Raw genomic sequence first — 55,448 nt, 5'->3', positions numbered from 1 at the left:
AGCAGCAGGCCCAATGCCTGCGGCATCAGCACCAGTTTCACCGACAGGTGCGCGCCAGTGGCAATCGGGGTCGGGTGCTGAAAGTCGATCCCGCCTTCGGAGATGATCACCGGTTGTGGCTCGCCGATATGGCCGAGCACGGTCAGGGCGACCACCTGGCTGAGCAGGTCGATGCGTTTGTTCTGGGATTTGAGGAACGCGGCGATAGCCCGGTCGCGTTCGCTGATCTGGCGCAACAGGTGCTGCGATTCGAATTCGCTCAGGTGCAGTTCGCTGAGCAGGTTGAACAGCGGGGAAGCATCCTGCAACACTTCCTGGCCTGCGGCTTCGGGAGCGGACAGGGGCCGAATTTCCAGTGCGATCATGTCCTCGATACGGTAGTATTCGCGGCGATCTTCTTCATCTAATGTCGACATGGCGAACCCATGGTAGCGGCGGTGGTCTGAGTGTAAAGCTGGTTATCGACCCCCGCCACAAGGACGTTCCTTTTCCCTCCGAACAAGCCCCGACATGTTCAGACCTCTCTTCGTATTTATCGGCACGCGTTATACCCGTGCAAAGCGTCGCAATCATTTTGTGTCATTCATTTCCCTGACTTCGATGATCGGGCTCGCCCTCGGCGTGATCGTGATGATCGTCGTGCTTTCGGTGATGAACGGTTTCGATCATGAAATGCGCACCCGCGTGCTGGGCATGGTGCCCCACGCGACTCTTGAAACCGGCGAACCGATCAACGATTGGCAAAGCCTGGCCGCCAAGGTCAAGCGCAACCCTGAGGTGACGGCGGTTGCGCCGTTTACTCAGATGCAGGGTTTGCTGACCAATAACGGTCAGGTGTCCAAGGTGTTGCTCAACGCCATCGACCCCGCGCTCGAGCGCAATGTGTCGATCATCGACAACTTCATGAAGCAGGGCAAACTCGACGATTTGACGCCGGGCAGCTTCGGCATCGTCATCGGCGACAAGGCCGCGACCAAGCTCGGCGTGGGCCTCGGTGACAAAGTCACCTTCGTCGCGCCGGAGGTCAGCGTGACCCCGGCCGGGATGTTCCCGCGCATGAAGCGCTTTACCGTGGTCGGCATTTTCCATGTCGGCGCCGGTGAGCTGGACGGCTATCTGGGCGTCACCAACCTGCAGGATCTGGCGAAGATGCACCGCTGGAAGCCTGATCAGGTGCAGGGCATTCGGTTGAAGTTCGATGATCTGTTCCAGGCGCCGCGCGTGGCCTGGACCATCGCCCAGCAGTTGGGCGAAGACCATTACTACGCCCGCGACTGGACCCGTACCCACGGCAACCTGTATCAGGCGATCCGCATGGAAAAAGCCATGATCGGTTTGCTGTTGCTGCTGATCGTCGCGGTGGCTGCGTTCAACATCATTTCCACGCTGGTGATGGTGGTGAACGACAAGAAGAGCGACATCGCGATTCTGCGTACCCTCGGCGCCACGCCGGGGACGATCATGCGCACGTTCATGGTGCAGGGTACTGTGATCGGCGTGGTCGGTACGGCGATTGGTGCGGTGCTCGGTATTCTCGCTGCGCTCAACGTCAGTGCGGCGATTTCCGCCCTGGAAGGGCTGATCGGCCACAAGTTCCTCAACGCCGACGTGTATTTCATCGATTACCTGCCGTCGCAGGTGCAGAGCCAGGACGTGGTCATGGTCTGCGCCGCTGCGTTGGTCCTGAGTTTCCTCGCCACCCTGTATCCCGCCTGGCGTGCCGCGCGCACCCAGCCGGCGGAGGCGCTACGTTATGAGTGAGTCGGGCATGAGTGATAAAGCAATTTTGAGCTGCCGCAACCTGGGCAAATCCTACGAGGAAGGCCCGGAGTCGGTGCAAGTGTTGGCCGGTCTGCAACTGGAGTTGCACCCGGGCGAGCGTGTGGCGATCGTCGGCAAGTCCGGTTCCGGCAAAAGTACCTTGCTCAACCTGCTGGGCGGTCTCGACACGCCGACTGAAGGCAGCGTCTGGCTCGACGGCGAAGAACTGTCGGCGCTGAGCGAGAAGAAGCGTGGCCTGCTGCGTAACCGTGCCTTGGGGTTCGTGTACCAGTTCCACCACTTGCTGCCGGAATTCACCGCGCTGGAAAACGTCTGCATGCCGCTGCTGATCGGCAAGACCGCGATCCCGCAAGCACGTCAGCGCGCTACCGCGTTGCTGGAGCGGGTGGGGCTGGGTCATCGTCTGGAGCACAAACCGGCCGAGCTGTCCGGTGGCGAGCGCCAGCGTGTGGCTATCGCCCGGGCGCTGGTGAACAATCCAGGCCTGGTGATGCTCGACGAGCCAACCGGTAACCTTGATTCGCACACCGCCGAGGGCATCCAGGACTTGATGCTGGAACTCAGCACTTCAATGCGCACCGCGTTCCTGGTGGTGACTCACGACATGAACTTGGCCCGCCAGATGGACCGCGTCCTGCAATTGCAGGAAGGCTGCTTGACCACCATCTGACCGACCGAAACCCGTTGCCTGTGTAAGGCATCGGGTCTTTTATTTTTATACGGTGCCCCAGCGAATGTTCAGACCGTTATCGATCTTTATCGGCACGCGCTATACCCGCGCCAAGCGCCGCAATCGCTTTGTTTCGTTCATCTCGATGACTTCGATGATCGGGCTCGCCCTTGGCGTGCTGGCGATGATCGTGGTGCTGTCGGTGATGAACGGCTTCCAGCGCGAAATGAGCTCGCGCATCCTTGGCATGGTGCCGCACGCGACCCTCGTTGGCGTCAAGCCGATCGACGACTGGCAGCCGGTCGCCGCCGCCGCGCTGAAAAATCCGGAAGTGACCGCCGCCGTGCCGTTCACCGAGATGGAAGGCATGCTGTCCTACAAGGGTTTGATGCAGCCGATTCAGATCAGCGGCGTCGATCCGGCCCAGGAAGGCAAGGTGTCGATCGTCGCCCAGCACATTGTGCAGGGGCGTCTGGATGACCTGAAGCCGGGCGAGTTCGGCGTGGTGATCGGTGAAATCACCGCGCGCCGCTTCCGCCTCAATGTCGGCGACAAGATCACCTTGATCGTCCCGGAGGTCAGCACCGCACCGGGGGGCATTACCCCGCGCATGCAGCGCCTGAACGTGGTCGGTGTGTTCAAGGTCGGCGCCGAACTGGACGGTTCGATGGGCCTGATCCACGTGGCCGATGCCGCGACCATGCAGCACTGGCAGCCGAATCAGGTGCAGAGTGTGCGCCTGGCGGTGAAGGATCTGTATGCCGCGCCGAAAGTCTCCTCGGACATCGCTGCAGGCCTCGGTGCCGAGTTCAAGGCTGACGACTGGACTCACACCCAGGGCAGTCTGTTCAGCGCGATGAAAATGGAAAAAACCATGATCGGCCTGCTGTTGCTGATGATCGTTGCGGTGGCGGCGTTCAACATCATCGCCACGTTGATCATGGTGGTGAACGACAAGGGCGCGGACATCGCGATCCTGCGCACCATCGGCGCCACGCCACGGCAGATCATGGCGATCTTCATGGTGCAGGGCACGGTGATCGGCATTGTCGGCACATTGATTGGTGGCGTGCTCGGCGTGATCGCGGCGCTGAACGTCAGCGAAATGGTTGGCTGGGTCGAGCGCGTTACCGGGCAGCACATCTTCAGTTCCGACGTGTACTTCGTCAGCAACCTGCCTTCGGAATTGCAGGGCGGGGATGTGCTGTTGATCTGCTCGGCGGGATTTGTTCTGAGCTTCCTGGCGACGGTGTACCCGGCGTTGCGGGCGGCGAAGATTGAGCCGGCTCACGCGTTGAGATATTCGTAAGCTCTGAAATCGCCATCGCGGGCAAGCCCGCTCCCACAGGTACTGAGTTGAGTCACCATTATGTGAACGACGCAAAACACTGTGGGAGCGGGCTTGCCCGCGATGGGGCCGGACCTGCTGGCCTCAAACTCCCTTGGGCAACTCGATCACAAACCGCGTCCACCCCGCAGCCGATTCGCAATGAATCTGCCCACCATGGGCGCGGACGATCGATTGGGTAATCGCCAGCCCCAGCCCCGCATGTTCACTGCTGCCTTCCTGCCGCGCCGGATCTGCTCGATAAAACCGGTCAAACAGCCGTGGCAACAACTCTGCCGAAATGCCTTCGCCACTGTTCTCCACCGACACCTGCGCTATGTGCGGTTGATCGACGATGGACAGGCGCACGCTGCCCGCCGCCGGAGTAAAACGCAGCGCGTTATCCAGCAGATTCGACAAGGCCCGGCGCAGCATGCTGCGATCGCCTTCTATACGCGCATGACCTTCGCGGCTCAGCGTCACTCCGGCGTCCTCGGCCAATGGCGCGAAAAACTCCAGCAACACATCGCTCTCATCCGCCAGTTCCAGTGCCTCACGCTTGGGCATCAGCAAACCGTGGTCAGCCTTGGCCAGATAAAGCATGTCGTTGACCAGTTGCGCCATCCATTGCAGTTCTTCGAGGTTGCTGTGCAGGGCTTCGCGGTAATCCTCGATCGGGCGTGGGCGGGTGAGGGTGACTTGGGTGTGGGTCAGCAGGTTCGACAGCGGTGTGCGCAGTTCATGGGCGATGTCGGCAGAGAACGCCGACAGCCGTTGAAACGAGTCATCGAGGCGTCCGAGCATGGCGTTGAAGCTGTGGGCCATTTCCGCAAGCTCCGGCGGCATTTGCGCTTCCGGCAGTCGGGCGTTGAGCGAATGTGCAGAAATCCCGCGGGCGACTGCGCTCATACGGCGCAACGGACGCAAACCGCTGCGCGCGGCCCACGCGCCGAGCAGCGCGGTGGCCAGGGCCGACAAGCCGACGGTCAGCCAGATCAGATGCTGCATGCGTTGCAGGAAGTGCTGGTGATGGGTGATGTCCAGCAGCAGAGTGAGCTGTGGCGAGTCGGTTTTGTCAGGGTAGAGCGGGGCGTTGAGCACGCGGTAGTCGGCGCCGTCATGGCTGATGGTCGACAGGCCCGGCTGTTGCGGCAAGTTCTGCGGCAAATTGATCGAACTGTCGTACCAGCGCTGGCCGTCACTCCCGGTAATACGCAGCGCCAGATCGGCCTGACGGCTCAACTCATCCGCCAGCCGCGCCTCACGCTGAGCGGGTTGCACATCCTGCAAGGCCCGGCGCAGGCCGATCAGTTTGCCATCCAGCAATTGCTGATCGAGCTCAATGAAGTGCGCCTCGCTGGCGCGGCTGAACAGCACCCCGGCGAACAGCGAGACTACGGCGGTGCACGCGGCAAACAGCAGAGCCAGACGAGAACTCAGCGACAGGCGACGCATCAGGCTGCACGCTCTTCAAGCACGTAACCCATGCCGCGCACGGTGTGGATCAGTTTGTTGGGGAAGTCATCGTCGATCTTCAGGCGCAGGCGACGGATCGCCACTTCGATCACGTTGGTGTCGCTGTCGAAGTTCATGTCCCAGACCTGCGAGGCAATCAGCGATTTGGGCAACACTTCACCCTGACGGCGCAGGAGCATTTCCAGCAGGGCGAATTCCTTGGCGGTGAGGTCGATGCGCTGACCGCTGCGTTCGACCCGACGGCGAATCAGGTCCAGACGCAGGTCGGCCAGTTGCAGGCTGGTTTCCTGGGGTGTCGCACTGCCCCGGCGTAAAAGGCTGCGCACCCGCGCCAGCAACTCGGAGAAAGCGAAAGGTTTGACCAGATAGTCGTCGGCGCCGAGTTCGAGACCGTGCACCCGGTCTTCCACGGCATCCTTGGCGGTGAGAAACAGTACCGGCGTGTCGAGTCCTGCACTGCGTACTGCTTGCAGAATCTGCCAGCCACTGCGCCCGGGCAGCATCACGTCGAGGATCAGCAGCGCATAATCACCGCTCAAAGCCAGTTGCTGGCCGCTGTTGCCGTCGGCCACCAGTTCCGTGTTGAAGCCGGCCTCGGTCAGGCCCTGACGCAGGTAGTGGCCGGTTTTCGGTTGGTCTTCGACGATCAGCAGTTTCATGGGGCGACTCGGATATATAGAAACGAAAGCGTTATACCGTGGGAACAGACGGCGCGCGCCAACCTGACAAAGTTGTAATCTGCCTGTCAGGTAGCTGCCAGCGCAGGCGGACTAGAGTTTCCCACAGGCTGAACCTTATCTTGTTGGAGTATGACTATGTTTTTGCGCAATCCTCTGGCCGTCGCCGCCTGCTTGCTGGCGCTGAGTTCACCTGTCTGGGCCGCTCCCGCGCACACTTATGATTTCGGCCAACCGGCACCAGCAGCCAAGGCTACTCGCAGCATTGAAATTGTACTGAACGACATGTCGTTCGATCCCAAGGCGATTCAGGTCAAGGCCGGTGAGACGATTCGCTTTGTGCTGGTGAATAAAGGTCAGTTGCTGCACGAATTCAATCTCGGTGACGCCGCGATGCATGCCCAACACCAGCAGGAAATGATGCAGATGCAGCAAAGCGGCATGCTCACGCCTACCGGTATGAAAGAAATGTCCCACGACATGGCGGGCATGGATCACGGCAGCATGGACCACGGCATGAAGCACGATGATCCGAACAGCGTGCTGGTCGAACCCGGCAGGACCGCCGAGCTGACCTGGACCTTCAGCAAGGCCACCAGCCTGGAATTTGCCTGCAATATTCCCGGTCACTACCAGGCGGGCATGGTCGGCAAACTGACTGTCAGTCAGTAAGCACTCAAAGGCGGGCGCAAAGGCTGATAGAATCCGCTGATTCTTCAGTCAGGTTTCCGCCATGCATCCCGCAGCCGAACATTCGCCGCTGGGCAAATCCAGCGAATACATCGCCACGTACACGCCGTCCCTGCTGTTCCCTATTCCGCGCACCGCGAAATGGGCCGAGCTGGGCCTGACCGCCGAAACCCTGCCGTATAAAGGCGTGGATTTCTGGAATTGCTTCGAACTGTCGTGGCTGTTGCCGTCGGGCAAGCCGGTGGTGGCAATCGGTGAATTCAGCATTCCGGCGGATTCGCCGAACATCATCGAATCGAAGTCGTTCAAGCTGTACCTGAACTCGCTGAATCAGACGCCGTTTACCGACATCGCCAGCCTCGAAGCGACGCTGGTCAAGGACCTGTCGGCCGCTGCCGGCAAACCGGTCGGCGTACGGGTACGCAGCCTTAAGGACGTCGAAGCCGAAGGCGTCGTGGCGTTGCCCGGCGTGTGCATCGACGATCTGGACATCAGCGTCAGCAACTATGAGCATCCGCGTCCGGAACTGCTGCGTTGCGATGATTCGAAGATTGTCGAAGAGAGCGTGCATAGCCATCTGCTCAAATCGAACTGCCCGGTGACCAGTCAGCCGGACTGGGGCAGCGTGGTGGTGGAATATCGTGGCGCGGCGCTGGATCACGCGAGCCTGCTGGAATACATCGTCAGCTTCCGCCAGCACTCGGACTTCCACGAGCAGTGCGTGGAGCGGATCTTCCTCGACCTGCAGCGTTTGCTGAAGCCGGAGAAGCTCACGGTGTTTGCACGGTATGTGCGCCGGGGCGGGCTGGATATCAATCCGTATCGCAGCACTGAGAATGTGCAACTGCCGAACCACCGCCTTGTGCGCCAATAAATAACCCCTGTAGGAGTGAGCCTGCTCGCGATAGCGGACTGACATTCAACATTGATGTCGACTGATACACCGTTATCGCGAGCAGGCTCACTCCTACAAGGGATCGGGTTTCAAATTGTGGAAATGAAAAAGCCCTGCCAGCGCTGGCAGGGCTTTTTGCATTTCAGGGGAGGGAAATCAGATCCCCATGCTACCCAACGCATTGACGATATTGCGCAGGGTGCCAGCAATGGCCGGGTGTTCGAGTTCAAAGCGGTCCACCGCCAGGTTCACGCCATCGGCGATGCTGGCATCCTGAGTGGCGTTCTCCAGTTTGATTTCCGATTCGATCTGCGCCATCAGCGCATGCAGATCTTCACGTTCGGCTTCGGACAGCGGAGGATTCTGCTCCAGTTGCTCGCGCAGGGTGTCGAGTTGTTTTTGCAGTTCTTGGGCGGGCATGGTGGGGTTCCTTTTATCAAGAGGCACTGGCATTGACCGCAGCCGCGCGCCAAAGGTCTATGGCTGACCTTTAGATTAATCCACTCTGCGGCAACCTGCATGATCCCGGTCAGGGCTTTTCGCCCTTGAGGCGGCGCAGGTTGATGTCGGCCAGGCAGGTGTCGAGCTCGCCCAGATGATCGATCACCGAATGCACGCCCAGCCCGAACAACTGCAGGGTTGCCTTACCGCGTCGTTGGTCGCGTTCGTTCTGGCTCAGCGCTTGCCACTCGCTCGGCGACAGGCCGCACAGTGAGCCGCAGGACGCCAGGCCGATGGTCCACAGCCCGGCGTTGAGGCCCGCTTGCAGCAACCGGGGCTCGCCGCTCACCAGCACGCAGCCATCCAGGCAGCTGACGTTCAAACCCATCAGCGCCTGCCAGCAGGCGTTCGGTGCGGGCCATGGATTGATTGTTGCTGAATATTGCGTCGGTTTGATCCACGCCGGCAGAGAGGCCGCCAAGGGTTGCGCGAGGGCAGGGGGCAGCTCGTCGATCCACGCACAGGGAATCTGCTGGCGCTGCAGGCTGAGCAGGCTGTCGAGAGCGCCGGGTGTGGCGTCGGCGTGCTCGGGCAGTACGCTGGCGTGTTGATGGGCACGGGCGCCGAAATCCACCAGACAGCCACTGAGTCCGAACAGCACGGCGGTCAGGCCGGGCGCGGCGACAGGCAAGACTTCAGCGTGGGTCATGGCAACGTCCCTGAAATAGGCATGAGGCTAGGCGACGCCGGTGACAGTTGGATGACAGGTGTGTGAAGGCGCTCCCTGGAAACGTCCTGCATTACTCTTCACGGGTGGACTGCCCAAAACGGCTTTTGCGCTTATACTAGCGCTCTTAACGCCTGGGCCCGGGTGCCCGCGCCAGTAAAAATCCAAGGAGTTTTTCTATGCGCTGGAGCAATCCTCTCGCTCAGCTATGTGTATGTGCCAGCGTCCTGCTGGTTCCGTTCGCCGCCAACGCTGCAACGGAAGAAGACCCTTGGGAAAGCGTCAACCGCCCGATCTTCCAGTTCAACGACTTCGTTGACACCTACGCGCTCAAGCCGCTGGCGCAGGGTTATGAGTTCGTGACGCCGCAGTTCCTCGAAGACGGCATCCACAACATGTTCCGCAACGTCGGTGACGTCACCAACCTGGCGAACAACATTCTGCAGGCCAAGCCGGCAGCAGCCGGTGTCGATACCGCGCGTATCATCTTCAACACCACCTTCGGCCTGCTGGGCTTCTTCGATGTCGGCACCAAAATGGGCCTGAATCGCAGTGATGAAGACTTCGGTCAGACCCTCGGTTACTGGGGCGTCAGCAGCGGCCCTTACGTGATGCTGCCGTTGCTCGGCCCGAGCACCCTGCGTGATGCACCGTCCAAGTACGTCGACAGCTACACCGGTCCGTATCGCTACATCAACGACGTGCCTGTCCGTAACTCGGTGTTCGGCCTGAACATCGTCGACACCCGCGCCAGCCTGCTGTCGAGCGAGAAGCTGATCAGCGGCGACAAATACACCTTCATCCGCAACGCCTACCTGCAGAACCGCGAGTTCAAGGTCAAGGATGGTCACGTCGAAGACGATTTTTAATCTCGACCGATGACAGGAAGGCGGCCCGCGAGGCCGCCTTTTTTGTGTGCGCTTATTTCATCTTCAAAATGCTCAGGCCGAGCTTCTGGCCATCGCCGTCCTGAGCCTTGACCCAGACCACTTCGGTCTCCGCTTCCAGCCCGCTCAGCGCCGCATGCTCGGAATCGATGCGCACGCTCAAACGGTCACCAACCGCGAACTGGCGCGGCGCTTCGACCTGCATGCCACTGCTCGAGAGGTCGATGCACACGCCGGCGATCTGACCGCCTTCATGGATCAACACCACATCGGCGTCGACCCGCATGCGGATGAAATCGCGCTTTTCGCTGTAGTCCCGACCGGTTTGACTCATGGCTTCGACCTTCCATTGGGTTACGGTTTGAGCTGTTTTTATAACTCTCGGTGATTTGACAAGTAAAGTCGTCAAGCGACCATCGGCGCATGCTTGAAACGCCCCGCGGATGGGAGTACCGTCTGCGCCTTAGAAGGGCACCTCTGGTGCAATCGCGTTCCGGCTCAGTGCTCGAAAGCGGTGCAGCAGAGAGGCTAGAAAGCGAATCCAGTAGTCTGAGCCGGGCCGATGCCCCGCCTGCTACGCCAACCTAATTCTGGCGCCGTTTGCCCACATGCCAAAAACCAGTGCCACGCTGCTGATAATCGATGATGACGAAGTAGTGCGCGCGAGCCTCGCGGCCTATTTGGAAGACAGTGGTTTCAGCGTCCTGCAGGCCAGCAACGGCCAACAGGGTCTTCAGGTATTCGAGCAAGACAAGCCCGACTTGGTCATCTGCGATCTGCGCATGCCGCAGATGGGCGGTCTCGAACTTATCCGCCAGGTCACCGAGCGCTCACCGCAAACGCCGATGATCGTCGTTTCGGGTGCCGGCGTGATGAACGACGCGGTCGAGGCGCTGCGCCTGGGTGCGGCGGACTACCTGATCAAGCCTCTCGAAGACCTGGCCGTGCTCGAGCATTCGGTGCGTCGCGCGCTGGATCGTGCGCGCCTGCTGCTGGAGAACCAGCGCTACCGCGAGAAGCTGGAGAAGGCCAACCGCGAGCTCGAAGCCAGCCTGAACCTGCTCCAGGAAGACCAGAACGCCGGTCGTCAGGTGCAGATGAACATGCTGCCGGAAAGCCCGTGGCGCATCGACGAGTTCCAGTTTGCCCACCAGATCATCCCGTCGCTGTACCTGTCGGGTGATTTTGTCGACTACTTCCGTGTCGACGAGCGTCGGGTGGCGTTCTACCTGGCCGACGTATCGGGCCATGGCGCCTCGTCAGCGTTCGTCACGGTGCTGCTGAAGTTCATGACCACGCGCCTGCTGTTCGAGTCCAAGCGCAACGGCACGTTGCCGGAATTCAAGCCTTCGGAAGTCCTGGGTCATATCAACCGGGGACTGATCAGTTGTAAGCTGGGCAAACACGTCACAATGGTCGGTGGAGTCATCGACGAGGAGACCGGTTTGTTGACCTATAGCATCGGCGGCCATCTGCCGTTGCCTGTGTTGTACACGCCTGACAGTGTTCGTTATCTCGAAGGCCGCGGTTTGCCGGTGGGCCTGTTCAATGAGGCCACCTACGAAGATCACGTGCTTGAGCTGCCTCCGACCTTCAGCCTGACGCTGATGTCCGACGGCATTCTGGATCTGTTGCCAGAACCGACGCTCAAGGAAAAAGAAGCTGCCTTGCCTCAACGGGTGAAGGCGGCGGGCGGCAGCCTGGATGGTCTGCGGCAAGTGTTTGAATTGGCCACGCTAGGGGAGATGCCGGATGATATCGCCCTGTTGGTGTTGAGCAGGAACCTTCAATGAGTACCGGTAGAATCCAGTTCGCCGAACAGGACGGCACCTTCGTCCTGAAGTTCGTCGGTGAAGTTCGCCTGACCCTGTGTTCGGCGTTGGATGCGACTATTGAGAAAATCTTCACCGCGTTGAATTTCAACGCGATCGTGATCGATTTGACCGAAACCCGCAGCATCGACAGCACCACCCTCGGCCTGCTGGCCAAACTGTCGATCCTGTCGCGGCAAAAGGTCGGCTTGCTGCCGACCGTCGTCACCACCCACGAAGACATCACCCGTCTGCTGCAATCGATGGGCTTTGAGCAGGTGTTCAACATCGTCAACCACCCGGTGCCGTGCCCCGAGTGCCTGGACGACCTGCCGGATCAGGACCAGTCCGAAGAAGTGGTGCGGATCAAGGTGCTCGAAGCGCACAAGATCCTCATGGGCCTGAACGACTCCAATCGTGAAGCCTTCCATGATCTGGTGAATGCCCTCGAAAGACACTGATTCTTTGGGGTTGAGGTTGTCTGTTCCGGCCTCTTCGCGGGCAAGCCCGCTCCCACAGTGATTGAGTGAACCCGAGATCTTCATTCCACACCTGACCCTGTGGGAGCGGGCTTGCTCGCGAAGGCGCCAGTCCAGACGATGCATCTTTCAGCACCGCATAAAAAAAAGGGCGAATCCGTTTGGGTTCGCCCTTTTTGCGTTTCAGCGACTCAGATCACAGCTTGGCCTGCAGCAGCGCCTCGAGCTTCTCCTGGTCACGGGCGAATTGACGGATGCCCTCAGCCAGTTTCTCGGTGGCCATCGCGTCTTCGTTGGACAGCCAGCGGAATTGCGCTTCGTTGAGGCTCAGGCGCGCTTCGCCGGCGTGGCCCGGGGCGAGTTTGCGCTCCAGTTTGCCAGTGTCTGCCGCGAGCTTGTCGATCAGGTCCGGGCTGATGGTCAGACGATCGCAGCCGGCCAGTTGCTCGATCTGGCTCAGGTTGCGGAAGCTGGCGCCCATGACCACAGTCTTGTAGTCATTGGCCTTGTAGTAGTTGTAGATGCGGGTCACCGACTGCACGCCCGGATCATCGGCACCGGTGTAGTCGTTGCCGTTGGCCTTTTTGTACCAGTCGTAGATGCGGCCCACGAACGGCGAGATCAGGAACACCCCGGCGTCAGCGCAAGCGGCAGCCTGAGCGAAGGAGAACAGCAGGGTCAGGTTGGTCTGGATGCCTTCCTTCTCGAGGATCTCCGCAGCGCGAATGCCTTCCCAGGTCGAAGCGATCTTGATCAGCACGCGGTCACGGCCGATGCCGGCCTTGTCGTACAGCTCGATCAGGCGATGCGCACGCTTGAGCACGGCGTCCTGGTCGAACGACAGGCGCGCATCCACTTCGGTAGAAATGCGGCCCGGAATCACTTTGAGGATTTCCTGGCCCACGGCGACGCCGAAGCGGTCGCTGGCCAGGCCCACGTCGCCCTTGCAGTCGCTGACGCAGGCGTTCAGCAGCTCGGCGTAGGCGGGGATGGCGGCTGCCTTGAGCAGCAGGGAAGGGTTGGTGGTGGCGTCGACCGGCTTGACCCGGGCGATCGCTTCGAAGTCGCCGGTGTCGGCAACTACGGTGGTCATCTGTTTGAGTTGTTCCAGCTTGGAAGTCATGGGTGTGCTCTGTCCTGTGGGTTTGACGACATTACCCGAGCGTTGACAGCCACTCAAGGGCATCAAGGCGCAACGGGTTCCCCGGGGGCAACAACCTGAGAACGGCTGTTTGAACGGTGGGGCGCGGTATCGATGAATACGATGCCAAAATCGGCCGCAGGTTCAAAGCAACTGACGGCCAGCGCCCCTTGAGCACATTGATGGAGGTTATTGCTGGCTCAGCTGGGTTTTGACCGCAGTTTCTGCCGGTTTCGGCTGGCCATCGGACGTCAACAGACCGAAATTCTTCTCGCGGTCATTGCTGCCGGTGTCGCTGTTTTTCCACTCGTAGATCGAGGTCAGGGCAATGTTGCGGGTTTTGATATCGGCGACGAATGCGCTGATTTTGCTGGCCTGACCCTCAATCCCGCCGTTGGAGGCGAGCGCCGAGATGCCCCATTCGCTGATCACCCCCGGCAGATGGAAGTTCTGCTGGATAAACGCCTGGGCGTTGCTGATCTGCGTGCCGCTCATGCCGTAGGGATGGTAGGAAACCGCGTTGAGGCATTTGGGGTATTCACTGACGATTCGGTTGAGTGCCACGGTGGACGCCGAGCCGGCGGTCGGTGGCCGGGCAAAACCAAAACCGATCACCGGGACAGTCTGGGGTTTGTCTTGCAGGGTCTTGCACGCTGCGCTCATGAACGGCACGAACGTCGTGTCGAAATTGCCGGTCGGCCAGTAGGTGCCGAGGTCCGGCTCATTCCACAGCTCGATGGCGACCAGTTGCGAGCCATAGGTCGCTGCCAGGCTGTTCAGCGCATTGGCATACGCGCCCCCCGCGTTCGCCAGATCATTGGCCGGTAACGGCTTGGTCGCGCGCAGGGTCATCAGCACCGGCAGACCGGCTGCGCGGGCCACGGCAAAGGCTTCGCTGATCTGCTTCTGGTAGGCCGCGCTGGGCAGGCTGTCAGTCCATACGCCAAAACGCACGAAACTGAAGCCGGTGGCTTTGACGCGCTCGGCGTCGGCAGCGGAGAAGGTCTGGACTTTGACCTGAACCCCGATGGTTTTATTGGCGGGCAATGCCGGGAACAGTTCATTGGCCTGGCTCTGGCCGGTTGCCGCCAGCAGTAACAGGGTCAGGGCGCTCAGGGGTTTGAGATGGGCTGATTTCATGTCGGTTCTCCGGGTGAGAAGTGACAACGGCGAAAAGGTATCTCGAGATAACTGTTTCGAAACTGACAATGGCACTAAGTGCACCAATGTTATTTTTTGTCAGGAAAACCAGACCTGAAAATCACAGTTATTTTTAGTCCGTTAATTGTGTTTTGGCGGCTTTTGACCCTGTGGTACTTAATACGCTGGTACTAACAGGGCGAATCTATTTCTGAGTGCAGAATGATCTAGTGGGTTCATTAAGATCCGCTCTAGATGTTGGCAGAATGATATTACACAGGAATGTAAACCTTGTTCAAAAAGATCCTCGTCGTGTGCGTTGGCAATATTTGCCGAAGTCCGACAGCAGAACTTCTGCTGCGTAACGCGCTGACCCCCTCAACCATTTCGGTGACTTCCGCAGGTCTCTCTGCGCGGGTCGGCGAAGGCATGGAAACCTCGGCGCGCCAGGTGCTGGAAGACCATGGGCACAGCGCCGAGGGTTTCCGGGCCCGGCAATTGACCGCCGATATCGTCAATGAATCAGACCTGATTCTGGTGATGGAAAAACAACATGTGAATCAGGTGCTGAAGATTGCCTCGCACGCCCGAGGCAAAGTATTTCTTCTCGGCAAGTGGCAGAGCGAACGAGAAATACAGGATCCGTATCGTCAAGGTAAGGCCGCTTTTATTCATGCCCATGCATTGATTGAAGATGCTGTTAGCTCGTGGGCGCAGCGCCTCGGACATTGATGAATATTCTTCAGATCAGTGAATGGTAAGAAAGACTTATGCAGTTACCGTCAGTAATCGCCAACCGTGATAACGATCAAGACAGTATTGATCTTCTCGGCATATTCGGCAGTTTGATCGATCAGAAATGGTTGATCGGTGCATTCACCGGTGCATTCATGGCCGCCGGCGTTGCCTATGCGGTATTGGCGACGCCGGTGTACCTGGCGAACGCGCTGGTGCAGGTCGAACCGAAAAAGAACGACATGCTCGGTTTTTCCGACCTCAGCAGCATGCTCGGCGGGCAATCGCCGTCGGTGACCGAAATCGGCATCATCAAGTCCCGCGCGGTGATCGGCAAAACCGTCGACGACCTGCGCCTGGACATCGACGTCACGCCCAACACCTTCCCGGTGGTCGGCGGTTTTCTCGCCCGGCGTTATCGCGGCGAAACCGAGTTCAGCGTGGCGCCGCCGCGTTTTGGCTTCAACAGCTACGCCTGGGGTGGCGAGCGTCTGGAATTTACCCGGCTCAATCTGCCCAAAGAGTTGTTGGGCAAGAAGCTCACCCTGGTGGCTGGTGAACAACAGCGCTTTCAGTTGCTCGATGACAACGACAACCTGCTGGTCGAGGGCGTCGCCGGCGAAGCCTTCGCCCAGGACGGCGTCGAAGGTTTGATCGAGCGCCTGCAAGCCAACCCGGGCACGCGCTTTGAAGTGGTGCGCAATCCACGGATCGTGACCATTCAGGGTTACCAGGATGCGCTGGATATCTCCGAGCAAGGCAAGGAGTCGGGGATTATTCGCCTGGCATTGGCGAGTGCCGATGCCGCCGAGGCGGTGAAGATCCTCAACAAGATCGCCGCGCTCTACGTGGATCAGAACGTGCGCCGCACCTCGGCGGAAGCGGCGCAGAGCCTGGCGTTCCTGCAAAGTCAGTTGCCGCAGGTCAAGCGTGATCTGGCCAAGGCCAGCGATGCGCTCAACGCGTATCAGACCCACGGCAAGACCGTGAATATTTCCCTGGAAACGCAATCGGTGCTTGGTCAGTCCGTGGCGCTGGAAACGCGGATTTCCGAGCTGAAAATGCAGCAGGCGGAAATGGATCGCAAGTTCACCAAACAGCATCCGGCGTATCGCGCGCTGATGTCGCAGATCGGTGAGTTGACTCAGCAGCAGAAGTCGCTGGAAGGCAAGGTCGGTGATCTGCCGGCCACGCAGCAGGAATTGCTCAACCTGACCCGCGATGTGGAAGTGGCTTCGCAGATCTACACGCAGTTGCTGAACAAATCCCAGGAGCTGGACATCGTTCGCGCCGGTGCGGTGGGCAACGTACGATTGATCGACCCGGCAGATGTTGACCTGAGCAGCCCGGTCAAACCGAAAAAAGCCCTGATCGTGCTGATCGCAACGTTCCTCGGCGCCTTTCTCGGCGTGGCCCTGGTGCTGTTGCGCAAATCGTTGAGCAAAGGTCTGGAAGGGCCGGAAGCCATCGAACAGCTCGGGCTGCCGGTGTACGCGTCGATTCCCTACAGCGCCTTGCAGCGTGACGAGGACACGAAAAAAGGCCGAGCCAAAATCACCGCCGAGACGCCGGCCTATCTGCTGGCGCTGCGCAACCCGACCGACTTGTCCATCGAGTCGATCCGCAGCCTGCGTACTTGCCTGCATTTCGCCGCGCTGGATTCGACCAACAACCGCATCATGATCTCCGGCCCCAGCCCGCAGGTCGGCAAGACCTTCGTCTCGTCCAACCTCGCGGCGGTCATGGCGCAAAGCGGTCAGCGCGTGCTGTTGATCGACGCCGACATGCGCAAGGGCCACCTGCACAAGACGCTGAATGTGCCGATCGCCAATGGCCTCTCGGATCTGCTGGTCAAGCGCTGCAGCATCGAGCAGGCGATCAACACGGTGGAAATCGACAACCTGCACTTCATCAGCCGTGGTCAGGTTCCGCCGAATCCCTCCGAGCTGCTGATGCATGCCAACTTCCGCGATCTGCTCGCCGAACTGAGTCAGCGCTACGACGTGGTGATCATCGATACGCCGCCACTGCTCGCAGTGACGGACGCGGCGATTGTCGGGCGTGAAGCCGGGATCAGCCTGATCGTCACGCGGTTTGCGGTAAACCCGGCCAAGGAAATTGAAGCGACCATTCGCCGCTTCGCGCAGAACGGCATCGAGCTCAAGGGCGCGGTGTTCAACGGCGTCGAGAAGCGCGCTGCCAGCTACTACGGCAATGGCAGCTATGGCTATTACAACTACGAATACGCGTCGGACAAATCCTGAAATCAGGGACGTTCCAACTGGCATGAAAGTGGGTGGGTTGTGAAGAAAATACTGCACGTGGCTGAAACGATAAAAGGTGGGGTCGCCACCGTTATCCGCACCATCTCGGCGTCGCCCGAAGGCCAGGATTCGAATTACGAGCTGGTCTATCTGGTGCCGCTCGACCAGAAACAAGAGCTGCACGGCATCGATGCACAGCAGATTCGCACGTTCGAGCGCAGCGGGCGTGATGTGCGTTCGCTGCTGCGATTTGCCTGGCAACTGACCCGCGTGATGCTCAAGGAAAAACCCGATGTGGTGCATTTGCACAGCACCTTTTCCGGGGTAATCGGCCGCGTGGTCTGTGTGCTTCTGCGACCGTGGCGCAAGCCGAAAATCGTCTACTGCCCGCACGCCTTTTCGTTCCTGATGGAAAGCTCGCCGACCAAGCAGAAGATCTACGCATGGATCGAGCGGGTCCTGCAGAGAGTCACCGACGTGATTATCTGCGTTAGCCGCTACGAGATGGACAAGGCCGCGCGGTTCGGCATTCAGCGCTCGCGCATGAAGCTGATCTACAACGGCATCCACCAACGTGACGAAGCACCGAAGGCCGAGAGCCCCGCGCCGATTCATCTGCTGTTCGTCGGTCGTCTCGACTACCAGAAAGGTTTCGACGTGTTGCTCAAGGCCTTCGCCAAGGTGCAGCGCAGCGATCTGAAACTCACAGTGGTCGGCAGTGCGGTCAACGAGGACACGGTCGAGTGCCCCGAGATGGACGCGGTCGAGTACCTGCCGTGGGTCACGCCGGCTGAAGTGCAGGCGCTGTATCAACAGGCCGACGCGCTGATCGTTCCGAGCCGCTGGGAGGGCTTCGCCATGGTGCCGCTGGAAGGCATGGCCATGGGTTTGCCGGTGATCGCCAGTAACTGCACGTCGCTGCCCGAACTGGTCACCCATGAAGTGTCCGGCTACATCTTCCCCACCGGTGATCATCAGGCGCTGGCCGACGTGCTGGCGCGAATCCAGAAGCCGCGGTTGCTCGACCTCGGCAGCGAAGGCCGGAACATCGTGCGTGAACGCTTCAGCGCCGCGCTGATGATCCGCCAGACCTACGACGTGTATTGCGCTCCCACTTATTAAGTAGAACTCAAGCTTATGAACGTAACGATTTTGCATGGCTACAGTGCCTCCAACTCCGGTGACGGCCTGCTCGTCGATCTGGCAATCGCGTTGGTGCAGCGCAACTTTGGCGAAGACACCGCGATCAATGTCGTGGCGTCCGATCCGCAGTCTTTCGCCTACCTGCCGCACCCGCGTTTCGAAGCGCCGGTGATGGCGGCCAAGGGTCTTGGGCGGGTCAAGCAGGCGGTGTTTCTCAATCAGTCGTATGCCGGGCTGGCGGATCTGTTGCGCAAGACCGATCTGATCGTCGGCGTCGGTGGCGGCTACATGCGCTCGAAAAGCGCCTTCGAGCACATCAAGCTGAAACTCGGCCACGCCAAGCAACTGGAAACGGCGATCCTCAGCAAGGTGCCGTCGGTGTACCTGCCGCAAAGCATCGGCCCGTTCCATGGCGAGAGCCGCAAGATCGTCGATCACTACGCCAGCGCTGACGCGGTGTTCGTGCGCGATAACCGCTCCTCGGCAATGTTCGATGCCTGCGAAAACGTCTATCGTGCGCCGGATCTGGCAGTGCAGTCACTGGCCAGCAAGATCCTTCAGCAACCGAAGTTCACCCGCTGTGCCGCGTCGCCGGCCACCGTGTGCGTGGTGCTGCGCAAGCCGCCGGAGTGGAGCAAGGAAAAGAAGATTGCCTACGTCGCCAACCTGAAGTTGCTGCTGCAGCGCCTGAAGAACAAAAGCAAAGTGGTCTGCGCCGTGCAGAGCGCCGTTCGCGGCAACGATGACGGTGCGTTCTATCGCGAACTGGGCATCACCGAGGACCTGCTGTCGTTGAAGGCGACGATTGCCAAATATCAGCCGGACCTGGTGATCTCGGTGCGCCTGCACGGCGCCATCGAATCGCTGTTGTCCGGCGTCCCGGCGTACCACATCAGCTACGAGCGCAAAGGCTTTGGCGCCTATCAGGACATGGGCGTGGAAGATTGGGTGATCAATGGCGGCGACATCAATGTCGACCAGATCATCGACACCGTTTATGCGCCGAACGCGCTGTCGAACTTCGGCAAGCGCCTGACCGACACTTGCCGTGAAATCGAAGCCAAGACGGTGATGATGGACGAGATCATCAAAGGCGTCGTTCGATGATATTTCGCTTGCTGCTGCGCGGCGGAGCCTTGGGCGCGAAGTTTCTGCTGGTGTTGGCCATCACCCATTACCTGGGCTACGAAGCGCTGGGGTTTTATGGCGTGGTGGTCGCCGCGTCGCTGATCGCTTCGAAGTTCTACAGCGTTGGTTTCAGTTCCGAGATCAATCGGTTGATCAGCGTTGGCGGCAGCTCGCGGCGGGTGGTCGACAAAGTCCTGCTGCTGTATCTGGCAGTGGGGCTGCTGCTGTCGCTGCTGACGGTGGGGATTTACTCGCTGTTCCAGCAGGTCGAGGCGAGCACCGCGTTGATTCTTTGCGTGACGCTGGTGCTGCTCACCGAACACCTGTCGTTCGAGATCAACTCGTTCGTGTTTTCTGCGCAGAAGGCCACGGCAGGCGCGCTGCTGTTCTTCATCAAGACCGGTCTCTGGGCGCTGCTGGCGGTGGGCGGGATGATGCTCGACTGGGTCTCCGGCATCGCCAGTGTGCTGTGGTTGTGGGTGGCCGCCAACGTGCTGGTGATCGTCGCCGGTTACCTGATCGTGGTGAACGTGCACAAGGGCCGGGTCAGCGAAGCACTGACAACCGCGACCGTATGGAAGGCCGGGTTGCCGTTTTATTTCGGCACGGGGTTGATCGCCTTGAGTCAGTCCGTCGAGCGCTTTCTGATTGCCGATCTCGAGCCCTACGCCAGCTTGGGTAAATATGTGTACGCGTGGTCTGCGGCGAACACTTTGCAGGCGCTGTCCTACGCGGTGGTGGCGGTTGTGGGGATTCCGGTTCTGGCCAAGCGGTTTCAGGCGGATCAGCAGGCGTTCACGGTCAGGCATTTGTTCGTCAACAAGTGGGTGATGCGCTCGCTGCTGGTGTCGGCGGCGGTGGCGGTGCTGATCTATCTGTTCTTCAACGTGGTGCTCGACTACGTCGCCACCAGTGTGCCGCGTCCGGACAACGCGATCCTCGGCGTGCTGATCTTTTCCTTTGCCTTGCGGGCCATCGGCGACATCGTCTGGGGCGGTCTGATCGCTTCGAAAAACAGTCGAGTGTCATTCGCCAGCGCGGCGATCTGCCTGCTGGTGTCGGTGCCGGTCAGTTACCTGCTGATCAAGCACTATTCGATTTATGGCGCGGCGTGGGGCAATGTCTTCGCGATCATCGTGCAGCTCGGGGTGATTGCCGTGTTGACTCGGGCGACCCGTGCCAAAGGGGCACTGGCATGGGGTTGAAGTTGCCGTGCATCGAGTTTCGCGGCCGCAAACTCGATTCTTCGCTGTCGTTCCTGATTCTGTTCACCGGGCTGTTTCTGTCGGTGGCGATGCCGCTGCTGATCCCGCGCGATCCGGGGCCGGATGCGATGACGTTGTGGTCGTCCTACGCCCGCGCCGACAACTGCAATTTCTGGAACCCGTTCTCGCCAGATCGCTCCTCCTACGAATGTTCGGCGTTCCTGCTGCGGCCCACCGGGATCAATCTCACCAACGCCTGGGCCTACGGGATGTTCTGCAATTTCTTCCTCACGGCGATTCCGGTAGTGGTGTTCCGGCGCATGCCGCTGGCGATCTTCGGCACCCTGTGCCTGTGGGGAATTGTGCGTTCGTTCTTTCTGGAAAACCTGACCAAGGAAATCATCGTTTCGGTGGCGGTGCTGAGCATCTTGTTCAGCTCGCTGACGCGCAAATACCGCGGCGGATTTTTTCTGTCGGCGGTGATCTACGGCGTGCTGATCCGGCCTTACTGGATTCTGTTTTCGTTGTCGTGGGTCGGCGTCTGCGTGATGAAAAAGTACGTGTCGCGCTTCACCTTTTTCCTGATGCTGTTCCTGTTTTATCTGGCGGTGGCCATGGCGATTCAGCTGGCGTTGGGGTTTCCGGTGTCGTCGATTCGCGCCAGCAACAACGAGTTGCGCACGGCCGGGGAGGAGGGTTCGAAATCGTTGATCGTCTCGTGGCTCAGCGGCAGTGACTTCGTCTCGCAGGCGCTGGACTCGATGATCATCTTCTTCCGGCTGTCGTTCCCGGTAGAGCTGATTCTGTTGTCCGGGCCGGGCCAGGTGATCTTTGTGGCGCTGATGATCATGACCGCGCTGCTGCTGTTCAAAGTCATCACCTCCACCGATTACAAAGGCGCGCCGATCGAGACCAAACCCAAGGAGCTGATCGCGATTCCGCTGGCGTTCCTGCTGGTGCAAGGCTTGTTCGAGCCGGATTTCGGTTCCTTCGCCCGGCACTTTTCCATGGTGGTGCCGGTGTTGTTTGTCGGCTTGGGTCTGATGTTGCGCGCCAACAAACCGGTGCGGGTTGAATCACGAGTTCTGAATTGAGGCAGGTGCTGTATGTCGAGCAAGAAAAAATCGCTGGAGATCGAAACACTGCGTGGTCTGGCGTGCCTGCTGCTGGTGCTCTATCACGTCATTGGCCCGTTGGGCGGAGGCCTGAAGATCGATCTCGGCTCGCCGTTTCGGGTGATCGCCGACTCGATGGTGTACGTGCGCATGCCGCTGTTCACCTTCATTTCCGGCTACATCTATTCGATCTACAAAATTCGCGGCAATGACTTTTCCGCGTTCTTCAGCGGCAAGGTACGACGGCTGATCGTGCCGCTGTTTTGCGTCGGTGTGCCGTTCTCGGTGTTGCAGGCGGTGGGGCCGGGGGTGAACAAGGATGTCGGCGTGATCGATGCCTTGTTGTCGTTCTGGGTACCGGTCAATCACTTCTGGTTCCTGCAGGCGGTGTTCATCATTTTCATGTTCGTCGGGCTGCTGGAATGGCGCGGGATGCTGCGCTCGATGACGCGCTCGTATCTGCTGTTCGCCTTCGCTGCGGCGGTGTTTCTGTTGCCGCCGTTCAAGCTCGATGCGTTCGGCATCAATGGCGCGATTTACCTGCTGCCGTTCTTTGTGGCGGGGATGATCGGCCAGGAAAATGTCGAGGCGTTGAAGCAGCGGTTCAAGGTGGTCGGGCCGCTGGTGTTTGTGTTGATTTCGTTGACGCTGCTGTACGTGGCGGCGATTGATCGTGAGTTGATTGTCGACCGCCGCAGCCTGATCGGTCTGACCGTGGGGTGTGTGTCCTGCATTGCTTTGCTGTCGAGTGACATGCGCTCGAAGTGGCTGACCTGGCTGGGCGGCTACTCTTACGCGATCTTCCTGTTTCATGTGCTGTTCGCGGCGACTTCGCGGTTTGTCATGGGACGGCTGGGGGTGAAAGACGAAAGCATTCTGGTGCTCAGTGGACTGCTGTTCGGTCTGTTAGGGCCGGTGGTGCTGTCGATGATTTTCAGCCGCTTCAATGTCACTTCGATGCTGTTTCTCGGGGAGCGTGCGGCGAAGAAAAAACCGGTGGCGAGCGTTACTCCGGTGGTGCAGACCCAACGGATTTAACGTCGTGCACCATTCCCTGTAGGAGCTGCGGCACGCTGCGATCTTTTGAGGTTGAAGATCAAAAGATCGCAGCCTCGTTGCACTCGACAGCTCCTACAAGGGGGCGCTGTATGGCATCGATCTCCCTGTAGGAGCTGCGGCACGCTGCGATCTTTTGATGTTGAAGATCAAAAGATCGCAGCCTCGTTGCACTCGACAGCTCCTACATTGGATCGCTGTACGGCATCGATCTCCCTGTAGGAGCTGCGGCACGCTGCGATCTTTTGAGGTTGAAGATCAAAAGATCGCAGCCTCGTTGCACTCGACAGCTCCTACAAGGGGGCACTGTATGGCATCGATCTCCCTGTAGGAGCTGCGGCACGCTGCGATCTTTTGAGGTTGAAGATCAAAAGATCGCAGCCTCGTTGCACTCGACAGCTCCTACAAGGGGGCGCTGTATGGCATCGATCTCCCTGTAGGAGCTGCGGCACGCTGCGATCTTTTGAGGTTGAAGATCAAAAGATCGCAGCCTCGTTGCACTCGACAGCTCCTACATTGGATCGCTGTACGGCATCGATCCAATGTGGGAGCGAGCCTGCTCGCGAAGGGGCCATTCCAGACTGAAGGAAATAATGCATGTTGGCAGTAAATGACGCTCAGCCCGTCGCAGCGTCGATGGTTGAGGTAGGCGATGCCCGCGAGCGTTTTGCCCAGTGGCGCGAAGGCAAGGCCGGGAAGGTCTTGTCGGTCTCGGTGATCGGCGACAGCTACAGCGCCGGGCAAGATTTCTACCTGAACAAACTGGTGCAGCGCGTGGCCGACGAAGTCGGTTTTGCCGGCCCCGGTTACGTCGGTTTCAACCACGGCGCCGCGCTGGGCGGCACGCATTTCAAATACACCCGCAGCAGCGAAAAGTACTTCGGCGGTGGCTGGCAAGTGTCTGGCCTCGGTCAGGCCAGCCCCGACAGCCGCACGGTCACGGGCAAGCCCGGCGCCTGGCTGCAAATCGATGCCAGCCCGACACCCGCCATCGACACCCAAGTCACCCAGGCGAAATTGCTCTATCTGGGCAACGGCGAAGCCAGTGAGCTGCGCTACCGCTGGACACCCTCGGAAGACTGGCAGCCATTGACGCTCAAGGGTTCGGGCGTTCAGGAAGTACCGCTTGCAGGTCTTTCGGCAGCCGCAGACTGGTCATTCAAACTGGAAGTGGTGAAGGGCGCACCGACCTTGTTTGGCTTGTGGATGAGCAACGAACAGAACGGCGTGCGGGTGTCGAAACTGGCGGCCTCGGGCGCGGCATCGGCGGATTTCTATCACCAGGACTCGCAATGGCAGGTGCAGTGGAAAGCCGCCGTGTCGAAGATCCCCGCCGACGTTTACCTGATCATGCTCGGCGGCAACGATCAGGGCTTCGGGGTCAAACCCGAACAGTACCTGCACAACGTTCAGGGCCTGGTGGCGATGATCCGCGAGATCCAACCGGCGGCGAGCATCAACCTGATCATGCGTCAGGACACCACGCGCTCAAGTGCCTATCCGATGTCGGCGTATGCACAGGTCTTGCAGCCGTGGGCGCATGAGCAGCAGTTGGGTTTTGCCAATCTGCAATGCGCGTTCGGCCCGGACGTCAAACGCTATGCGGCGGCGATGATCGGCCCGGACAAGATTCATCCGCAGCCGGCCACGGGCGGAAAGGTGATTGCCGATTACTTCTATCGCTGGATTGTCAGTGGCATCAATGCGGACAGTTGCGACACCACCAAACCCCTGTAGGAGCTGCCGAAGGCTGCGATCTTTTGATCTTGTTTTTCTAGATCAGGATCAAAAGATCGCAGCGTGCCGCAGCTCCTACAGGGGGAGTGTTTTTATTTGAAGTTATCTATCTGGCTCAGGAGCTCAGCCGTTTTCTGCGGCATCAGTTGCGTGGCACACCGCGTCTCGACATTGATGATGATCGCCGGCTCGTTGCAGCACAGGCGTACGCGGAAGCGCCAGTCGCTGAAGATCACCTTCAGGCCATCACGATCGTCCATTTCCAGCGCCTGCTCGGCATACCGTTGTTTCAGATGGGCGAGCAGGGGATAGGGATCCGCCAGCGTGCGGCGAATGTCGCCGGACGAGGGAAACATGCCGATGCGTTCCACCAGCAGAATACTGCCCAGCCACGACTCGTTGGCGCTGGGCAACGGCTGATGGTGTGACAGCCAGCTCACCGTGCCGAGGTTGCCCACCTCCCGTTCAATCTCTGCTGCATGCTGTGCCATGTTCATGGGTTGCCTCCTGAAAAGAGAAGTGGGCGGGAACCGTCTCAGCGGCCCTTGAGGTAGACGTTGTCGTAGCAGAAGTTGGTCGCCTGCAAATAACCCTCGGCGTCGCCGCAGTCGAAGCGCAGACCCTTGAACTTGTAGGCCAGCACGCAACCGTTCTGCGCCTGTTTCATCAGCGCGTCGGTGATCTGGATCTCGCCGCCCTTGCCCGGTTGGGTGTCGGCGATCAGGTCGAAAATATCCGGGGTGAGGATGTAGCGGCCGATGATCGCCAGGTTCGACGGCGCGTCCTGCGGTGCCGGTTTTTCCACCATGTTATTGACCCGGTAGATGCCGTCGGACATCAGCTCGCCGGCGATCACCCCGTATTTGTGGGTCTGGTCGGCCGGGACTTCCTGGATGGCGACGATCGAGCAGCGGAATTTCTTGTACAGCTGGATCATCTGCGACAGCACGCCGTCACCTTCCAGGTTCAGGCACAGGTCATCGGCCAGCACCACGGCGAAAGGTTCATCGCCGATCAACGGGCGGCCGCTGAGAATCGCGTGACCGAGGCCCTTCATTTCCACCTGACGGGTGTAGGAGAAGGTGCAGGTGTCGATCAGCTCGCGGGTGCCAGCGAGGAATTTCTCTTTCTCGGTGCCGCGGATCTGGTGTTCGAGTTCGTAGCTGATATCGAAGTGGTCTTCCAGCGCACGCTTGCCCCGACCGGTGACAATGGCCATGTGTTGCAGGCCGGCGTCCCGTGCTTCTTCAACGGCGTATTCGATCAACGGCTTGTTGACGATCGGCAGCATCTCTTTCGGCATGGCTTTGGTCGCCGGCAAGAAACGCGTGCCGTAACCGGCAGCGGGGAACAAACATTTACGAATCATAAAAATATCCTGGACAGTCATGGAACACAGGCAACGGATGCGCGCACTTATCAAAGCACACAAGTTTCAATGATTATTGAACGAGTACTTTAATACCTGAGTCAGGTTGTTAATGGCAATTAGCGCAGGGGGTAAAACATGACAATGTTATGAGATGTCGGTTAAGGCGTTATTAGTTATTTTTAGTCGGTATCTGTTGATAGTGATGAGTGTACTTGGGGTGCTAATAAGTACCGGGCAATACAGTTTGACCTGCAAAAATATTTATTGCCAGTGGTTGAACTAATTTTGTTTAAGGCTGTTGTCGTCCTTATTTGTGTGGTGCGCCACAGATTCAATGAAAGGGACTTGACAGGCTACTTGTCACTTATCCAATGACGGACCGCGCTATGAAGATTCTGGTAACGGGTGGCGCCGGCTATATCGGCTCGCACACCACACTTGCGCTGCTTGAAGCAGGTTATGAAGTTGTTGTACTGGATAATCTTTGCAACAGCAGCGATGCGGCATTGCACGCGATAGAAGGTATCTGCGGCAAAAGCGCGTTGATGATTCGCGGCGATGTCTGCGACCGGGCGTTGCTCGACCGGATTTTCCGCGAGCATGCGATCGACGCGGTGCTGCATTTTGCCGGGCTCAAAGCCGTCGGCGAGAGCGTGCGCAAGCCGCTGGATTATTACGAGAACAACGTCGGCGGCAGTATCACGCTGTGTCAAGCGATGGCCGCAGCCGGGGTGTTCCGATTGGTGTTCAGCTCGTCGGCCACGGTGTACGGCGAACCTGAGCAGATGCCGATCCGCGAGGATTTCCCCACCGGCATTCCGACCAATCCTTATGGTCAATCCAAGCTGATCGTCGAGAACGTGCTGCGCGACCTGAGTCAGGCCGAGCCGCGCTGGAGCATCGCCTTGCTGCGTTACTTCAACCCGATCGGCGCGCATCACAGCGGGCATATGGGCGAAGACCCCAGCGGCATTCCGAATAACCTGCTGCCATACATCAGCCAGGTCGCGGTCGGCAGCCTGCAGGAACTGTCGATTTTCGGCGACGATTACCCGACGATCGATGGCACCGGGGTTCGCGATTACATCCACGTCGTCGACCTCGCCGATGGCCATCTCAAAGCCTTGCAATCGATTGCCGACCGTCCGGGCATTCATACCTGGAACCTTGGCACCGGCGACGGCTACAGCGTGATGCAAGTGCTGCATGCCTTCGAACAAGCCAGTGGACGTCCGGTGCCGTACCGGGTGATGCCACGGCGCAGCGGGGACATTGCCGAGAGCTGGGCCGACGCCTCGAAAGCGCAAAAAGAACTCGGCTGGAAAGCCACGCGCAGTCTGCAGGACATGGTCACCGACACTTGGCGCTGGCAATCGAATCATCCGCGCGGTTATCTCGAATGATGTCGTTCTAATACTGAATGTTAGTTTCGGTCAGCTGTTAGATATCGTCGGGAAAATACGCTGGAAATGCCTTTTGCAAGTCCGTAGATATAAACCTGCCGTTCGACTTTTATCAGTTGGGTAAGACTGTGAAAGAACGACGGATCTTGTTCGCGCTTTTCGCGGACTTGAACGCTACCACCGCTAACAAAGACCGGTTTTTAACAGGTCGAATGTTAGAAAGGAGTTGATATGAAAAAAGTGATGGCGATTGCCCTGTTGACGATGTTGAGCAACTGGGCGTCCGCTGCTGAAGCGCCGCTAACTGCGGTGACCAATGTATCTGGCAGTGTTGCGGCTTCTACAGCGCCTGCTGCCAGTACTGCAATGGTTGCCAGTGCATTCGCGGCGTCCAACAGCGGCGGAAGTGCCAACGGCGGTACCACTGGCACCACCGGTACTACCGGCACCACTGGCACGCACAACTAACAGGAACATTTGTTAGTGCAGTACAGGGTCGCCCGACGCAAGTCGGGTGACTTTATTTTTAGATTCGCCCTTGAATAGCGTAGTGCCATTATGACTCGTAGTTTTTCTCTTTTGCTGTTGGCAAGTATCGCTTTGCAAGGTTGCATGTTTTCCCCCGGCCAGTACCTGAGCACCGGCGACATCACGCGCCAGGGCGCCAGCGAAAGCAGTCGGGTCGAGTTGATCCCGATCACGCCCAAGTTGATCTCGATGACCCGTGCCACGCAGAAGCGTGAGACGGTACCGTCGGAACTGTTGGCAACGCCTGCGGAATACCGCATCGGCAGCAACGATGTGCTGTACATCACGGTCTGGGATCATCCGGAGCTGACCGCGCCATCGGGGGCACAACAGCAGATCGACGCCAACGGTCGACTGGTGCGCTCCGATGGCACGCTGTACTACCCGTTCATCAAGGAAGTGCAGGCGGCCGGCAAGACTATTCAACAACTGCGCTCGGACATCGAAACCCGCCTGTCGGCGTTCATCGCCGAGCCGCAGGTGGATGTCGCGGTGCTGCGTTTCGCCAGTCAGAAAGTGGTGGTTTCCGGCGCCGTGGCCAAGGCCGGCCCGCAGCCGATTTCCACCAACCCGTTGAGCGTGGTCGAGGCCCTCGGCACTGCCGGCATCGACACCAATAACGCCGATCTGTCGGGCCTGCTGCTGACCCGCAATGGCCGGGTGTATCCGCTCAATCTCGACTCGCTCAACCAGCAGGACTCCGAGTTGCAGCACGTCTTCCTCAAGGGCGGCGATCAGCTGTATCTGCCGTACAACGACAACAAGCGCATCTACGTCATGGGCGAAGTCAATCAGCCCCGTGCGCTGAGCTTCAAGACCGCGACGATGAACCTCTCCGACGTGCTCGGTTCGGTCGGCGGCTTGAGCCAGACCACCTCCAACGGCAACGCGGTGTACGTGATTCGCGGGGTGGAAAACCTCGATGTCGAGCCGGCGAAGATCTATCAACTGGAAGCCCAGTCGCCGACCGCCATGGCACTCGCTTCGCACTTTGAAGTGCGCCCCCAGGATGTGGTTTACGTCGGCCCGGCCAACGTCACGCGCTGGAACCGCTTCATCAGCCAACTGGTGCCGTCGGCATCGATTGTCGGGACCGGGGCTTCCGCTGCGAAGAACTGGAGCGAATTCAGTAACAACAGCAAATAAGGCCGACCGTGAAAACCTTGAAAGTTGGCGTCTGCCTGATGGCGGCCTTGATGTTGTGTGGCTGTAACCCGCTGATGACCGCCTCGGTGCGCAACCTCAAGTCGGCGGTGATCGGCCCGGACGAGTTGGACGTGAGTGCGGCCCAGGTCGCCGAGGTCAAGTATCCGCAAGTCAAACTGACCACGCCGTCCGGCTCCGGGGTGCTGGCGCTGGTGCGCGAGCGTGAAGACCTGCAGTTCTGGGTCGCCTCCGGTAAACAGGTGTTGCTGCTGCGTGATGGCCTCGCCGTGCGCACCATCGGCCTCGGCGTCGAGGGCGACCTGGACGGCACGCGGCTGGCCGACAACGCACCGTTCAAACGCGGCCTGCATCAAGTCGTCGATGGTTTTACCAGTCAGCGCTGGATCGACCTGTACAAGGGCCAGGAAGTCGGCTTGATCGTCAACAGCCGGTTCTCCCGTCGATCCACACAAACCCTGCAAATTCTCGACAAGGAATACACCGTGCTGCGTGTCGACGAACGTATCGACGTCCCGGCCATCGGCCTGCGCGCGACCAACCATTACTGGGTCGATCCGCTGGACGGATTCATCCTGCAGAGCGAGCAGCAACTGACCGCGCAAATGCGCGTGCGCATCGTGCAACTGACCCCTGATCGCAGGCATCTGCCGTGAAGCGCCTACGGATGTTATCGGCAGGTTTGCTGTTGCTCAGTGGCGTCGGTCAGGCAGCGGTCACCGTCAGCGGCGATGTCGCCAACCCAGGGCCGGTGGAATTGCCACCGGGCGGGCGCTTGCTCGACGTGATCAGCGTGGCGGTGCCGAATGCCGAAGGTTACTGGCTGGCCGGCGTGTTGCTGCGCCAGTCGTTGCTGGAACAGCAGGCGCGGCTCAAGGCCGGGGTGTTGTTTGATCTCGATGTGTTGCAGCGCATGGCCTCGTTGTTTGACCGACCCAGTCGCGCGGCGCTGGCGCTGCGCCTGGCCGAGCAGGTGCGGCAAATGCCGGTCACCGGGCGTCAGGTGGCGGACCTCGATCCGGTCGCGGTGGAGGTCGGTTTCGCGCGCAACATTCGTCTCGACGATGGCGATCAGCTGATCTACCCGAAACGGGTCGACGAGGTGCAAGTGCTGGGCGCGGTTGCCGAGAACTGCCACCTGCCTTATCAGCCCTTGCTGGAGGCGCGTGAGTACCTGGAAAGCTGCACGCCGCTGGACGATGCCGAGGCCGATTACCTGTGGCTGATCCAGCCCAATGGTGCGGTGCGGCGCGTGGGTATCGCGCACTGGAATCGCGAGAGCGGGCAGTTCCCCGTGGCCGGCAGCCAGATTCTGGTGCCGGTGAAGAATGATGATCTGGATCCGCCTGTTCCTGAACTGAATCAGCAGTTGGCCGAATTGATTGCCACGCAGCTGGCTGAGGTGGTTCGTTGAAGTTACGTTTTGCAGCTGTGTTGTTATTGCCGTGCGGTCTGGTGCATGCCGAGCCGCGTATTACCCAAAATGATTTCGGCGGCACCGGTCTGTTGCAGACCCCGACCGCGCGCATGGCCCCGGCCGGCGAACTGAGCGTCAACGCCAACCGCACCGAGCCTTACAGCCGCTACAGCGTGTCGCTGCAGCCGCTGGACTGGCTCGAAGGCTCGTTCCGCTACACCGCCATCACCAACCGCCCGTACGGGCCGGAGTCGATGAGCGGCAGCCAGAGCTATAAGGACAAGGCGGTCGATGCCAAAGTCCGGCTGTGGCAGGAAACCCACTGGGCCCCCGATGTCGCTTTGGGCTTCCGAGACATTGGCGGTACCGGCTTGTTCGCCAGCGAATATTTCGTCGCCAACAAGCGCTTTGATAATTTCGATTTCAGCGCCGGCATTGCCTGGGGTTATCTCGGTAATCGCGGCGACCTCGACAACCCGCTGGGCTATCTCGATGATCGCTTCAAGACCCGTCCGGCCCTGGAAGGCACCGGCGACGTCAACGCCGGTTCGTACTTCCGTGGCAAGCCTTCGTTCTTCGGTGGTGTGAGCTATCAGACGCCGTGGGATCGACTCAGCCTGAAACTCGAATACGAAGGCAACGATTACAAGCACGAGCCGAAGGACAACGTGATCAAGCAAGACTCGCCGATCAACTTCGGCGCGGTGTTCAAGGTGGCCGATTCGGTGGACGTCAGCGCGGCGTGGGAGCGGGGCAACACGGCGATGTTCGGCATCACGTTCCATACCAATTTTGTCAGCCGCAAGGCGCCGGCCAAGACCTACGACCCGACGCCGGAACCGCTGCCGGCGAAGATGCCGACCACGCCGATGGAACAGGTCAACTGGGCCGACGTGTCGCAACGCCTGCAGCAGAATGCCGGGTACAAGGTCGAGCGCATCAGTCAGCGTGATTCCGAGTTGATCGTCTACGGCGAGCAGCAGCGCTACTTCCATTCGTCGAAGGCTGTTGGTCGCGCGAGCCGGATTCTCGATAACAGTGTGAACGACGACATCAACTGGTTCACCGTGGTCAACAAGCGTTACGACCTGCCGCTGGAAGAGACCAGCGTGCCGCGCCAGACCTTCCGAGAAGTGATCAACAACGAGGAGCCGCTGGAGTCGTTGCACCGCACCACCGAGATCAACCCGGCGATGCCGCACAACGAGAAAACCCTCTACAGCGAAGCACCGCAGCACTTCAATTATGGCGTCGGCCTGGGCTTCAAGCAGAACGTCGGTGGCCCGGATGGTTTGCTCTATCAATTCAGCGCCGATGCGGACGCCGAGTACCGCTTCAACCGCAACACCTGGTGGAACGGCCTGCTCAGTGCCAACCTGGTGAACAACTTCGGCAAGTTCACCTACGATGCACCGAGCGGCCTGCCACGGGTGCGTACCGACTTGCGTCAGTACCTGACCACCTCGGAAGTGACCATGCCATTGTTCCAGGTCAGCCATGCCGAGCAGTTGGACAAAGACCTGTATGGCATGATCTACGGCGGCTATCTGGAGTCGATGTTTGCCGGCGTCGGCGGTGAGGTGCTGTTCCGGCCGACCGGTGAGCGCTGGTCGGTGGGGGCGGATCTGAACTATGTGCGTCAGCGCGAGTTCGACCAGGGTTTCGGCCTGCGCGACTACTCGGTCTGGACGGGGCACATCACCGGTTACACCGACTTGCCGTACGACACGCTGGCAGCAGTCAGCGTCGGTCGTTATCTGGCCGGCGACTGGGGCGGTACGCTGGACATCTCCCGCGAGTTTTTCAACGGTGTGCGCTTCGGCGCCTGGGCCACGATCACCACGGCTGGCAGCGCCGAGTACGGGGAGGGTAGTTTCGACAAGGGCATCTACCTGTCGATCCCGTTCGACGAAATGATGAGCATGTCGACCATGCGCCGCGCCAACCTGGTCTGGGCCCCCCTGACCCGTGACGGCGGCGCCAGGCTTAATCGCAGCTTCCAGCTGCACTCGATGACCGATAGCCGCGAGGGTGACATGTTCTACCGCAACTTCTCGAAGATTACCGAGTAAACCCCGAGCCACCCCACATCCCTCTCCCTGTAGGAGTGAGCCTGCAGTGAGGCCACACATCCCGACCCAAGCCCCATCCCGGTTGGAGCGGGCTTGCTCGCGAAGGCATCGGCACATTCAACATCTGTGCTGCCTGACCCACCGCTTTCGCGGGCAAGCCACGCTCCCACAGTGGTTCGAGGGTGAAGCAAATATCTTGATCCACACCCCAATCCCTGTGGGAGCGAGCCTGCTCGCGAAGGCGCCAGTCCATTCAAAATCCATGTTGCCTGACCCACCGCTATCGCTTGCAGGCAAGCTCCCACAATGATTTTTTGGTGTGCCCGATTTGAGTGAACACCGCCGGACCCTGTGGGAGCGGGCTTGCCCGCGAAGACGTCGGCACTGCCACTATTGCAACCGCCTGACCCACCATCAAATCCCGCCCACAAAAAAGGGGACTTTCGTCCCCTTGCGGTATCGCCTGGCTTGTCACCAGTCCATCAATAAATATCTTTCGACAACAACGTAAACGGCGTCTTCACCAGGATCTTCAGATCCAGCCACAACGACCAGTTGTTGATGTAATGCAGGTCCATCTCCACCCGCCGCTGCATCTTGTCGATGGTGTCGGTCTCGCCACGGCAGCCGCTGATTTGCGCCAGCCCGGTGATGCCAGGTTTGATTCGATGACGGGCCATGTACGCGAGGATTTTCCCCGAGTAGTAGTGGTTGTGCGCCACCGCGTGCGGACGTGGGCCGACCAAAGCCATCTGCCCCTGCAGCACGTTGAACAATTGCGGCAGCTCATCCAGCGAGGTGCGGCGTATGAAGCGCCCGACCGCAGTAATACGCGAGTCATTACGGCTGGCCTGAACCACTTCACGATCATCGTGCACGCGCATCGAGCGGAATTTCCACACCTGAATCACCTTGCCGTTCCAGCCGTGGCGATCCTGTTTGAAGAACACCGGCCCCGGCGAGTTGATCTTCACTGCCAGCGCGATGAACAGCAGCACCGGACTCAACAGGATGATCGCCAGCAGCGCCACGCCTTTTTCCACCAGACTCTTGCTCAGCGCAGCGGTAGGGCGGCTGGTCAGCGGACTTTCGTTGAGGCAGATCGCCGGCAGACCATCCACGACCTTCACCGAGTGGTTGAGCAGGGTCAGACTGTTCAAGTCCGGCACCCAGACCACATCGACGTTGGCGCCGAGCAAATCGACGTACATCGCTTCGATTTTCGCGGCCTCGGCCAGCGGCAAGGTGATGTACAAACGGCGGATGTCATGATCCTTGATCAGCTCGAGCAAATCTTCCTGATCACCGACCACACGCGGTGCATCCGAATCCAGATTCGGTGTCGCGCCATTGCTGACCAAACCTACCAGCGGCAGGTTTTCCACCTGACTGATCTTCTTCGCCAGACCCAGGGCCAGCTCGCCAGTGCCGACGATCAGGGTCTTCTGCGCGCTGGTGCGGGAACGCTGGTAGTACTTGGAAAAGGCATGCAGTGGCGCGTACATCAGCGCCTGACCGAGGAAGCCGTAGACCGCCCAGCTCAGCGTCACCTCGCGGGAGAACACTTCGTCGGCTTTGCACACGAACGCGATGCCGGCCAGCGCCACCATGGTCATCGACCAGCCCATGAACAAGCGTCCAAGCCCGGTCAGGTAGTTGTCCTGCTTGCGGTACACGCCGCTAAACGTATACGCCGGTACCGAGGCCAATACCGCCAGTGTCGCGCACATGCGGTAATAGAACTCGACGGTGCCTGTGTGCCGTTCAGCCAGTATGAATAACAACGCAACAATGAAAGCCTGCGCCAGTGCCCATTGGCCCCAGAAGGTAAGTCCCTTGAGGCCGTTATTTCGATTGATCCGTAGAGAAAGTTCCATGAGATATCCCCAGAAATACGTCCATTCAGGTTTCGACAGTTGAAGTCCGAGTTGCTAGATAGGCTTGTTGTTGTTATTGGACGAGTGTCCTGAGGTAACAACGTCGATAGGCCGAACTGTCGTCAATCAATAGACTAAGTTATTGCCGGAGAGGGTGTCTGACGAGTTCTAACAAGATGGCACAGTGCCAACTTTTTAATAATCAAATACAACGGTGTTAGAAAAGGTCGCAGAGCGGGGGGTGAATAAATTATGTTGTGTTTGTTACTGTAGGTGGGGTGGAGGCAGGGAACTATTATTACCAGGGGAGGTGAAGCCAAACAGAGTGCTCTTGTTGTTTTTGTAATCGCACTGTTTTCTGTTTGTTTTGTTCGCGGATATCGGCGGTACTTACGCAACGATTTCCTGAATGAGGCAATAACCGCGGTTTCTTACGGCACGGAACAATCGCTCACCATTACTCGCGTTTTTGAACTTGTCCTGCAGGCGACTCAGGCACATCTCCAGGCCGCGATATTGCTCCGGCTCGCGGCCGATGCTGAGGATCAGGTCATCTCGACTGACTACACGTTCTTCGTGATGGAGCATTTTGCGCACCAGCGCGGTTTCCAGTCCGGTAAGGCTGATCTCGACGCCTTCCTTGACCAGGGCGCCTTGATCGTTGTCCAGATGCCAGGTTTCGTTACAGGTGGCGGCGTCTTCGATGGCGGCAGTGCGGTTGTCGCTCTCTGCACTTTGAAACGGCTTCGCCGATTGTGCGGACAGCCATTCCGATTCGAGGGTGGCCAATATGCGCTGGGTGTCGTGTTCAATCGTGCGGGCAACGTTTTTCCGGGTGCCCCTTGGGTAAGTGAACTCCATCAGCATGGGAGCGGAAGAGGGCGAAGTAGCACCTTCAATAAACATTTGTGCCTGAGACGTGCCAAACGAATTGAAGCGCTCGCTGGACAGAATGCTCTCAAGTTCACGCTGCGACGTTGTACTGTTGGTCACGACGACAAAATATTTTCTTGGGAGGGTTGTACTAGTTTCCATGTCTCTCTCCTAAAATGTGCACCAAAATGGGCGAAAAGGTAAATCGGCAGGCGAGCAATAACTTCCTTGGAAGTAACCGACAGGCAGGGTCTGGGCCCAAAATGGCCTCGATAAATTCCACTCGTTCTGCTGCTATGTTGTTAAGTTTATTGTTATGGTTCGGTGTAGCCGTGCTCATTCAATGGCTTGATTATTAGTAGATTTGAAGTACAACTTGAGCTGTATGGTTGCATATGACGATCCTTCGTGATTATGCAAAGAGAATGGCTGCCCGAGAGTCAGGCAGTCGATATCAGGCCCCGCATCAGGCGATAGCCGTAGCCGCGGATGCTCTGAATCGCGTTGGTACCATACATGTCCTTGATTTTTCCACGCAAGCGGCTGATGGATTTTTCCAGCGCTCTCGGGTCGTAGAAATTGGTATTGAGCCCCATGATGCTGGCGATTTCATCATGGCTGAGAATGTGATTGCTGGTCTGCGCAAAGGCTTCCAGGATCTTCATCTCGGCAAACGAGATGTCGAGTTTCTGGCTGGCGCCGCCGAGCAGGCAGATGCGCGTCGGGTCGAGCGTCAGATTGATATCACGCTGCCATTCTTCACTGTTGAAGAATTCACCGAGCAACTCGTCGCCCTCGTCGGAAAGGGTATTGAGTTTGATACAGAAGTCGGCACCGGCCAGGAAGTACTTGATCTTGTTGAAAGCGCCGCGACCGGTTATGACCGCGCAAATGATCGGTTTCAAGTTGTCGGAACGCAGGTTCTCGATCAACGCAAGATTGTCTTCCAGCGCTTGTGGAGTGTCGATAACGATGAAGATGGCGCGATACGAACCAGAAAGTTCATTGTTATAGGAACTAGTGTACGAACCGGCCTCAAGTGCCATATCAGTGCGTACGTGCTTTGCGATCAGCGCCCTGAAATGTTCGGCCACGCCACGGGTACGACCCAGAGTAAGAACACCGGGTGCGTCGTTTGTCGGGCGCGGACTTCTAGTCGCCAAGTTCCCTGAGAGCATCATGCTTTGACTCGAATTAGGTGCTGACATCGGGATGTTAAAGCACCGGTTCTCATCTGTGACTGACAATTGGTAACATTCACGCGATTTTTAGACGTGGCTCCCGAGTTTTCTAACAATAATTAAGCATTTCAAGCTTTTAGTTGATTTTCTCGGGGTTGTGAACTAGTCGTTACATGATGGCAATGTGGAATTGTGCCACTATTTTGAATCTATGGCGATGGCTTTATTCATGTCCAATTGCCACTGTCGACGATCCTGAGACAATGTGAGCTGGGTCACACTTTATTGGCCAATCGAACTTTTTTCTACTATAGCCCTAAATATTTTTTGAGTAGTTCGTAGGCGGACGTTTATTAACATGGCTTGAGTGTGTCTTTTGATAAGACATATTCTCCGTCGCCTGATCAGGCAATGGGTGTCGCGTTATACCGATTGTTTAACTTCAGATACTCAATTCCTGAATGCAGTTGACCGGTCGCTCATCAAGAGCGCTCTGACGGAGGATTAATGGATTTCTGGACCTTTATCCAGGTGTTGATATTGGGCGCGGTAGAAGGCCTGACCGAGTTCTTGCCGATCTCCAGTACCGGCCACCAGATCATCGTCGCCGACCTGCTGGACTTCGGCGGTGAACGCGCGATGGCGTTTAACATCATTATTCAGCTGGGCGCGATCCTGGCCGTGGTCTGGGAGTTTCGCCCGAAGATCTTCGACATCGTCAAAGGCCTGCCGACCCAACGCAATGCGCAACGTTTCACCCTCAACCTGCTGATAGCTTTCCTGCCGGCGGTGGTCCTCGGCGTACTGTTCGCTGACAAAATCCATCAATACCTGTTTAACCCGATCACCGTAGCCATGGCCTTGGTGGTGGGCGGCATCGTCATGTTGTGGGCCGAACAGCGCAACCATGTGGTGAGCGTCGATCATGTCGACGACATGCGCTGGTCAGACGCGTTGAAAATCGGTTTCGTGCAATGCCTGGCGATGATTCCCGGCACGTCGCGCTCGGGCTCGACCATCATCGGCGGTTTATTGTTCGGCTTGTCCCGGAAAGCCGCCACAGAGTTCTCGTTTTTCCTCGCCATGCCGACCATGGTCGGCGCCGCGGTGTATTCCGGCTACAAATACCGTGACCTGTTCCAGGCCAGCGACCTGCCAGTGTTCGCCCTCGGTTTTGTCATCGCGTTCATCTTCGCCATGATCGCCGTGCGCGGCCTGCTCAAATTCATCGCCAACCACAGCTACGCCGCGTTCGCCTGGTATCGGATCGCGTTTGGCTTGTTGATTCTGGCGACGTGGGTGTTTGGCTGGGTGAACTGGACGGAAGCGGCGGCGTGATCACTGACTGCTGATCAATGTCGCATCCGCGAGGTCGTTCAACTCCGAGTTGGGCGACTCTTGGCGGTAGTGCTGCAAGGCTGATGTGAAATACGCGGCTTGCAGCATGCCGTCGCTGGCGAGGTAATAGCGCGCCGCTTCGATTTCCTCTGGCGAGTAAACACGTTTATTGAGACCGGAAACTTTGGAGGTTGCGTAGAACGGCGACAACACCGTCGTCGCCACCATCAAACCGGTGAACTGCGTGATCTGCAAAGGGCTTTCCTCACCCGCGCCACAAATGAAATCGCAGTGGGCGTGAGTACTGGCAGAGGCGGTGGCGAGTAGAGCGAGGGGGATAAAGCGCTTGAACGAAACACAGCGAAACGCGGGCATAAACAAAAGACATCCTGTCAGCACATCAAAACTCCGGGCAACGCTCATTCGTTGCCCGCACATTCAAACCATCTATCAACGCCCTTGCAGCAACTCGCCAGCCTGATCCAGCAGCGCCAGCGGATCCTTGGCCTTATGAATATCCACCGACAACAACTGGCGGAACTTGCGCGCCCCCGGGAACCCGGTGCCCAGCCCCAGCACGTGCCGGGTGATGTGGTGCATCGCACCGCCCGCCTGCAAATGCTCGGCAATATATGGCCGCAACTGCGCCAGCGCCTCGGCACGGCTGATCACCGGCGCGCTGCTGCCGAACAACTGCTGATCGACCTCCGCCAGCAAATACGGATTGTGATAAGCCTCACGCCCGAGCATCACACCGTCAAAGGTCTGCAAATGCTCATGGCAGGCCTCCATCGTCTTGATCCCGCCGTTCAGCACAATCTCCAGCTCCGGAAAATCCGCCTTCAACTGCGCCGCCACGTCATACCGCAACGGCGGAATGTCACGATTCTCCTTCGGCGACAAGCCCTCCAGAATCGCAATCCGCGCATGCACGGTAAAACTGGTACACCCGGCGTCCCGCACCTTACCGACGAAATCACACAACTCGGCGTAACTGTCCCGCCCATTGATCCCGATTCGATGCTTCACCGTCACCGGAATCGACACCGCATCGCGCATCGCCTTCACACAATCCGCCACCAACTGCGGATGCCCCATCAGGCACGCACCGATCATATTGTTCTGCACCCGATCACTCGGGCAGCCAACATTCAGATTCACCTCGTCGTAACCATGCTCCTGCGCCATGCGGGCGCAAGCGGCCAGATCCAGCGGAATACTGCCGCCGAGTTGCAGCGCCAGTGGGTGCTCGGCTTCGTTGTGACGGAGGAAACGTTCGTTATCGCCGTTGAGGAGAGCACCGGTGGTGACCATTTCGGTGTAGAGCAGGGCGTTCTTCGACAGGAGGCGTAGGAAGTACCTGCAATGCCTATCCGTCCAATCCATCATCGGGGCGACGGAGAAGCGGCGGGAGAGTGGGGCGGGTGTGGCGGAGATAGGGGACATTGGCGGTTCTGGATTGGGTGGGGCTGGGAGGTGGTGGAGTTTATCAGGAATGGGGGAGCACGGGTTTGGGAGCTGGTGGAGGTCTATGCTCAAAAAGTAGCCAAGCATTGTGGGAATGCTTGGCAGTAATAAATCTACCCCCTTTTAATTGAAGAACTGATCGAAAACGATCACAAAAGGACGCTCATGAACGGTAAATTTCGGATCAGCGTTGGTATCATCATTGCTCTTTTGACGCTTTCTAACAGCACGTTTGCTAATAATTGCGAGTCAATCCTTTCGAAACTTTATGCGGAGCGTCACTTAACACTGGATAGGCAAACCGAAGGCAAACAGACAACGCACTTTCGTGATGGGCGATACATGACTTTGTCTCTTAGCTGCGCAACCGGCCTACCGAATGTTGCGATCTCATGGGAAGGTCCGACCCCGGTTCAGCAATTCTATGATCTAGTAGGAAGGGCAGGTAGTTTGGTTTCGACACGATCAGCCGCCGATATTATGAAATATTCGAAGCAGTGTAGGGCGCGGGCGCTTAATGATAGCGGAGAGATCGCTACGGTTGAGCAGAGAGGAGTTGCAATTGAGTGCCAAGCTTTCGTTCGTGACGGTGGTGGGACGATGATTTATATATTCTCCAAGTGAAGTCCGCTTTTGTGAGCGTTCCTGTCTAGACGTTCTGATCGTCCTTGCCGTTTTTGAACGGATCTTCGCTAAGGGCCTCTAGCGAAATTTGATTGTTTGTTGCAGGTGATAAGTTGGTGTGCTTTTTGGTACTGCATTCCTTTCGGGTTGTTAATAATGAGTTTCTATATTGTGCCAAATATATTTGTATCTGTGTTTTAGCCATTTTACCAATAGAGAGTTTAGCTGATTCTTCATCCAGTTATGTTTCTTTGCATTAAGCATTTCTTCAATGTCGCTTTCCAGCTCTTCTCTATTGAAACAAAGCCAGATAGTCGGAAGTGTACTTTCAAGGTTGGAGTGACAAACAGGCGCTACCTCTTCAAACAAAATTCGCTTGATTTCGTCTCTATCAAATTCTTCTGTCTGCCGCGCAATCGCAGCATAGTCGACTTCGTTATCAACGAATGCGTCTGACAATGCCCAGCGAATATCCGCTCTTTGTTGCTTTGTCATAGCGCGTCCCATTTGGAAAATTCCTCCAACTCTTCATCAAAGGTATCAGCAACAACGCTACCAGCAATGCCTCCTGCGATACTGCCTGCCAAGACGATTGCTACAGCACATGCAATGGCACCAGGCCCGCAAAATGCGGAAACGCCCAAGCCCGCCACCCCACCACCCGCAGCCCCACCGCCGATGATGATTCCTTGTCTGGCTGTTTCCTTCACTTTGTTGTCAGCATTCATAATTTCATAAACGGCGAAGGTGGCGGTGACCAATAAACCGACTTTTCCCATAATTCTTAATTTCTTGGTTCCCCTACTTACCGGTGCATTGTCCCGACCTGCTGAGTCAAGAATCTCATAGTAAACTTTGCTTTTTTGTTCCGGAGTAAGTTTGCTGTATTCCACTTTTGCGGTTTTTAATGCGTATTTATCTAGCGTTTCCTGAAGCGTTGGAGGAAGTCTCTTTTTTCTCTCGGCAAAGGCCACGCCTTGTGCCGAAGTGTATTTTCGGTGCTCCAGCAAAATTCTGTTTCGCATCTCTTGGCAGAACGCTGCTCCTTCTTTAGCACTAAGCCTTCCTGCAGCAACTTCGGCTTTTGTTTCCACTGACATACGTTTGATGTTGTTCATGTAGTTGGTGCGTACTTTTGCATCCGATATAGCGTCTACAGAAAATCTTGTAGCAGCACCTTCCATTCCCGCAATAGCCATATCCAAGGGCGAATTTTCGAGCGCGTGTGCTTTCTGGACAACGTAGCTTCCCGTGACGAGCAATGGTTCAGTCATGAAAAAATCCTTATTTCAAAGAAGCGTTGAATAACGTATCGAAGATCGAACCAGCGGCCGATTCCTCTTGTGTACCGAATTCAAGCTTGTGACAGATTTTCCCGGGGATATTGAGAAATTTCACAGTGTTGGTGTTATCAAAAACGCCTGATAGGGTAGATCCGTCGTCAAAGTGTGCGGAGCAACTCATGCCCTGATATGACTCCTCCCCTGGAATATTGAAGCTGATCCAACCAGGGTGAACGATGATCGGGGTAGGGGCTGTAAAAGGAGCTGGTGTATGGGAGTCACCGATGATCACTGTTCCCGATCCACCAGTCACAACGTCTCCATGCGTACCCGTGGTGCCGACAAGCGCGGCGTTTTTGCCGTTTATGAAAACTGTCCCGGAAACCGCTGAAGCCAACGCACTACCACAAGTGCAAGTATCGCCTTTTCGAGCAGCCGCCAGTCCGTCGAAGAATACGTCGGGGGAACCGGAAGCGATGGCTTTGGGGCCGTGCCCAGGCATTGGGCAACTGGTGGGATCGGTGATGCGTGCGGCCGGCTTTGCCATGTTTGACTCCCTGTCAACGAATGAACCGGTGCCGACTCTATCAGACTTGTTTGGACTCGTGCCTTGGTACAGCGTCTTCAATTTAAACGGTTGAGATTCAGTCTGTTTAAGATGAGGTTGTCCGTACTACCTCAGCCCTACACCACCTTGCGCCTCCCCCTACACCTAAGACAGAATCCGCCGGCTTGTACGTCTAGACCGTGGGTTCTATCGTTCTCGGGTCACTGAAAACCAGTGACCGGGTTTGGTAGCCCGCGTGTTAGATGTACAGCGTTACCATCACCGATCGTATTTGCGATCGGGGTTTATGGTGGTCATGTACAGGGCGTCTTCGGGCGCGCCGGCTCCTAACACCCGGTCTACCAACCTGTTCATGGCCGCCACCCTTCGTTTGGTAGCGAAAGGGTGAAGCCTTCACTAAAAGTGTTAGGAGTTTCATCCATGTTCAAACCAACGCCCAACCCACCCGAAACCAACCCCGCATCCCCCTACGAATCCCTCGATTCCCGCAAGCTCCACGAAGCCGCCGAGCGCGCCCTCGATCACTACCTCACCCCGGCCAGCCAGATAGTGGCCAGCGGTGATCAATCCAAACCGATGTTCCTCGCCAACCCGGCCTACGACACCGAATCCCTGCTCGCCAACGCCAGTGAATCCCTGGGTTCCGCCACCACCATGCTCAACGATTTCGCCGCGTTGCTGGATGTCTCGCACCGCAAGACGCTGCTGGGCATTGCGCAGGTGGTGATGTTGGGGGAGTTGGCGGTGAATCAGGCGTTGGATAAGGTCGAGTTGAAGGCGTAGCGCGCTGCCCTCCGTGGCGAGCGGCGAGCTTGTGGTCGCGGAGGGCGTTCTGTCGATGCGCAAAACAACCGGCCAAAATGGCGTGTTTCAGCCTGTTTTCGCAGTAATAGCGATGTGCCACAAAAAAATGATGGCAATGCGTCATCACGCGCTCAAAAAAGTTCAACGATTATACAAAAATATAAAGTTGTACAACTTTTCCCAAAATTTATAGCATCCGTTCCATCACTTTTGCTGAAACGATAAATCCAGCGTGAGTCCTGGATTTGTCCGCTGGTGCGTGGGCCGTCGGTACGGCTTTTCGCGTCAGGTTGTTGCAGCCGGGTCAGTGGAAGCTGCCCGTATTTCGCCCAGGACGACGACCCCGAATATGAGCGGTAACTCCGGTTATCAGAGATCTACTTTTTGTGCCTGACGCTGAATCGCGTCAGGGCGTTAGAGGCTGAACATGGCAGAAGCATCGAATTTCCTGGGCAACATCAAGGTTTCCCGAAAGTTGGGGGCCGGGTTTGGCGTTCTTTTGCTGGCGGTGGGGGCGGTGGCCTTCATTGGCTATAACAGCAGCAATGTGCTGGTGGATCGCCTGGGCACCACGCGTCTGATCGGCACGCTCAACGATGCGACGCAGGACATGCGTCTGTCGGAGAAGCAGTACGAAGCGGCGGCGGATGTGGCTTATGCCGAGGCTTATCAGTCGCAGCTGACGGTGTTGCAGGGGTTGATCGCCAAGGCGTTGCAGACCCTGACGCGGGCGGAAAACCAGCAGGCCTTGAAGCGTTTGCAGGACACCACGCTGGCTTACGATCAGCAGGTCAAGCGTTTGGTCGAGGCGGACAAGGCGACCAGCGATGCGCTGAAACCATTGGGAGCGATGTCGGACAAGTACGCCGAGACCTTCAACAGGATGTTCGAGAGCACCACGGCCAGCGCGCTGGCATCTGCCGACAGCGCGCGGGTGGCGGACTTGCGCACGGTGGCGGATCTGCGCAATGGCATGACGATGTTTCGTCTGATGCTGCGACGTTATATCGCTGTGCCGAGCGAGGCCAACAAGCAGGTGCTGCTGGACACCACCGATGCGTTTCTGGCCGACATGAGCAAGGCGCGCAGCGGGTTGCCGGCGGCCCTGTCGAGTCAACTTGAGGAGGCGCAGGCCGGGATGCGCCGTTATCGCGAGGTGCTGGTGCAGGTCGCCGCGCTGTTCGAGCAGAAGCAGAGCCTGCGTCAGCAGGTGGATCAGCAGAGCCAGGCGATGGACAGCATCATGACCGGCCTGATGGACACTCAGCAGCGTCTGGCGCGGGACGATCAACAGCGTGCGTTTATCCAGATTGCCGTGCTGACCGTGTTGGCGCTGGTGGTCGGTTTGTTGGCCGCAGTGCTGATCTCGCGGCAGATCACCGGGCCGCTGGCGCTGACGGTGGAACTGGCGCGACGGATTGCCAAGGGCGATCTGACGGTGCAAGCCAAATCCAGCCGCAAGGATGAGTTGGGCGATCTGCAAAACGCGATGCAGGACATGGCGCAAAGCCTGAACACGCTGGTGCAGGGTATCGGTAACGGCGTGACGCATATTTCGACGTCGGCGGAGAAGCTCTCGGCGATGAGCGAGCAGACCAGCGCCGGTGTGCGTCAGCAGAAAGTCGAGGTGGATCAGGTCGCCACGGCGATGCACGAAATGGCCTCGACGGTGCAGGAGGTGGCGCGCAACACCACGGACGCATCCGCCGCCGCGACCCTGGCCGATCAGCAGGCACGACACGGCAGTGCGGTGGTCAAGCAGGCGACCGTGCAAATCAGCGAACTGTCGGTGGCGATCGAAGACTTGGGCGCGGCGATGAACGTGCTGTCCCAGGACAGTGAGCAGATCGGTAAGGTCATCGATGTAATCAAGGCTGTCGCCGAGCAGACCAATTTGCTGGCGCTGAACGCGGCGATTGAAGCGGCGCGGGCGGGGGAGCAGGGGCGTGGTTTTGCCGTGGTTGCCGATGAAGTGCGCTCGCTGGCGCAGCGCACCCAGGATTCGACCAAGGAAATCGAAGCGCTGATTGTCACTTTGCAGCAGGGCACGCAAGCGGCATCTACGCTGATGACATCCAGCCGCGAGCGCACGCTGGACACCGTGGTGCTGGCGCAGAAGGCCGAGCAGGCGATTACCGAGATCAACCATTCGATCGGCACGATCCAGCAAATGAGCCTGCAGATTTCCGCCGCCGCCGAGCAGCAAAGTGCGGTGGCCGATGAGATCAATCGCAGCATCGTCAGTGTGCGCGATGTGGCCGATCAGTCGGCCGTCGCCAGCGAAGAAAGCGCTGCCGCGACCCTTGAGCTGGCATCGCTGGGGCAGGACCTGCAACGCATGACGGCGCATTTCCGCACCTGATGGCATTTCGCAATGAACTTGGCCGGAATTGACCGGTCAGCCTGTATAAGCGGGGGCCGCCAAGCGGCGCCACCCGGTCCGTGCAGTGATTTTTTTCTGGGCCATGGATGGTTGCAACCCGCTCTCAGGGGGCGTCATGACCAATACACCAATTTTCCCCCAGCCCAGCGGGGGGTGCCAAGGATGCCGGCAAAAAGGCGAGGCCGATATGGCGTTCTCCTTCGCGTTCCAGCCGATTGTCGATGTGCGTGATCAATCGACCTTCGCCCACGAGGCACTGGTCCGGGGCGTTCAGGGCGAAGGTGCACTGTCGGTTCTGCAGCAGGTCGATGACCAGAATCGCTATCGCTTCGATCAACTGTGCCGCGTGCGGGCAATCTCCACGGCCGCGCAGTTGGGGCTCACCGGGTTTCTTTCGATCAACTTCCTGCCGAACGCCGTTTATCGTCCGGACCTGTGCATCCGCAGCACGCTGGAGGCGGCGCGCGCGCATGCGTTTCCGCTTGAGCGGTTGATCTTCGAAGCGGTCGAAGGCGAGCACGTCGAAAGCAATAAGCACTTGATGAACATCCTGCGCGAGTATCGCGAGTTTGGTTTCAAGACTGCCATCGATGATTTTGGCGCGGGGTATTCCGGGTTGAATCTGCTGGCGGATTTTCAACCGGATCTGATCAAACTGGACATGGCGTTGATTCGCGATATCCACCGCGACCGTGTGCGTCAGGCGATTGTGCGGGGCGTGGTGGGCATGTGTACCGAACTGGGGATCGAGGTGATTGCCGAGGGCATCGAGCACCCGGAGGAACGGGACTTTCTTGCCGATTGCGGGATTTATCTGATGCAGGGGTTCTGGTTTGCCAAACCGGCGTTTGAGGCGATGGCGCAGATTCCGATGGAGGCGTGGCGGGCGGTTTGATGCTGGACTCCTACTCATAATCTTGACGCTCACTGGCAGCGAAGGCCGTCACCTCCAAGTGACGGCCTTGCGACTTTAAACGGTGTTGAGCCGTTCGATCACAGGCGCCAGTGCAGGGCGCTTGTTCTGCCATTCGTTTTTGGTGATACCGAGCAGAACAACGTCGATCCGCGCACCCTCTCTCAAGATGTTCTGCCGGCGAACGCCTTCAATCTCGAAGCCGAACTTCTGATGCATCTTCACCACCGCCGCGTTCATCGCCAGCACTTCGCAATTGAGCTTTTCCAGACCGGCGACATCAAACGCGTAATCGAGCATCCAGAACTCGACCACACTACCCAAGCCCTTGCCCTGTAACCCGACGTCCAGGTAAAACGCCCAGTCCGCGCTCTTGTGTAAAACGTTGATCGCATTCAACGAAACAACGCCCACCGCTTGCTCATCCTTGACCACCACAAACACTTGTTGCCGTGGGTTGCCCTGCAAGGAAGCCAGCCAGTTGGCATGTTCCTGTTCGCTGATTTCATGCGAGGTGTACATGAACTTGCGCACATCCGGTTGATTGCGCAGGGTGCGGATACGGGCCTGAATGGCGGGGCTGGCGCTGGTGAGGGGCAGGAATTGCATGGGGAAGTCCTTGTCGGCGGATAAGCGATTCTGAACCGGCGCTGTCGATCAGCAAAGTTTCATGTTGCCGTGCGCGACGCATGTCTAGGATGTTGCACAAGATTGCGGTGTTCAACCCAAGGGGGATCGTGCCATGCGCCTGAATGTCATCAAAGTGCTGTTGATCGCTGCAGCGGTATCGGTGTTGAGTGCCTGTTCGGGCGCGGGTTTGACCACCACCAGTTGTTTTTCTTCGGATTGTCAGTCGCCGGAGGGAGGCAGTCATGCGACGACCCTCAAGTTTGGTGGCAACAGTATCGGCAGCAGCTTGAATCAGTACAGTTCCGGGATGTTGCATGACGACTGATAGATTTCCTGGCTGAAAATCAATGTGGCGAGGGAGCTTGCTCCCGCTGGGCGCGAAGCGGCCCCTCAAAAGAAGGCCTGCTGCGCAGTCCAGCGGGAGCAAGCACCCTCGCCACAAATGTTTGTGCCTGGGGGATTACTGCGGCAGCGCCAGCCACTCGCCAAGGACTTTCTGATAAGTGCCAGTCACTTTGCTCAGATGCAGCCACTGATCAACGTACAGCTTCCAGCTGATGTCATCACGCGGCAGCAGGTACGCCTTCTCGCCGTACTGCATGTACTGGTGCGGATTTACCGCGCACAACCCCGGTTTGAGCTTCTGCTGATACAGCGCTTCGGAGGCGTCGGTGATCATCACGTCGGCCTTGTTGTCGAGCAGTTGCTGGAAGATCGTCACGTTGTCGTGCAAGGCCAGTTGCGCCTTGGGCAGGAAGGCGTGGACGAAGGCTTCGTTGGTACCGCCCGCCGGTTCGACCAGGCGCACATTCGGCTGGTTGATCTGCTCGACGGTCTGGTATTTGGACTGGTCGGCGCAGCGTACCAGCGGGATCTTGCCGTCGCTGTCGAGGGTGTTGCTGAAGTAGGCTTTTTTCTGTCGCTCCAGCGTCACCGAAATTCCGCCCATGCCGATGTCGCACTTGCCGGCCTGCATGTCCGGCATCAGGGTTTTCCAGGTGGTCTGTACCCACTCGACTTTCACCCCGAGGCTATCGGCCAGCGAGCGCGCCATGGCGATGTCGATGCCCTCGAAGTCGCCGTCGGTGCGCTTGAAAGTGTAGGGCTTATAGTCGCCGGTGGTGCAGACGCGCAGTTGGCCTTGTTGCTGGATGCTGTCGAGGTGCGAAGGTTGCTCGGCGGCCTGAGCGCTGAAATTCAGCGCGAGCAATGAACCGAGCAAGAGCAGTTTTTTATTGATGGGCATGTCTGTCGGGCTTCAAAGGGATCGGAGTGAGAAGTTAAACACGTTCCCGGCGCTGATCTCTATGGGTAGCTCGCGGTCAGAGGCCGAGACCTTCCTGCACCACCTGCAACAGATTGTTCTCGGTCAGCGCAATCGCATCCAGTTCCTGACCGGTTTCCACCGTTTGCAGCCACCAATGGCTTTCATGATGTTCATCGACGGTGCGCAGCAGATAGGTGTTGCGCTCGGGCAGAGTGATCTGCACGCGGCCGGCGCCGTCTTCGGTAAACCGGGCGATGGGATCAAAGGTCAGGGTTTGCTGGTTGGCTTCAATCACCAGTTGGTCGATCGCGTAATCGTGGCTTTCGCCATCGGGTGAGCTTTCGCAAACGTGGGTTGGATTGCGGCGGATTTTCAGACCGACTTCGGTGACGGGGTGCAGCCAGGCCTCGATGCGGTGGTACAGATCGTAGACCTGCGCCGGCCAGCAATCGATCTCCAGCGCGGCATCCGCATGGGTGTGCCGGGTTTGTTTGAGTTTGGCGGCGAGTTCGTCTGCTTTACTCATTTCGGATCCCTTGGTTTGATGTCTGCCTGTTAATCGTAGACCGTTCAACGGCGTACGGCCTTGCCTTGCGTCATGCGCTTGCAACACAAGCATGGCGAAATCAGCGCTGGCCAAGTCTGGTCAGCATCAAAAAAACCACGGACGCAGGCGTCCCAAGGAGTGGGTACATGAAAAAGCTGTTTACAATTCTGGCGCTGATCGCGCTGACGGCCGGTAGCATCGGCCTGAGTTCGGCGCGTCAGTCGAACGCCAGCAAGGTACAAACGGAAGCGGTAGCGGGGCAGTTCGATTACTACCTGCTGACGCTGTCCTGGTCGCCAACGTTCTGCCTCACCCACAAAGATGACTTGCAATGCTCCGGCAAGGGCTACGGCTTCGTGCTGCACGGCTTGTGGCCGCAATACGCCAACGGCGGCTGGCCGGAATCCTGCCCACCGCTGACCACGTTGTCGGCGGCGGAAACCACCAAGGGCCTGACGCTGTTCCCGACCAAGAAACTGCTTGACCACGAATGGTCCAAGCACGGCACCTGCAGCGGCCTGGGCGCGATGGGTTATCTGGAAGAAGCGGACAAAGCGGTTGGCGCGGTGAAAATCCCGCAGGAGCTGCAACCGTTCAGCTCCTCGTATTACTTCGAAGCCCAGGAAATCGCCGACCTGTTCCGCAAGGCCAACCCGGGGATCCCGGCCAATGGCATCGCGGTGATCTGCAGCGGCCCGGAACTCTCGGAAGTGCGGGTGTGCATGGGTAAGGATCTGCAGTTCGGCGCGTGCGGCAAGGGCGTGAAGACCCAGTGCCGGGCGGGGGATATTCGGGTGCCGCCGTCGCGTTGATGTAAGCAGTTCCCACGAACAGAAAAGAGCGCCCCGATCGGGCGCTTTTTTTTGCCTGAAGGTTTGAAGCACCCGGAAAATTCACGCATGCTTGCGCCCCCCCCCAAAGGATGACCCGTAACACTGCAAGGAGCTGTTCATGAGCGGAAAACCCGCCGCCCGCGTCACCGATCCAACCGCCTGCCCACTCCCGGGACATGGCACCAATCCGATTGCCAGTGGCTCGCCGAACGTGAATTTCGACGGCTTGGCGGCTGCGCGAATGACCGATAAATCAGCGTGCGGTAGCCCGATTACTGGCGGCGTTTCCTCGACGGTGTTTATCAATGGCTTAAACGCCGCGACCCTGGACAGCACCGGTGGGCACGGCAATGTGGTCATTGGCGGGTCGGGCACGGTCATCATTGGTGACACGGTAACAGCGGCACCTTTCAGTGGATTGCTGCCGATGCCGGTGCATTTCACGGACAAATTGAAACTGGTCAATGACGTGACCGGTGAGCCCATGATCAATCATCCCTACGTGATCCAGCGCGCAGACGGGCGTCTGGAGCACGGGGTGTCTGATGCTAACGGATACACCCACGAAGTCAGCTCGCACCTGCCTGAAACCATCAAGCTGTTTCTGGAGGAGTGAGGCATGGCCGCTGAAACAGTAACGTGCGCGAAAGGCAACAATTACAAGCTGCACAAGGAACATGCGCTGACGGACAAGAAGGATGTCAGTGACAAGCCTGTGCCGGTGGAGAGTACCAAGGCGATTGTGTTTTTTATTGGCGGCGCAGGGGATAAGGAAAGTTATTATTTTTCGGGGCCGTTCGGGAACGTGAACCAGGCCATGACCGGTTTCGACAAACGTAATCTGGACCTGACCAAACTAGGCAAATATAAATCCCAATGGCTTGGGTATAACGAGGTTCGGGGAAAGAAGGACATCCAAAAAAATGTTCTCAACATAATTCCCTACAAGTCTTGCCCAATCTACATTGTCGGACACAGCCTTGGGGGATGGAACGGCGCGCATTTGACCAGTGTAATGTCGGAGTGGGGTTACAGGATCAACATGCTCGTTACGCTCGACCCCGTAGGTGAAGGTGCTTTGGTGTGGCTGGGATCCGATATCTATGGAGATAAGCCAACACCGGTGGCTGATTTCTGGGTAAACATTAAAGCTATGCCTTCCAAGCCAGACCAGTCCGACTCGGTGGCGGATTTCGGGGAAAAATGGCAAGTGCTGTGCGGGCCTGACATTAATGTCACCATGGATACGAACCACGCTAATGCTCCAGCGATGTTTACCCGACCTGTCGTTGAAGGAAAATCGGCAAGTGATTTGATGTTCGAGTCAATTCGAGAGAGCAATCGCTGATGAAAAGATTGTCTGTTCTTCTGTTAGCCATATTGTGCTCGTCATGTGCCAAAGATCACACAGTGCCTCCTGCGAATCTCAACTTTCTGTCAGTCGAAAGGGAAAGTATTGGTCTGCTTTACAAAATTCGTTACGGCTCGGATGTAAATCTTTTGGATTTGTTCGGAAGAGGTATGGGGAAGGGCGCAGCGTCGACGATGTTTGAGTGTCCGCTTGGTGATGATCAGAATTTTTCCATCACTAACCGATTCAGCTACTCGGCCTACGGACTGATTGAGGTGGATGAAACTAGTCAGGCAAGCGGTAAATTCAACTATATGACGAGTGCTTTTTTGCGGCAGACCCAAAATAACGGTACTTCGCAAGAGGATCTCTCCGTACAGGAATTGAATGCCCTTCTGCTTGGTAAACAACAAATCCCCTGCAAAGTCGTCGTCACCGCGTACGGCTACAAACCCTACTACTCAAACACCATGAACCTGCCGGTCGCGGATCTGCTGCGCGAAATCAACAAACCCCGATAGCCATCATCGGTGCCCTGCGCAGATACGCGAGGGCGATCACCCGCAAAACCACAACTGAAAATAAATCGTCGTGCGGAGGTCATCCAAATCCCTCGCGCGCCGATACAACTGGGCGGGCGTGTGTTGGCGCGGCGGGTTTGCCGAGCACACCCCGGTGGGCTACGCTCATGAAAAGTAAGGGTTTCGGGCTGCGGCCCCTGTCGTACCTGCCCAGGACACGTTTTTGCCAATCCCCATTCACGACCCCCATCAGACTCCCGGCACGCTTAAACGCCTGCCACTGCGCAAGGCGGCAGCGCTGTTCATCGTTGCGGTGTGCCTGTGCCTGTCCGGCTTGCTCTATCTGCAACTGGAGCAGACACGGCGTCAGGATCTGGCCAATGCGCAGATCGCTTCCACCAACCTGACCCGAGCCATGGCGCAGCAGGCCGAAGACACGTTTCTGGCCGCCGACCTGGTGCTTACCAGTCTCGCCGATTGGGTTGAGGACGATGGTTACGGCGCCGCGCAGCGACCTCGTCTGCAAAAAACTTTTGCACGTCGGGTGCAGCAACTGGAGCAGTTGCATGGCATGTTCCTGTTTGATCGCGAGGGCCAGTGGGTGATCACCTCGTTCACCGATCTGCCCCGTGGTAATGGTGTGGCGGACCGCGAATACTTCAGGTTTCATCAGCAGAACGTGTCCACCGTGGCGCACATCGGCCCGGCGATTCGCAGTCGCGAAAATGGCGAGTGGATCATCCCGATCTCGAAACGCATCAACGATCGCGCCGGCAATTTCCAGGGCGTGCTGATGGCCGGGATCAAGATGGCGTACTTCGACCGGTTCTTCAAAAGCTTCAGCCTCGATGACAACGGCATCATGTTTCTCGGGCTCAAGGACGGCACGTTGCTGGCGCGGCGGCCATTCGACGAAGGCCTGATCGGTTCGTCACTGGCGCAAGGCAGGATTTATCAGAAGTTGCTGCCCGAGGCTCCAGCCGGTACCGCGATGATCAAGTCGGTGGTCGACGGCGTGGTGCGCTTGTACGGCTACCGTCAGTTGGGCTCGTATCCGCTGGTGGTCGCGGCGGCGTCGTCGCGCGACACGATTCTAAAGGGTTGGTCCGAGCGGGCCTTTCAGTCCAGCGTGATTGTGGCGCTGGTGATTCTTGGCGTCGGCCTGTTCGGTTGGGTATTCATTCATCAGGTGCGTGATGGCGAGCGTATCGAGAAAAACTTGCGCAAGGCACAGCGCGCACTGGAGCAGATCGCGACCCACGACAGCCTGACCGGGCTGGCGAATCGGCGCCTGTTCGAGCGTTCGCTGGAGATTGAGTTTGCCCGCGGTGCCCGGCAGTCGAGTCCGGTCGGCCTGATCATGCTCGATATCGATTTCTTCAAGCGTTACAACGATGCCTACGGCCATGTGGCGGGCGATCATTGCCTGACGCAGGTAGCGCAGGTGTTGAAGAATTGCTGCCAGCGCAAGGCTGATCTGGCGGTGCGTTACGGTGGCGAGGAGTTTGCGGTGTTGCTGCCGGACACCGACATAAATGGCGTACTGGCGATCGCCGGGCAGATCCGCCGCAGCGTGATGGATAAACGCATCACCCACAGTGGCTCGCCTACCGGTTATCTGACGGTGAGTCTGGGCTGCTATTCGTTCATCCCCAGCGGCAATGACAGTCTGGAAGTGTTTATTCAGCGTGCAGACGCGGCGCTCTATCAGGCGAAACATGCCGGACGCAATCGCGCGGCGGTGTTGTCGCTGGAGGCGGGGGTTGCCGAGTTGATGCGTTCGGATCGCTGAAGTTTCGACGCTTTAACAAGGGTGAGGGAGCAGGCTCCCTCACACAGGCTTATCACCAACCGTAACGCCGGTTCGTTCAGCTGCCCGAGCCACCGCCCGCACCGCCGGTTCCGCCACCGGCCGCGCCTGTACCGCCGCCAGCCCCCGAACCCGAACCCATGGCGCCGCCGTTGGTGCCGGTGCCGTTGCCAGAACCAGGGCTACCCGCGCCGTTACTGCCGGCAGGTGCGCCCGGGGTGTTGTCCGGCGGCTTGGGCGTGCTTTTGTTGACGTCGGGGTTGGTACTCGATGTGCCAGAGCTGTCGTTCGCCGCGAAGCTGGCAGCCGAGGCGGCGGCGAGCAGGCCGGCGAGTAACAACGAGGTGAGTGTGCGTGTAGTCATGGTACGTCTCCAGAAGGGGTCGGTTACCTGACTTTGGTCTGACTCTTTTACCCGTTGGTGCCGATTGGCTGACGAGCGGTTGTCGAGCCTCAGTGTCGGTCGGCCGCCAGTTTCTGCTCCAGCGCCTGACGCACCTGCGGCCACTCGTCATCGATGATGCTGAAGCGCACCGAGTTGCGCTTGCGCCCGTCCGGCATGATCCGCTCGTGGCGCACGATGCCTTCCTGTTGCGCACCGAGGCGCAGAATCGCGTTGCGCGACTTCTGGTTGTTCTCGTCGGTGGTGAACTGCACTCGCACGCAGTCAAGCACCTCGAAGGCGTGACGCAACATCAGGTATTTGGCTTCGGTGTTGACGAAGGATTTCTGCCAGCGCGCCGAAATCCAGCTGCTGCCGATTTCCAGTTTGCGATTGAGCGGATCAATCTTCCAGAACCGGGTCGAGCCGATCACTTCGCCGCTATCCTTCAACACAATCACAAACGGCATGACCGTGCCGGCGTCGCGGCCGTCGAGGGCCTTCTTCAGATAGCTGTCGACGGTACTCGCCGACGGCACCACGGTGACGGTGAGGTTCCACAGTTCGCCGTCGGCGGCAGCGCGGAGCAGGGCGTCGGCGTCGCTGTACTGAAGCGGGCGCAGGAGGATGCGCGGGCCTTGCAGGGTGGTGAGCATGGAATCGAGTCTCGGCAGTCCGGGGCAGTGGCGAGCGCCTATTACGCCGCAGCCGGTTGATCCGATGCAACCACCGCCGTCAGCGCAGGGTCACAAATTTCACACCTTGTTCGCCGGAGTCTGGACGATGAAAAACCTGCGGATCGCCACGTTCAATGTCAACGGTCTGCGCGCGCGCTTGCCGAACCTGCTGCAGTGGCTCAAGCGCGAGCAACCGGACATCGCTTGTCTGCAGGAACTCAAGTCGGTCGACAGCGCCTTCCCCGCCGCCGAACTGGAGGCAGCGGGGTACGGCGCAATCTGGCACGGGCAGGCGTCGTGGAACGGCGTGGCGATTCTCGCCCGCGATGCGCAACCGCTGGAGAGCCGTCGCGGTCTGCCGGGCGATCCCGAGGACAAGCACAGCCGTTATCTGGAGGCGGCGGTGCATGGTGTGCTGGTCGGCTGCCTGTACCTGCCCAACGGCAACCCGCAACCGGGGCCGAAGTTCGACTACAAACTGGCCTGGTTCGAGCGCTTGATCCGCTACGCCAAGGATTTGCAAAGCAGCGACCATCCGGTGGTGCTGGCTGGCGATTACAACGTGGTGCCCACCGACATGGACATCTATAACACCCGCTCCTGGCTCAAGGATGCGCTGCTGCAACCCGAAAGCCGCGAGTGTTATCAGCGGCTGCTGGATCAAGGCTGGACCGATTCGCTGCGCCATCTGTATCCCGACGATCGCCTCTACACCTTCTGGGATTACTTCCGCCAGCATTGGCAAACCAACTCTGGTCTGCGCATCGATCATCTGCTGCTCAATCCGGCACTCAGTCCGTACCTGCACGAGGCCGGGGTCGACGCCTGGGTGCGCAACGAACCGCACGCCAGCGACCATGCGCCGACCTGGATTCGCATCGGTTCGCGCAAGCGTCGGTAGCGCTGATTGGCGAAATCAATTGTCGGAGTCGGGGCTCGATCCCGTATACATGTCGGCCAGCGGCGCAACGATCCGCGGCCACATGCAAAAGGACTGAGCAATGAGCGAGCCACGTCTGGCGAATCCGACGTTGTACCTGCAACACCTGGGGTTCGACACCCCACCGCCCCCCACACTGACAACCCTGCGGCAGTTGCAGTTGCGCCACACCGGCGTCTTTCCCTTCGAGAACCTGTCGACGATCACTGGCGCGCCGGTGCTGATCGATCTGGCATCGGTCGAACAAAAGGTTCTCCACGGTGGCCGGGGTGGTTACTGCTACGAACTGAACAATCTGTTTCTGGCGTTGTTGCAGGAATTGGGCTTCGAGGCCCGTGGCATCTCCGGGCGCGTGGTGCTGGCGCAACCCGAAGGCACCTGGACGGCCCGCACCCATCGCCTGAGCCTGGTGATCATCGATGGCGAGCGCTACATCACCGATGTCGGCTTCGGTGGCATGGTGCCGACCGCGCCGTTGCTGCTCGATACCGAGGCTGAACAACTGACGCCGCATGAATCCTATCGCATCGAAAAACAGGCCGACGGCTACATGCTGCGCGCCAATGTCGCAGGCGAGTGGCGCGCGATGTATCTGTTTGATCTGCAACGCCAGGAAGACATCGATTACACCCTCGGCAACTGGTACGTTTCGACCCATCCCGAGTCCCCGTTCGCCAAACGGCTGATGGTTGCGCGC

58 protein-coding genes and 1 pseudogene (2 of these 59 running past the window's edge) are annotated in these 55,448 nt (G+C 58.4%); 36 read left to right on the top strand and 23 right to left on the bottom strand.

Going from position 1 to position 55,448, the window contains the following annotated elements; genetic code table 11:
* Nucleotides 1–416, bottom strand: the 5' portion of a protein-coding gene (locus JN524_RS20080; RefSeq protein WP_007968195.1) for a PilZ domain-containing protein. Its footprint begins 166 nt before the window's first position; only the first 416 of its 582 coding nucleotides appear in the window; its start codon is at nt 414–416; its stop codon lies beyond the left edge, outside the window.
* Between the two features lie 94 nt (nt 417–510).
* Here JN524_RS20080 and JN524_RS20075 point away from each other — a divergent pair, with 94 nt between their 5' ends.
* From JN524_RS20075 to JN524_RS20065, 3 genes are all read left to right on the top strand, one after another.
* A complete protein-coding gene (locus tag JN524_RS20075; protein ID WP_041068963.1) occupies nt 511–1,761 on the top strand; it encodes a lipoprotein-releasing ABC transporter permease subunit in 1,251 nt (416 codons plus the stop codon).
* Nucleotides 1,762–1,768: 7 nt separating this feature from the next.
* Nucleotides 1,769–2,452, top strand: a complete 684-nt coding sequence (lolD, locus tag JN524_RS20070) for a lipoprotein-releasing ABC transporter ATP-binding protein LolD (RefSeq protein ID WP_202370460.1) — start codon at nt 1,769–1,771, stop codon at nt 2,450–2,452.
* 64 nt (nt 2,453–2,516) lie between these two features.
* Nucleotides 2,517–3,761 carry a lipoprotein-releasing ABC transporter permease subunit gene (locus tag JN524_RS20065; protein WP_202370459.1) on the top strand — a complete coding sequence of 415 codons (1,245 nt, stop codon included), beginning with the start codon at nt 2,517–2,519 and terminating at the stop codon, nt 3,759–3,761.
* Nucleotides 3,762–3,884: 123 nt separating this feature from the next.
* On the opposite strand, the gene JN524_RS20060 is transcribed toward JN524_RS20065, so the two are convergent.
* Nucleotides 3,885–5,234, bottom strand: a complete 1,350-nt coding sequence (locus tag JN524_RS20060; RefSeq protein WP_202370458.1) for a heavy metal sensor histidine kinase — start codon at nt 5,232–5,234, stop codon at nt 3,885–3,887.
* A complete protein-coding gene (locus JN524_RS20055; protein WP_202370457.1) occupies nt 5,234–5,914 on the bottom strand; it encodes a heavy metal response regulator transcription factor in 681 nt (226 codons plus the stop codon). Before JN524_RS20055 ends, JN524_RS20060 begins: the two co-directional genes overlap by 1 nt.
* A 156-nt stretch (nt 5,915–6,070) precedes the next feature.
* On the opposite strand from JN524_RS20055, the gene copI reads away from it, so the two are divergent.
* Nucleotides 6,071–6,604 (top strand): copper-resistant cuproprotein CopI, encoded by a 534-nt coding sequence (gene copI, locus JN524_RS20050; RefSeq protein ID WP_202370456.1) that lies wholly within the window; start codon nt 6,071–6,073, stop codon nt 6,602–6,604.
* 61 nt (nt 6,605–6,665) lie between these two features.
* Entirely contained in the window at nt 6,666–7,496 is an 831-nt protein-coding gene (gene queF, locus JN524_RS20045) for an NADPH-dependent 7-cyano-7-deazaguanine reductase QueF (protein WP_202370455.1), read from the top strand.
* A gap of 177 nt (nt 7,497–7,673) precedes the next feature.
* Here the strand turns inward: queF and JN524_RS20040 are convergent, their stop codons facing one another.
* On the bottom strand, nt 7,674–7,937 hold the full coding sequence (locus JN524_RS20040) for a DUF4404 family protein (RefSeq protein ID WP_135296239.1): 264 nt from the start codon (nt 7,935–7,937) through the stop codon (nt 7,674–7,676).
* 109 nt (nt 7,938–8,046) lie between these two features.
* The gene (locus JN524_RS20035; protein WP_103368826.1) at nt 8,047–8,667 is read right to left on the bottom strand and encodes a phosphatase; all 621 of its coding nucleotides are present in this window, start codon (nt 8,665–8,667) and stop codon (nt 8,047–8,049) included.
* A 197-nt stretch (nt 8,668–8,864) separates the two neighbouring features.
* On the opposite strand from JN524_RS20035, the gene JN524_RS20030 reads away from it, so the two are divergent.
* The gene (locus JN524_RS20030; RefSeq protein ID WP_098964788.1) at nt 8,865–9,554 is read left to right on the top strand and encodes an MlaA family lipoprotein; all 690 of its coding nucleotides are present in this window, start codon (nt 8,865–8,867) and stop codon (nt 9,552–9,554) included.
* A 52-nt stretch (nt 9,555–9,606) separates the two neighbouring features.
* Here JN524_RS20030 and JN524_RS20025 read toward each other — a convergent pair whose 3' ends face one another.
* On the bottom strand, nt 9,607–9,906 hold the full coding sequence (locus JN524_RS20025; protein ID WP_139055629.1) for a PilZ domain-containing protein: 300 nt from the start codon (nt 9,904–9,906) through the stop codon (nt 9,607–9,609).
* A 274-nt stretch (nt 9,907–10,180) separates the two neighbouring features.
* On the opposite strand from JN524_RS20025, the gene rssB reads away from it, so the two are divergent.
* A complete protein-coding gene (gene rssB / locus JN524_RS20020) occupies nt 10,181–11,365 on the top strand; it encodes a two-component system response regulator RssB (RefSeq protein WP_007968217.1) in 1,185 nt (394 codons plus the stop codon).
* On the top strand, nt 11,362–11,844 hold the full coding sequence (rssC, locus tag JN524_RS20015) for an anti-sigma factor antagonist RssC (RefSeq protein WP_003226553.1): 483 nt from the start codon (nt 11,362–11,364) through the stop codon (nt 11,842–11,844). The genes rssB and rssC overlap by 4 nt, the downstream gene beginning before the upstream one ends.
* A gap of 214 nt (nt 11,845–12,058) precedes the next feature.
* Here rssC and tal read toward each other — a convergent pair whose 3' ends face one another.
* A complete protein-coding gene (gene tal / locus JN524_RS20010; RefSeq protein WP_027611470.1) occupies nt 12,059–12,985 on the bottom strand; it encodes a transaldolase in 927 nt (308 codons plus the stop codon).
* Nucleotides 12,986–13,192: 207 nt separating this feature from the next.
* Nucleotides 13,193–14,143, bottom strand: coding sequence for a glycosyl hydrolase family 5 (locus JN524_RS20005; protein ID WP_202370454.1), 951 nt, complete (start codon nt 14,141–14,143; stop codon nt 13,193–13,195).
* A 291-nt stretch (nt 14,144–14,434) separates the two neighbouring features.
* Between JN524_RS20005 and JN524_RS20000 the strand changes: the two genes are divergently transcribed.
* From JN524_RS20000 to JN524_RS19965, 8 genes are all read left to right on the top strand, one after another.
* Nucleotides 14,435–14,875, top strand: a complete 441-nt coding sequence (locus tag JN524_RS20000) for a low molecular weight protein-tyrosine-phosphatase (RefSeq protein WP_202370453.1) — start codon at nt 14,435–14,437, stop codon at nt 14,873–14,875.
* A gap of 38 nt (nt 14,876–14,913) precedes the next feature.
* Nucleotides 14,914–17,142 (top strand): polysaccharide biosynthesis tyrosine autokinase, encoded by a 2,229-nt coding sequence (locus tag JN524_RS19995; RefSeq protein ID WP_202370452.1) that lies wholly within the window; start codon nt 14,914–14,916, stop codon nt 17,140–17,142.
* A 39-nt stretch (nt 17,143–17,181) separates the two neighbouring features.
* The gene (locus JN524_RS19990) at nt 17,182–18,264 is read left to right on the top strand and encodes a glycosyltransferase (RefSeq protein ID WP_202370451.1); all 1,083 of its coding nucleotides are present in this window, start codon (nt 17,182–17,184) and stop codon (nt 18,262–18,264) included.
* 15 nt (nt 18,265–18,279) lie between these two features.
* Nucleotides 18,280–19,392, top strand: a complete 1,113-nt coding sequence (locus JN524_RS19985) for a polysaccharide pyruvyl transferase family protein (protein WP_202370450.1) — start codon at nt 18,280–18,282, stop codon at nt 19,390–19,392.
* Nucleotides 19,389–20,618, top strand: coding sequence for a polysaccharide biosynthesis C-terminal domain-containing protein (locus tag JN524_RS19980; RefSeq protein ID WP_202370449.1), 1,230 nt, complete (start codon nt 19,389–19,391; stop codon nt 20,616–20,618). The genes JN524_RS19985 and JN524_RS19980 overlap by 4 nt, the downstream gene beginning before the upstream one ends.
* Complete coding sequence (locus JN524_RS19975) at nt 20,609–21,712, top strand: hypothetical protein (RefSeq protein WP_134786938.1); 1,104 nt, start codon at nt 20,609–20,611, stop codon at nt 21,710–21,712. Before JN524_RS19980 ends, JN524_RS19975 begins: the two co-directional genes overlap by 10 nt.
* 12 nt (nt 21,713–21,724) lie before the next feature.
* The gene (locus JN524_RS19970; protein WP_202370448.1) at nt 21,725–22,771 is read left to right on the top strand and encodes an acyltransferase family protein; all 1,047 of its coding nucleotides are present in this window, start codon (nt 21,725–21,727) and stop codon (nt 22,769–22,771) included.
* A gap of 615 nt (nt 22,772–23,386) precedes the next feature.
* Entirely contained in the window at nt 23,387–24,526 is a 1,140-nt protein-coding gene (locus JN524_RS19965) for an SGNH/GDSL hydrolase family protein (RefSeq protein ID WP_202370447.1), read from the top strand.
* 92 nt (nt 24,527–24,618) lie between these two features.
* Here the strand turns inward: JN524_RS19965 and JN524_RS19960 are convergent, their stop codons facing one another.
* Entirely contained in the window at nt 24,619–25,023 is a 405-nt protein-coding gene (locus JN524_RS19960; RefSeq protein WP_183781183.1) for a mannose-1-phosphate guanylyltransferase, read from the bottom strand.
* A gap of 38 nt (nt 25,024–25,061) precedes the next feature.
* Nucleotides 25,062–25,895: a UTP--glucose-1-phosphate uridylyltransferase GalU gene (gene galU, locus JN524_RS19955; protein ID WP_103484261.1), complete on the bottom strand. Its 834-nt coding sequence runs from the start codon at nt 25,893–25,895 to the stop codon at nt 25,062–25,064.
* A gap of 389 nt (nt 25,896–26,284) precedes the next feature.
* On the opposite strand from galU, the gene galE reads away from it, so the two are divergent.
* From galE to JN524_RS19925, 6 genes are all read left to right on the top strand, one after another.
* The gene (galE, locus tag JN524_RS19950) at nt 26,285–27,301 is read left to right on the top strand and encodes a UDP-glucose 4-epimerase GalE (RefSeq protein ID WP_103368819.1); all 1,017 of its coding nucleotides are present in this window, start codon (nt 26,285–26,287) and stop codon (nt 27,299–27,301) included.
* Between the two features lie 231 nt (nt 27,302–27,532).
* Nucleotides 27,533–27,769, top strand: coding sequence for a hypothetical protein (locus JN524_RS19945; protein WP_202370446.1), 237 nt, complete (start codon nt 27,533–27,535; stop codon nt 27,767–27,769).
* Between the two features lie 144 nt (nt 27,770–27,913).
* Nucleotides 27,914–28,975, top strand: a complete 1,062-nt coding sequence (locus tag JN524_RS19940) for a polysaccharide biosynthesis/export family protein (protein WP_096797780.1) — start codon at nt 27,914–27,916, stop codon at nt 28,973–28,975.
* A gap of 8 nt (nt 28,976–28,983) precedes the next feature.
* Nucleotides 28,984–29,649: a YjbF family lipoprotein gene (locus tag JN524_RS19935; protein WP_096797781.1), complete on the top strand. Its 666-nt coding sequence runs from the start codon at nt 28,984–28,986 to the stop codon at nt 29,647–29,649.
* Nucleotides 29,646–30,407 carry a capsule biosynthesis GfcC family protein gene (locus tag JN524_RS19930; protein WP_337248666.1) on the top strand — a complete coding sequence of 254 codons (762 nt, stop codon included), beginning with the start codon at nt 29,646–29,648 and terminating at the stop codon, nt 30,405–30,407. Before JN524_RS19935 ends, JN524_RS19930 begins: the two co-directional genes overlap by 4 nt.
* Complete coding sequence (locus JN524_RS19925; protein WP_202370445.1) at nt 30,404–32,482, top strand: YjbH domain-containing protein; 2,079 nt, start codon at nt 30,404–30,406, stop codon at nt 32,480–32,482. The genes JN524_RS19930 and JN524_RS19925 overlap by 4 nt, the downstream gene beginning before the upstream one ends.
* A gap of 482 nt (nt 32,483–32,964) precedes the next feature.
* Here the strand turns inward: JN524_RS19925 and JN524_RS19920 are convergent, their stop codons facing one another.
* The 3 genes from JN524_RS19920 to JN524_RS19910 all read right to left on the bottom strand — a co-directional run bounded on the left by JN524_RS19920 (nt 32,965) and on the right by JN524_RS19910 (nt 36,413).
* Nucleotides 32,965–34,359: an undecaprenyl-phosphate glucose phosphotransferase gene (locus JN524_RS19920; protein ID WP_202370444.1), complete on the bottom strand. Its 1,395-nt coding sequence runs from the start codon at nt 34,357–34,359 to the stop codon at nt 32,965–32,967.
* Nucleotides 34,360–34,749: 390 nt separating this feature from the next.
* The gene (locus JN524_RS19915; RefSeq protein ID WP_027611488.1) at nt 34,750–35,394 is read right to left on the bottom strand and encodes a winged helix-turn-helix domain-containing protein; all 645 of its coding nucleotides are present in this window, start codon (nt 35,392–35,394) and stop codon (nt 34,750–34,752) included.
* Nucleotides 35,395–35,672: 278 nt separating this feature from the next.
* Nucleotides 35,673–36,413, bottom strand: coding sequence for a winged helix-turn-helix domain-containing protein (locus JN524_RS19910; protein WP_202370443.1), 741 nt, complete (start codon nt 36,411–36,413; stop codon nt 35,673–35,675).
* Between the two features lie 507 nt (nt 36,414–36,920).
* Between JN524_RS19910 and JN524_RS19905 the strand changes: the two genes are divergently transcribed.
* Nucleotides 36,921–37,751 carry an undecaprenyl-diphosphate phosphatase gene (locus JN524_RS19905; protein WP_097088603.1) on the top strand — a complete coding sequence of 277 codons (831 nt, stop codon included), beginning with the start codon at nt 36,921–36,923 and terminating at the stop codon, nt 37,749–37,751.
* On the opposite strand, the gene JN524_RS19900 is transcribed toward JN524_RS19905, so the two are convergent.
* The gene (locus tag JN524_RS19900; RefSeq protein ID WP_237403126.1) at nt 37,752–38,006 is read right to left on the bottom strand and encodes a DUF2388 domain-containing protein; all 255 of its coding nucleotides are present in this window, start codon (nt 38,004–38,006) and stop codon (nt 37,752–37,754) included.
* Between the two features lie 195 nt (nt 38,007–38,201).
* Nucleotides 38,202–39,197: a tRNA dihydrouridine(20/20a) synthase DusA gene (gene dusA, locus JN524_RS19895; RefSeq protein WP_202370442.1), complete on the bottom strand. Its 996-nt coding sequence runs from the start codon at nt 39,195–39,197 to the stop codon at nt 38,202–38,204.
* Nucleotides 39,198–39,383: 186 nt separating this feature from the next.
* Here dusA and JN524_RS27280 point away from each other — a divergent pair, with 186 nt between their 5' ends.
* Nucleotides 39,384–39,842 carry a hypothetical protein gene (locus tag JN524_RS27280; RefSeq protein WP_237403125.1) on the top strand — a complete coding sequence of 153 codons (459 nt, stop codon included), beginning with the start codon at nt 39,384–39,386 and terminating at the stop codon, nt 39,840–39,842.
* A 150-nt stretch (nt 39,843–39,992) separates the two neighbouring features.
* Here JN524_RS27280 and JN524_RS19890 read toward each other — a convergent pair whose 3' ends face one another.
* From JN524_RS19890 to JN524_RS19880, 3 genes are read right to left on the bottom strand one after another with little or no spacing between them, the layout of a single operon-like run.
* Nucleotides 39,993–40,349 (bottom strand): DUF7079 family protein, encoded by a 357-nt coding sequence (locus tag JN524_RS19890; protein WP_202370441.1) that lies wholly within the window; start codon nt 40,347–40,349, stop codon nt 39,993–39,995.
* On the bottom strand, nt 40,334–41,116 hold the full coding sequence (locus tag JN524_RS19885; protein ID WP_135296225.1) for a hypothetical protein: 783 nt from the start codon (nt 41,114–41,116) through the stop codon (nt 40,334–40,336). Before JN524_RS19885 ends, JN524_RS19890 begins: the two co-directional genes overlap by 16 nt.
* Nucleotides 41,117–41,126: 10 nt before the next feature.
* On the bottom strand, nt 41,127–41,672 hold the full coding sequence (locus tag JN524_RS19880; RefSeq protein ID WP_135296224.1) for a PAAR domain-containing protein: 546 nt from the start codon (nt 41,670–41,672) through the stop codon (nt 41,127–41,129).
* A 441-nt stretch (nt 41,673–42,113) separates the two neighbouring features.
* Between JN524_RS19880 and JN524_RS19875 the strand changes: the two genes are divergently transcribed.
* From JN524_RS19875 to rimA, 4 genes and pseudogenes are all read left to right on the top strand, one after another.
* On the top strand, nt 42,114–42,476 hold the full coding sequence (locus JN524_RS19875) for a DUF6124 family protein (RefSeq protein ID WP_202370440.1): 363 nt from the start codon (nt 42,114–42,116) through the stop codon (nt 42,474–42,476).
* A 448-nt stretch (nt 42,477–42,924) separates the two neighbouring features.
* Nucleotides 42,925–44,001: pseudogene (locus tag JN524_RS27580) on the top strand (methyl-accepting chemotaxis protein); the annotation flags it as partial.
* Nucleotides 43,987–44,859 carry a methyl-accepting chemotaxis protein gene (locus tag JN524_RS27575; RefSeq protein WP_442964286.1) on the top strand — a complete coding sequence of 291 codons (873 nt, stop codon included), beginning with the start codon at nt 43,987–43,989 and terminating at the stop codon, nt 44,857–44,859. The pseudogene JN524_RS27580 and the gene JN524_RS27575, both read left to right, overlap by 15 nt.
* Nucleotides 44,860–44,995: 136 nt before the next feature.
* The gene (gene rimA, locus JN524_RS19865; protein ID WP_202370438.1) at nt 44,996–45,775 is read left to right on the top strand and encodes a S6 modification regulatory phosphodiesterase RimA; all 780 of its coding nucleotides are present in this window, start codon (nt 44,996–44,998) and stop codon (nt 45,773–45,775) included.
* Between the two features lie 75 nt (nt 45,776–45,850).
* Here rimA and pseH read toward each other — a convergent pair whose 3' ends face one another.
* Nucleotides 45,851–46,402, bottom strand: coding sequence for a UDP-4-amino-4,6-dideoxy-N-acetyl-beta-L-altrosamine N-acetyltransferase (pseH, locus tag JN524_RS19860; RefSeq protein ID WP_202370437.1), 552 nt, complete (start codon nt 46,400–46,402; stop codon nt 45,851–45,853).
* 133 nt (nt 46,403–46,535) lie between these two features.
* On the opposite strand from pseH, the gene JN524_RS19855 reads away from it, so the two are divergent.
* A complete protein-coding gene (locus JN524_RS19855; protein ID WP_202370436.1) occupies nt 46,536–46,748 on the top strand; it encodes a hypothetical protein in 213 nt (70 codons plus the stop codon).
* Between the two features lie 135 nt (nt 46,749–46,883).
* Here JN524_RS19855 and JN524_RS19850 read toward each other — a convergent pair whose 3' ends face one another.
* Both JN524_RS19850 and JN524_RS19845 read right to left on the bottom strand, forming a co-directional pair.
* The gene (locus tag JN524_RS19850; RefSeq protein WP_202370435.1) at nt 46,884–47,669 is read right to left on the bottom strand and encodes a transporter substrate-binding domain-containing protein; all 786 of its coding nucleotides are present in this window, start codon (nt 47,667–47,669) and stop codon (nt 46,884–46,886) included.
* A 76-nt stretch (nt 47,670–47,745) separates the two neighbouring features.
* Nucleotides 47,746–48,216 (bottom strand): hypothetical protein, encoded by a 471-nt coding sequence (locus JN524_RS19845; protein WP_202370434.1) that lies wholly within the window; start codon nt 48,214–48,216, stop codon nt 47,746–47,748.
* 167 nt (nt 48,217–48,383) lie between these two features.
* Here JN524_RS19845 and JN524_RS19840 point away from each other — a divergent pair, with 167 nt between their 5' ends.
* From JN524_RS19840 to JN524_RS19820, 5 genes are all read left to right on the top strand, one after another.
* The gene (locus tag JN524_RS19840; protein WP_202370433.1) at nt 48,384–49,049 is read left to right on the top strand and encodes a ribonuclease T2; all 666 of its coding nucleotides are present in this window, start codon (nt 48,384–48,386) and stop codon (nt 49,047–49,049) included.
* 139 nt (nt 49,050–49,188) lie between these two features.
* Nucleotides 49,189–49,686, top strand: a complete 498-nt coding sequence (locus tag JN524_RS19835; RefSeq protein WP_202370432.1) for a PAAR domain-containing protein — start codon at nt 49,189–49,191, stop codon at nt 49,684–49,686.
* A 3-nt stretch (nt 49,687–49,689) separates the two neighbouring features.
* A complete protein-coding gene (locus tag JN524_RS19830) occupies nt 49,690–50,418 on the top strand; it encodes an alpha/beta hydrolase (protein ID WP_202370431.1) in 729 nt (242 codons plus the stop codon).
* A gap of 62 nt (nt 50,419–50,480) precedes the next feature.
* Nucleotides 50,481–50,942, top strand: a complete 462-nt coding sequence (locus tag JN524_RS19825; protein ID WP_337248665.1) for a hypothetical protein — start codon at nt 50,481–50,483, stop codon at nt 50,940–50,942.
* A 223-nt stretch (nt 50,943–51,165) separates the two neighbouring features.
* Nucleotides 51,166–52,734 (top strand): sensor domain-containing diguanylate cyclase, encoded by a 1,569-nt coding sequence (locus JN524_RS19820; RefSeq protein WP_202370429.1) that lies wholly within the window; start codon nt 51,166–51,168, stop codon nt 52,732–52,734.
* 76 nt (nt 52,735–52,810) lie between these two features.
* Here the strand turns inward: JN524_RS19820 and JN524_RS19815 are convergent, their stop codons facing one another.
* Nucleotides 52,811–53,116, bottom strand: a complete 306-nt coding sequence (locus JN524_RS19815; RefSeq protein WP_202370428.1) for a hypothetical protein — start codon at nt 53,114–53,116, stop codon at nt 52,811–52,813.
* Nucleotides 53,117–53,205: 89 nt separating this feature from the next.
* Nucleotides 53,206–53,790, bottom strand: coding sequence for a GNAT family N-acetyltransferase (locus tag JN524_RS19810; RefSeq protein WP_202370427.1), 585 nt, complete (start codon nt 53,788–53,790; stop codon nt 53,206–53,208).
* 127 nt (nt 53,791–53,917) lie between these two features.
* On the opposite strand from JN524_RS19810, the gene JN524_RS19805 reads away from it, so the two are divergent.
* Both JN524_RS19805 and JN524_RS19800 read left to right on the top strand, forming a co-directional pair.
* The gene (locus JN524_RS19805) at nt 53,918–54,712 is read left to right on the top strand and encodes an exodeoxyribonuclease III (RefSeq protein WP_202370493.1); all 795 of its coding nucleotides are present in this window, start codon (nt 53,918–53,920) and stop codon (nt 54,710–54,712) included.
* A 100-nt stretch (nt 54,713–54,812) separates the two neighbouring features.
* On the top strand, nt 54,813–55,448 hold the 5' portion of the coding sequence (locus JN524_RS19800; protein WP_202370426.1) for an arylamine N-acetyltransferase family protein. Its footprint extends 192 nt past the window's final position; 636 of the gene's 828 nt are visible here — the first part of the coding sequence; the start codon lies at nt 54,813–54,815; its stop codon lies beyond the right edge, outside the window.

It is taken from the genome of Pseudomonas sp. MWU318 (assembly GCF_016756945.1).
GTDB classification, from domain to species: domain Bacteria; phylum Pseudomonadota; class Gammaproteobacteria; order Pseudomonadales; family Pseudomonadaceae; genus Aquipseudomonas; species Aquipseudomonas putida_A.
This window is presented reverse-complemented; position numbering and strand designations above follow the sequence as displayed.

What these genes read in the sequence shown, in the direction of transcription:
- JN524_RS20075 (WP_041068963.1), top strand. Translation starts at nt 511, where the DNA reads ATGTTCAGACCTCTCTTCGTATTTATCGGCACGCGTTATACCCGTGCA.
- lolD (WP_202370460.1), top strand. Translation starts at nt 1,769, where the DNA reads ATGAGTGATAAAGCAATTTTGAGCTGCCGCAACCTGGGCAAATCCTAC.
- JN524_RS20065 (WP_202370459.1), top strand. Translation starts at nt 2,517, where the DNA reads ATGTTCAGACCGTTATCGATCTTTATCGGCACGCGCTATACCCGCGCC.
- JN524_RS20060 (WP_202370458.1), bottom strand. Translation starts at nt 5,234, where the DNA reads ATGCGTCGCCTGTCGCTGAGTTCTCGTCTGGCTCTGCTGTTTGCCGCG.
- JN524_RS20055 (WP_202370457.1), bottom strand. Translation starts at nt 5,914, where the DNA reads ATGAAACTGCTGATCGTCGAAGACCAACCGAAAACCGGCCACTACCTG.
- copI (WP_202370456.1), top strand. Translation starts at nt 6,071, where the DNA reads ATGTTTTTGCGCAATCCTCTGGCCGTCGCCGCCTGCTTGCTGGCGCTG.
- queF (WP_202370455.1), top strand. Translation starts at nt 6,666, where the DNA reads ATGCATCCCGCAGCCGAACATTCGCCGCTGGGCAAATCCAGCGAATAC.
- JN524_RS20040 (WP_135296239.1), bottom strand. Translation starts at nt 7,937, where the DNA reads ATGCCCGCCCAAGAACTGCAAAAACAACTCGACACCCTGCGCGAGCAA.
- JN524_RS20035 (WP_103368826.1), bottom strand. Translation starts at nt 8,667, where the DNA reads ATGACCCACGCTGAAGTCTTGCCTGTCGCCGCGCCCGGCCTGACCGCC.
- JN524_RS20030 (WP_098964788.1), top strand. Translation starts at nt 8,865, where the DNA reads ATGCGCTGGAGCAATCCTCTCGCTCAGCTATGTGTATGTGCCAGCGTC.
- JN524_RS20025 (WP_139055629.1), bottom strand. Translation starts at nt 9,906, where the DNA reads ATGAGTCAAACCGGTCGGGACTACAGCGAAAAGCGCGATTTCATCCGC.
- rssB (WP_007968217.1), top strand. Translation starts at nt 10,181, where the DNA reads ATGCCAAAAACCAGTGCCACGCTGCTGATAATCGATGATGACGAAGTA.
- rssC (WP_003226553.1), top strand. Translation starts at nt 11,362, where the DNA reads ATGAGTACCGGTAGAATCCAGTTCGCCGAACAGGACGGCACCTTCGTC.
- tal (WP_027611470.1), bottom strand. Translation starts at nt 12,985, where the DNA reads ATGACTTCCAAGCTGGAACAACTCAAACAGATGACCACCGTAGTTGCC.
- JN524_RS20005 (WP_202370454.1), bottom strand. Translation starts at nt 14,143, where the DNA reads ATGAAATCAGCCCATCTCAAACCCCTGAGCGCCCTGACCCTGTTACTG.
- JN524_RS19995 (WP_202370452.1), top strand. Translation starts at nt 14,914, where the DNA reads ATGCAGTTACCGTCAGTAATCGCCAACCGTGATAACGATCAAGACAGT.
- JN524_RS19985 (WP_202370450.1), top strand. Translation starts at nt 18,280, where the DNA reads ATGAACGTAACGATTTTGCATGGCTACAGTGCCTCCAACTCCGGTGAC.
- JN524_RS19980 (WP_202370449.1), top strand. Translation starts at nt 19,389, where the DNA reads ATGATATTTCGCTTGCTGCTGCGCGGCGGAGCCTTGGGCGCGAAGTTT.
- JN524_RS19975 (WP_134786938.1), top strand. Translation starts at nt 20,609, where the DNA reads ATGGGGTTGAAGTTGCCGTGCATCGAGTTTCGCGGCCGCAAACTCGAT.
- JN524_RS19970 (WP_202370448.1), top strand. Translation starts at nt 21,725, where the DNA reads ATGTCGAGCAAGAAAAAATCGCTGGAGATCGAAACACTGCGTGGTCTG.
- JN524_RS19965 (WP_202370447.1), top strand. Translation starts at nt 23,387, where the DNA reads ATGTTGGCAGTAAATGACGCTCAGCCCGTCGCAGCGTCGATGGTTGAG.
- JN524_RS19960 (WP_183781183.1), bottom strand. Translation starts at nt 25,023, where the DNA reads ATGAACATGGCACAGCATGCAGCAGAGATTGAACGGGAGGTGGGCAAC.
- galU (WP_103484261.1), bottom strand. Translation starts at nt 25,895, where the DNA reads ATGATTCGTAAATGTTTGTTCCCCGCTGCCGGTTACGGCACGCGTTTC.
- galE (WP_103368819.1), top strand. Translation starts at nt 26,285, where the DNA reads ATGAAGATTCTGGTAACGGGTGGCGCCGGCTATATCGGCTCGCACACC.
- JN524_RS19945 (WP_202370446.1), top strand. Translation starts at nt 27,533, where the DNA reads ATGAAAAAAGTGATGGCGATTGCCCTGTTGACGATGTTGAGCAACTGG.
- JN524_RS19940 (WP_096797780.1), top strand. Translation starts at nt 27,914, where the DNA reads ATGTTTTCCCCCGGCCAGTACCTGAGCACCGGCGACATCACGCGCCAG.
- JN524_RS19920 (WP_202370444.1), bottom strand. Translation starts at nt 34,359, where the DNA reads ATGGAACTTTCTCTACGGATCAATCGAAATAACGGCCTCAAGGGACTT.
- JN524_RS19915 (WP_027611488.1), bottom strand. Translation starts at nt 35,394, where the DNA reads ATGGAAACTAGTACAACCCTCCCAAGAAAATATTTTGTCGTCGTGACC.
- JN524_RS19910 (WP_202370443.1), bottom strand. Translation starts at nt 36,413, where the DNA reads ATGATGCTCTCAGGGAACTTGGCGACTAGAAGTCCGCGCCCGACAAAC.
- JN524_RS19905 (WP_097088603.1), top strand. Translation starts at nt 36,921, where the DNA reads ATGGATTTCTGGACCTTTATCCAGGTGTTGATATTGGGCGCGGTAGAA.
- dusA (WP_202370442.1), bottom strand. Translation starts at nt 39,197, where the DNA reads ATGTCCCCTATCTCCGCCACACCCGCCCCACTCTCCCGCCGCTTCTCC.
- JN524_RS27280 (WP_237403125.1), top strand. Translation starts at nt 39,384, where the DNA reads ATGAACGGTAAATTTCGGATCAGCGTTGGTATCATCATTGCTCTTTTG.
- JN524_RS19890 (WP_202370441.1), bottom strand. Translation starts at nt 40,349, where the DNA reads ATGGGACGCGCTATGACAAAGCAACAAAGAGCGGATATTCGCTGGGCA.
- JN524_RS19885 (WP_135296225.1), bottom strand. Translation starts at nt 41,116, where the DNA reads ATGACTGAACCATTGCTCGTCACGGGAAGCTACGTTGTCCAGAAAGCA.
- JN524_RS19880 (WP_135296224.1), bottom strand. Translation starts at nt 41,672, where the DNA reads ATGGCAAAGCCGGCCGCACGCATCACCGATCCCACCAGTTGCCCAATG.
- JN524_RS19875 (WP_202370440.1), top strand. Translation starts at nt 42,114, where the DNA reads ATGTTCAAACCAACGCCCAACCCACCCGAAACCAACCCCGCATCCCCC.
- JN524_RS27575 (WP_442964286.1), top strand. Translation starts at nt 43,987, where the DNA reads ATGCAGGACATGGCGCAAAGCCTGAACACGCTGGTGCAGGGTATCGGT.
- rimA (WP_202370438.1), top strand. Translation starts at nt 44,996, where the DNA reads ATGACCAATACACCAATTTTCCCCCAGCCCAGCGGGGGGTGCCAAGGA.
- pseH (WP_202370437.1), bottom strand. Translation starts at nt 46,402, where the DNA reads ATGCAATTCCTGCCCCTCACCAGCGCCAGCCCCGCCATTCAGGCCCGT.
- JN524_RS19855 (WP_202370436.1), top strand. Translation starts at nt 46,536, where the DNA reads ATGCGCCTGAATGTCATCAAAGTGCTGTTGATCGCTGCAGCGGTATCG.
- JN524_RS19850 (WP_202370435.1), bottom strand. Translation starts at nt 47,669, where the DNA reads ATGCCCATCAATAAAAAACTGCTCTTGCTCGGTTCATTGCTCGCGCTG.
- JN524_RS19845 (WP_202370434.1), bottom strand. Translation starts at nt 48,216, where the DNA reads ATGAGTAAAGCAGACGAACTCGCCGCCAAACTCAAACAAACCCGGCAC.
- JN524_RS19840 (WP_202370433.1), top strand. Translation starts at nt 48,384, where the DNA reads ATGAAAAAGCTGTTTACAATTCTGGCGCTGATCGCGCTGACGGCCGGT.
- JN524_RS19835 (WP_202370432.1), top strand. Translation starts at nt 49,189, where the DNA reads ATGAGCGGAAAACCCGCCGCCCGCGTCACCGATCCAACCGCCTGCCCA.
- JN524_RS19830 (WP_202370431.1), top strand. Translation starts at nt 49,690, where the DNA reads ATGGCCGCTGAAACAGTAACGTGCGCGAAAGGCAACAATTACAAGCTG.
- JN524_RS19815 (WP_202370428.1), bottom strand. Translation starts at nt 53,116, where the DNA reads ATGACTACACGCACACTCACCTCGTTGTTACTCGCCGGCCTGCTCGCC.
- JN524_RS19810 (WP_202370427.1), bottom strand. Translation starts at nt 53,790, where the DNA reads ATGCTCACCACCCTGCAAGGCCCGCGCATCCTCCTGCGCCCGCTTCAG.
- JN524_RS19805 (WP_202370493.1), top strand. Translation starts at nt 53,918, where the DNA reads ATGAAAAACCTGCGGATCGCCACGTTCAATGTCAACGGTCTGCGCGCG.